At 49.3% G+C, this 57,671-nt stretch carries 51 protein-coding genes, 1 tRNA gene and 1 pseudogene (2 of these 53 cut by a window edge); 23 read left to right on the top strand and 30 right to left on the bottom strand.

Features of this window, described 5'->3' with window-relative positions; all coding sequences use genetic code 11:
- The 3 genes in view from rfaF to rfaL are tightly spaced (at most 14 nt apart) and all read left to right on the top strand, a layout consistent with a single transcriptional unit that may run on beyond the window.
- A protein-coding gene (gene rfaF / locus HVZ52_RS00540) for an ADP-heptose--LPS heptosyltransferase RfaF (RefSeq protein WP_131347174.1) crosses the window boundary here: on the top strand, positions 1-505 show its end. Its footprint begins 542 nt before the window's first position; 505 of the gene's 1,047 nt are visible here — the last part of the coding sequence; its start codon lies beyond the left edge, outside the window; it ends in the stop codon at positions 503-505.
- Positions 506-508: 3 nt separating this feature from the next.
- Positions 509-1,486, top strand: a complete 978-nt coding sequence (gene rfaC / locus HVZ52_RS00535; protein ID WP_181598751.1) for a lipopolysaccharide heptosyltransferase RfaC — start codon at positions 509-511, stop codon at positions 1,484-1,486.
- A gap of 14 nt (positions 1,487-1,500) precedes the next feature.
- Positions 1,501-2,709, top strand: a complete 1,209-nt coding sequence (rfaL, locus tag HVZ52_RS00530) for an O-antigen ligase RfaL (RefSeq protein WP_181599264.1) — start codon at positions 1,501-1,503, stop codon at positions 2,707-2,709.
- A 37-nt stretch (positions 2,710-2,746) separates the two neighbouring features.
- Here rfaL and HVZ52_RS00525 read toward each other — a convergent pair whose 3' ends face one another.
- The 6 genes from HVZ52_RS00525 to rfaQ all read right to left on the bottom strand — a co-directional run bounded on the left by HVZ52_RS00525 (position 2,747) and on the right by rfaQ (position 9,071).
- Positions 2,747-3,889 carry a lipopolysaccharide N-acetylglucosaminyltransferase gene (locus HVZ52_RS00525; RefSeq protein WP_181598750.1) on the bottom strand — a complete coding sequence of 381 codons (1,143 nt, stop codon included), beginning with the start codon at positions 3,887-3,889 and terminating at the stop codon, positions 2,747-2,749.
- 11 nt (positions 3,890-3,900) lie between these two features.
- A complete protein-coding gene (locus HVZ52_RS00520; protein ID WP_181598749.1) occupies positions 3,901-4,914 on the bottom strand; it encodes a glycosyltransferase in 1,014 nt (337 codons plus the stop codon).
- A gap of 90 nt (positions 4,915-5,004) precedes the next feature.
- Positions 5,005-6,015: a lipopolysaccharide 3-alpha-galactosyltransferase gene (gene waaO / locus HVZ52_RS00515; protein ID WP_181598748.1), complete on the bottom strand. Its 1,011-nt coding sequence runs from the start codon at positions 6,013-6,015 to the stop codon at positions 5,005-5,007.
- A 74-nt stretch (positions 6,016-6,089) separates the two neighbouring features.
- A complete protein-coding gene (rfaP, locus tag HVZ52_RS00510) occupies positions 6,090-6,887 on the bottom strand; it encodes a lipopolysaccharide core heptose(I) kinase RfaP (RefSeq protein ID WP_181598747.1) in 798 nt (265 codons plus the stop codon).
- Positions 6,880-8,004: a glycosyltransferase family 4 protein gene (locus tag HVZ52_RS00505; RefSeq protein ID WP_181598746.1), complete on the bottom strand. Its 1,125-nt coding sequence runs from the start codon at positions 8,002-8,004 to the stop codon at positions 6,880-6,882. The genes rfaP and HVZ52_RS00505 overlap by 8 nt, the downstream gene beginning before the upstream one ends.
- Positions 8,001-9,071, bottom strand: a complete 1,071-nt coding sequence (gene rfaQ, locus HVZ52_RS00500) for a lipopolysaccharide core heptosyltransferase RfaQ (RefSeq protein ID WP_072034359.1) — start codon at positions 9,069-9,071, stop codon at positions 8,001-8,003. Before rfaQ ends, HVZ52_RS00505 begins: the two co-directional genes overlap by 4 nt.
- Before the next feature lie 397 nt (positions 9,072-9,468).
- On the opposite strand from rfaQ, the gene waaA reads away from it, so the two are divergent.
- Positions 9,469-10,746 (top strand): lipid IV(A) 3-deoxy-D-manno-octulosonic acid transferase, encoded by a 1,278-nt coding sequence (waaA, locus tag HVZ52_RS00495; protein WP_047415798.1) that lies wholly within the window; start codon positions 9,469-9,471, stop codon positions 10,744-10,746.
- 8 nt (positions 10,747-10,754) lie between these two features.
- Positions 10,755-11,234 carry a pantetheine-phosphate adenylyltransferase gene (coaD, locus tag HVZ52_RS00490; RefSeq protein ID WP_181598745.1) on the top strand — a complete coding sequence of 160 codons (480 nt, stop codon included), beginning with the start codon at positions 10,755-10,757 and terminating at the stop codon, positions 11,232-11,234.
- A 47-nt stretch (positions 11,235-11,281) separates the two neighbouring features.
- Here the strand turns inward: coaD and mutM are convergent, their stop codons facing one another.
- From mutM to radC, 4 genes are all read right to left on the bottom strand, one after another.
- Positions 11,282-12,091, bottom strand: coding sequence for a bifunctional DNA-formamidopyrimidine glycosylase/DNA-(apurinic or apyrimidinic site) lyase (mutM, locus tag HVZ52_RS00485; protein WP_019078041.1), 810 nt, complete (start codon positions 12,089-12,091; stop codon positions 11,282-11,284).
- A gap of 98 nt (positions 12,092-12,189) precedes the next feature.
- On the bottom strand, positions 12,190-12,357 hold the full coding sequence (gene rpmG, locus HVZ52_RS00480; RefSeq protein WP_003024094.1) for a 50S ribosomal protein L33: 168 nt from the start codon (positions 12,355-12,357) through the stop codon (positions 12,190-12,192).
- A gap of 20 nt (positions 12,358-12,377) precedes the next feature.
- Complete coding sequence (gene rpmB / locus HVZ52_RS00475) at positions 12,378-12,614, bottom strand: 50S ribosomal protein L28 (protein ID WP_003024071.1); 237 nt, start codon at positions 12,612-12,614, stop codon at positions 12,378-12,380.
- A 276-nt stretch (positions 12,615-12,890) separates the two neighbouring features.
- Complete coding sequence (gene radC / locus HVZ52_RS00470) at positions 12,891-13,556, bottom strand: DNA repair protein RadC (RefSeq protein ID WP_016154986.1); 666 nt, start codon at positions 13,554-13,556, stop codon at positions 12,891-12,893.
- 172 nt (positions 13,557-13,728) lie between these two features.
- Between radC and coaBC the strand changes: the two genes are divergently transcribed.
- The 3 genes from coaBC (at position 13,729) to slmA (ending at position 16,098) form a co-directional block, all read left to right on the top strand.
- Positions 13,729-14,949 carry a bifunctional phosphopantothenoylcysteine decarboxylase/phosphopantothenate--cysteine ligase CoaBC gene (gene coaBC, locus HVZ52_RS00465; protein ID WP_181599263.1) on the top strand — a complete coding sequence of 407 codons (1,221 nt, stop codon included), beginning with the start codon at positions 13,729-13,731 and terminating at the stop codon, positions 14,947-14,949.
- Positions 14,927-15,385, top strand: a complete 459-nt coding sequence (gene dut, locus HVZ52_RS00460) for a dUTP diphosphatase (RefSeq protein WP_016154988.1) — start codon at positions 14,927-14,929, stop codon at positions 15,383-15,385. Before coaBC ends, dut begins: the two co-directional genes overlap by 23 nt.
- Before the next feature lie 116 nt (positions 15,386-15,501).
- Entirely contained in the window at positions 15,502-16,098 is a 597-nt protein-coding gene (gene slmA / locus HVZ52_RS00455; protein ID WP_016154989.1) for a nucleoid occlusion factor SlmA, read from the top strand.
- Between the two features lie 87 nt (positions 16,099-16,185).
- Here slmA and pyrE read toward each other — a convergent pair whose 3' ends face one another.
- Both pyrE and rph read right to left on the bottom strand, forming a co-directional pair.
- Entirely contained in the window at positions 16,186-16,827 is a 642-nt protein-coding gene (gene pyrE / locus HVZ52_RS00450; protein ID WP_016157763.1) for an orotate phosphoribosyltransferase, read from the bottom strand.
- A gap of 65 nt (positions 16,828-16,892) precedes the next feature.
- Positions 16,893-17,609, bottom strand: a complete 717-nt coding sequence (gene rph, locus HVZ52_RS00445; RefSeq protein ID WP_016154991.1) for a ribonuclease PH — start codon at positions 17,607-17,609, stop codon at positions 16,893-16,895.
- A 125-nt stretch (positions 17,610-17,734) separates the two neighbouring features.
- Here rph and HVZ52_RS00440 point away from each other — a divergent pair, with 125 nt between their 5' ends.
- A complete protein-coding gene (locus tag HVZ52_RS00440) occupies positions 17,735-18,598 on the top strand; it encodes a YicC/YloC family endoribonuclease (protein WP_080859272.1) in 864 nt (287 codons plus the stop codon).
- A gap of 253 nt (positions 18,599-18,851) precedes the next feature.
- Complete coding sequence (locus tag HVZ52_RS00435; RefSeq protein ID WP_003024049.1) at positions 18,852-19,469, top strand: trimeric intracellular cation channel family protein; 618 nt, start codon at positions 18,852-18,854, stop codon at positions 19,467-19,469.
- Here HVZ52_RS00435 and ligB read toward each other — a convergent pair.
- On the bottom strand, positions 19,466-21,145 hold the full coding sequence (gene ligB, locus HVZ52_RS00430) for an NAD-dependent DNA ligase LigB (protein ID WP_181598744.1): 1,680 nt from the start codon (positions 21,143-21,145) through the stop codon (positions 19,466-19,468). The genes HVZ52_RS00435 and ligB overlap by 4 nt on opposite strands.
- 261 nt (positions 21,146-21,406) lie before the next feature.
- On the opposite strand from ligB, the gene gmk reads away from it, so the two are divergent.
- Genes gmk through recG form a run of 5 tightly spaced genes read left to right on the top strand, consistent with a single transcriptional unit; the run spans position 21,407 to position 27,280 of the window.
- Complete coding sequence (gene gmk / locus HVZ52_RS00425) at positions 21,407-22,030, top strand: guanylate kinase (RefSeq protein WP_019078035.1); 624 nt, start codon at positions 21,407-21,409, stop codon at positions 22,028-22,030.
- 54 nt (positions 22,031-22,084) lie between these two features.
- Positions 22,085-22,360 carry a DNA-directed RNA polymerase subunit omega gene (rpoZ, locus tag HVZ52_RS00420; RefSeq protein ID WP_000135058.1) on the top strand — a complete coding sequence of 92 codons (276 nt, stop codon included), beginning with the start codon at positions 22,085-22,087 and terminating at the stop codon, positions 22,358-22,360.
- Between the two features lie 18 nt (positions 22,361-22,378).
- Complete coding sequence (gene spoT, locus HVZ52_RS00415; RefSeq protein WP_003024038.1) at positions 22,379-24,493, top strand: bifunctional GTP diphosphokinase/guanosine-3',5'-bis pyrophosphate 3'-pyrophosphohydrolase; 2,115 nt, start codon at positions 22,379-22,381, stop codon at positions 24,491-24,493.
- A gap of 10 nt (positions 24,494-24,503) precedes the next feature.
- Entirely contained in the window at positions 24,504-25,193 is a 690-nt protein-coding gene (trmH, locus tag HVZ52_RS00410; RefSeq protein WP_047415767.1) for a tRNA (guanosine(18)-2'-O)-methyltransferase TrmH, read from the top strand.
- Positions 25,194-25,198: 5 nt separating this feature from the next.
- Positions 25,199-27,280: an ATP-dependent DNA helicase RecG gene (gene recG / locus HVZ52_RS00405; protein ID WP_181598743.1), complete on the top strand. Its 2,082-nt coding sequence runs from the start codon at positions 25,199-25,201 to the stop codon at positions 27,278-27,280.
- A gap of 42 nt (positions 27,281-27,322) precedes the next feature.
- Here the strand turns inward: recG and gltS are convergent, their stop codons facing one another.
- On the bottom strand, positions 27,323-28,528 hold the full coding sequence (gene gltS / locus HVZ52_RS00400) for a sodium/glutamate symporter (protein WP_016155009.1): 1,206 nt from the start codon (positions 28,526-28,528) through the stop codon (positions 27,323-27,325).
- 225 nt (positions 28,529-28,753) lie between these two features.
- Between gltS and xanP the strand changes: the two genes are divergently transcribed.
- A complete protein-coding gene (gene xanP, locus HVZ52_RS00395) occupies positions 28,754-30,145 on the top strand; it encodes a xanthine/proton symporter XanP (RefSeq protein ID WP_003024026.1) in 1,392 nt (463 codons plus the stop codon).
- 121 nt (positions 30,146-30,266) lie between these two features.
- Entirely contained in the window at positions 30,267-31,976 is a 1,710-nt protein-coding gene (locus tag HVZ52_RS00390) for an AsmA family protein (protein WP_181598742.1), read from the top strand.
- A gap of 41 nt (positions 31,977-32,017) precedes the next feature.
- On the opposite strand, the gene HVZ52_RS00385 is transcribed toward HVZ52_RS00390, so the two are convergent.
- The 9 genes from HVZ52_RS00385 to HVZ52_RS00345 form a co-directional block, all read right to left on the bottom strand.
- Positions 32,018-32,701 carry a D-lyxose/D-mannose family sugar isomerase gene (locus HVZ52_RS00385; protein WP_065554401.1) on the bottom strand — a complete coding sequence of 228 codons (684 nt, stop codon included), beginning with the start codon at positions 32,699-32,701 and terminating at the stop codon, positions 32,018-32,020.
- Positions 32,702-32,750: 49 nt separating this feature from the next.
- Positions 32,751-33,611, bottom strand: a complete 861-nt coding sequence (locus tag HVZ52_RS00380) for a ketose-bisphosphate aldolase (RefSeq protein WP_046275769.1) — start codon at positions 33,609-33,611, stop codon at positions 32,751-32,753.
- 80 nt (positions 33,612-33,691) lie between these two features.
- Entirely contained in the window at positions 33,692-34,543 is an 852-nt protein-coding gene (locus HVZ52_RS00375; protein WP_047415757.1) for a class II fructose-bisphosphate aldolase, read from the bottom strand.
- Between the two features lie 11 nt (positions 34,544-34,554).
- Positions 34,555-35,646: a PTS fructose transporter subunit IIC gene (locus HVZ52_RS00370; protein ID WP_016157774.1), complete on the bottom strand. Its 1,092-nt coding sequence runs from the start codon at positions 35,644-35,646 to the stop codon at positions 34,555-34,557.
- A 26-nt stretch (positions 35,647-35,672) separates the two neighbouring features.
- Complete coding sequence (locus tag HVZ52_RS00365; protein WP_016155014.1) at positions 35,673-35,993, bottom strand: fructose PTS transporter subunit IIB; 321 nt, start codon at positions 35,991-35,993, stop codon at positions 35,673-35,675.
- A 19-nt stretch (positions 35,994-36,012) separates the two neighbouring features.
- On the bottom strand, positions 36,013-36,483 hold the full coding sequence (locus HVZ52_RS00360; RefSeq protein ID WP_003842172.1) for a fructose PTS transporter subunit IIA: 471 nt from the start codon (positions 36,481-36,483) through the stop codon (positions 36,013-36,015).
- A gap of 26 nt (positions 36,484-36,509) precedes the next feature.
- Positions 36,510-38,063: a PRD domain-containing protein gene (locus HVZ52_RS00355; RefSeq protein WP_181598741.1), complete on the bottom strand. Its 1,554-nt coding sequence runs from the start codon at positions 38,061-38,063 to the stop codon at positions 36,510-36,512.
- A 446-nt stretch (positions 38,064-38,509) separates the two neighbouring features.
- Positions 38,510-40,828, bottom strand: coding sequence for an alpha-xylosidase (gene yicI, locus HVZ52_RS00350; protein WP_181598740.1), 2,319 nt, complete (start codon positions 40,826-40,828; stop codon positions 38,510-38,512).
- Positions 40,829-40,838: 10 nt separating this feature from the next.
- On the bottom strand, positions 40,839-42,221 hold the full coding sequence (locus HVZ52_RS00345; protein ID WP_016155017.1) for a glycoside-pentoside-hexuronide family transporter: 1,383 nt from the start codon (positions 42,219-42,221) through the stop codon (positions 40,839-40,841).
- A gap of 290 nt (positions 42,222-42,511) precedes the next feature.
- Here HVZ52_RS00345 and HVZ52_RS00340 point away from each other — a divergent pair.
- From HVZ52_RS00340 to HVZ52_RS00330, 3 genes and pseudogenes are all read left to right on the top strand, one after another.
- Positions 42,512-42,606 (top strand) — tRNA-Sec (locus HVZ52_RS00340).
- Between the two features lie 74 nt (positions 42,607-42,680).
- Positions 42,681-42,876, top strand: a pseudogene (locus tag HVZ52_RS00335) (hypothetical protein); the annotation flags it as partial.
- Positions 42,877-42,915: 39 nt separating this feature from the next.
- Complete coding sequence (locus HVZ52_RS00330; RefSeq protein WP_181599262.1) at positions 42,916-43,377, top strand: anti-virulence regulator CigR family protein; 462 nt, start codon at positions 42,916-42,918, stop codon at positions 43,375-43,377.
- Positions 43,378-43,422: 45 nt separating this feature from the next.
- Here HVZ52_RS00330 and HVZ52_RS00325 read toward each other — a convergent pair whose 3' ends face one another.
- The 6 genes from HVZ52_RS00325 to HVZ52_RS00300 all read right to left on the bottom strand — a co-directional run bounded on the left by HVZ52_RS00325 (position 43,423) and on the right by HVZ52_RS00300 (position 49,157).
- On the bottom strand, positions 43,423-43,941 hold the full coding sequence (locus HVZ52_RS00325; RefSeq protein WP_181598739.1) for a fimbrial protein: 519 nt from the start codon (positions 43,939-43,941) through the stop codon (positions 43,423-43,425).
- Positions 43,934-44,452 carry a fimbrial protein gene (locus tag HVZ52_RS00320; RefSeq protein ID WP_103767027.1) on the bottom strand — a complete coding sequence of 173 codons (519 nt, stop codon included), beginning with the start codon at positions 44,450-44,452 and terminating at the stop codon, positions 43,934-43,936. Before HVZ52_RS00320 ends, HVZ52_RS00325 begins: the two co-directional genes overlap by 8 nt.
- An 11-nt stretch (positions 44,453-44,463) precedes the next feature.
- Positions 44,464-45,471: a fimbrial protein gene (locus HVZ52_RS00315; RefSeq protein WP_181598738.1), complete on the bottom strand. Its 1,008-nt coding sequence runs from the start codon at positions 45,469-45,471 to the stop codon at positions 44,464-44,466.
- A 20-nt stretch (positions 45,472-45,491) separates the two neighbouring features.
- Positions 45,492-46,190 (bottom strand): fimbrial chaperone, encoded by a 699-nt coding sequence (locus HVZ52_RS00310; protein ID WP_249417948.1) that lies wholly within the window; start codon positions 46,188-46,190, stop codon positions 45,492-45,494.
- A complete protein-coding gene (gene pefC, locus HVZ52_RS00305; protein ID WP_181598736.1) occupies positions 46,183-48,540 on the bottom strand; it encodes a PefC/AfrB family outer membrane usher protein in 2,358 nt (785 codons plus the stop codon). Before pefC ends, HVZ52_RS00310 begins: the two co-directional genes overlap by 8 nt.
- Positions 48,541-48,626: 86 nt before the next feature.
- On the bottom strand, positions 48,627-49,157 hold the full coding sequence (locus HVZ52_RS00300) for a fimbrial protein (RefSeq protein ID WP_049282824.1): 531 nt from the start codon (positions 49,155-49,157) through the stop codon (positions 48,627-48,629).
- 343 nt (positions 49,158-49,500) lie between these two features.
- Here HVZ52_RS00300 and HVZ52_RS00295 point away from each other — a divergent pair, with 343 nt between their 5' ends.
- From HVZ52_RS00295 to HVZ52_RS00285, 3 genes are all read left to right on the top strand, one after another.
- The gene (locus tag HVZ52_RS00295; protein WP_181598735.1) at positions 49,501-53,337 is read left to right on the top strand and encodes a S6 family peptidase; all 3,837 of its coding nucleotides are present in this window, start codon (positions 49,501-49,503) and stop codon (positions 53,335-53,337) included.
- A 210-nt stretch (positions 53,338-53,547) separates the two neighbouring features.
- A complete protein-coding gene (locus HVZ52_RS00290; RefSeq protein ID WP_181598734.1) occupies positions 53,548-54,048 on the top strand; it encodes a sigma-70 region 4 domain-containing protein in 501 nt (166 codons plus the stop codon).
- Positions 54,049-54,259: 211 nt separating this feature from the next.
- Positions 54,260-55,084, top strand: coding sequence for an AraC family transcriptional regulator (locus HVZ52_RS00285; RefSeq protein ID WP_049282827.1), 825 nt, complete (start codon positions 54,260-54,262; stop codon positions 55,082-55,084).
- A 184-nt stretch (positions 55,085-55,268) separates the two neighbouring features.
- Here the strand turns inward: HVZ52_RS00285 and HVZ52_RS00280 are convergent, their stop codons facing one another.
- On the bottom strand, positions 55,269-57,671 hold the 3' portion of the coding sequence (locus tag HVZ52_RS00280; RefSeq protein ID WP_181598733.1) for an autotransporter outer membrane beta-barrel domain-containing protein. Its footprint extends 360 nt past the window's final position; the window shows 2,403 of its 2,763 coding nt (coding positions 361-2,763); its start codon lies off the right edge, out of view; it ends in the stop codon at positions 55,269-55,271.

Raw genomic sequence — 57,671 nt, 5'->3', positions numbered from 1 at the left:
CATCATCGGCTTTTGCCCTGGAGCGGAATTTGGTCCAGCGAAACGCTGGCCACATTACCACTACGCAGACCTGGCGAAGCAACTGATCGATGAAGGCCATCAGATTGTGCTTTTTGGCTCTGCAAAAGACCATGAAGCCGGAAATGAGATCCTGGCGACGCTGAACGTTGATCAGCAGGCCTGGTGCCGTAATCTGGCAGGCGAAACACAGCTGGAGCAGGCCGTCATTCTGCTCGCCGCCTGCAAAGCGGTGGTCACCAACGACTCTGGATTAATGCACGTTGCCGCAGCGTTGAATCGACCTCTGGTAGCGTTATATGGCCCCAGCAGCCCGGATTTTACTCCGCCGCTTTCACACAAGGCTCGCGTAATTCGCTTGATTACGGGCTATCACAAAGTACGCAAGGGAGATGCAGCAGAAGGCTATCATCAGAGCCTGATTGACATCACACCCCAGCGCGTGCTGGAAGAACTCAACGACCTGTTGTTACAAGAGGAAGCCTGACGGATGCGGGTACTGATCGTTAAAACATCGTCTATGGGCGATGTACTGCATACGTTACCGGCATTAACCGATGCGCAGCAGGTCATGCCGGATATTCAATTTGATTGGGTAGTGGAAGAAGGCTTCGCGCAGATCCCATCCTGGCATGCAGCCGTTGACCGGGTTATTCCAGTGGCGATCCGCCGCTGGCGTAAAGCCTGGTTTTCAGCGCCGATTAAAGCCGAGCGTAAAGCCTTTCGCGATGCGGTGCGTTTACATCAGTATGACGCGATAATTGATGCGCAGGGTCTGGTAAAAAGCGCGGCGTTGGTTACGCGTCTGGCACGTGGCATCAAGCATGGTATGGACTGGAGCACGGCGCGCGAACCATTGGCGAGCCTGTTTTATAATCGCAAACATCACATTGCCAAACAGCAGCACGCGGTAGAACGTACGCGTGAATTGTTCGCCAAAAGTCTGGGATATTCCAGGCCCCAGTCGCAGGGTGATTACGCTATCGCTCAGCATTTTCTGAAAGAACGTAATGCTGATGCGGGCCAGTATGCCGTATTTCTGCATGCCACAACGCGTGATGATAAGCATTGGCCAGAAGCCAACTGGCGGGAGCTAATTGGCCTGTTAAATAACGCTGGCATACGTATTAAACTGCCATGGGGTGCTCCTCATGAAGAAGCACGAGCCCGTAGGCTGGCAAATGGTTTTTCTTATGTTGATGTTCTTCCACGGATGACTTTGGGAGAGGTCGCTCGCGTACTGGCGGGGGCAAAATTTGTGGTGTCGGTTGATACAGGCCTGAGTCATTTAACCGCTGCGCTGGATCGCCCAAATATTACGTTGTACGGTCCAACGGACCCAGGATTGATTGGTGGGTATGGCAAGAATCAAGTGGCATGTCGCTCAGGAAGTGAAAATCTTTCAGACTTGCGTTCTTCGACCGTATTAGAATCAATTAATTGCAATTTTTTAAATAATTGTCTGTAAGTGTCGGAGAAATGATGGCTTTAACAAAGTTTTTTTTAGATGAGAAAAAAAACTGGAAGATAAACTGGAATAGAGGACTTATATTTCTGTTTGTCGCCACCTATTTCTTAGGTGGTATTACGCGTTATAAACATTTGATTGTCATCCTGATGACTATCACAACGATAGTTTATTTATGTAAGAATCCTCGACATTATATTCCTATTTTTAAAACATTTGTTTTTGCAAGTATATCATTTCTTGTAATCGCTACCTTCGTCTCTTTAGTGTTCACTCCTGAACTAAAAGCTAGCCTGAAAGAGATAAACAACTCCGTTATTGAAAATGTCTTATTATGCACTATTGCGATCCCTGTATTACTAAGAGAAGAAAACAAAGAAACCATTTCAAAGTTGATATTCTTCTCGTTCCTTACAGCTCTTAGTTTGCGATGCCTTTCAGAACTTGTCCTTTATTATCAGGACTATCAGCAAGGAATCATGCCTTTTACTAATTACCAACATCGCGGAATTTCAGATGCAATGGTGTTTTTATTCCCAGTGCTTCTGAATCTATGGCTCGTTAAATCAGCGAAATACCGTATATTATTCCTGTTGCTAGGGGCGATATACACCTTTTTAATTCTTGGAACATTGTCCCGTGGCGCATGGTTATCTGTATTTATTATTGCTCTTACATGGATAATCATGTACAAACAATGGCGATTGCTTACTGTAGGAATCCTCGTAGCCATTGTTGCTCTGACAGCTATATTTTCACACAAAGATATGTCAGAAAAACTGACCTTTAAATTGCAGCAAACTGACAGTTCATATCGCTATACTAACGGTACACAAGGAAGTGCATTTGATCTAATCTTAGAAAACCCAGTTATTGGTTATGGTTTTGGTAATAACGCTTATAAAACTGTATACAACAAGCGTGTTGTTGATTATCCAAACTGGACATTCCGCGAGTCAATTGGACCACACAACCTTATTCTTTTTGTATGGTTTGGTACAGGATTACTTGGACTTGTGGGTTTAATACTGGTGTACACTAGCATAGTGAGAGAATGTGTTACGCATGCATTTAGGGAGAACTACTATTCCCCATACAATGCTTATATAATAATTTTACTTTCATTTTTCGGTTATTTTATTATACGTGGCAACGTTGAGCAGATTGAGTTAGATCTGTTGGGTATTTTTGCAGGTTTTCTGTTAGCGCTGAAGAATAAATAAAATAGTAAAAAAAAGGCTACTTTATGTAGCCTTTTTATCACTCGAACCAGTTACAAATAACCTCTTCAAACCGTTGTGTAACCGCAGACCAACTATAGTTTCCAAAGACATATTGCTGACCTCGTTGGGCGGTATCCGCTAAACTACTTTCCGCCATTACCCTGGTAATATCCTGAGCAATAGTTTCTGCAGTCATCGGCTCTGTAAGGTGATAGCCTGTAATTTTATCTTTAACAAACTCAACCATGCCGCCTCGAGTACTGACTAATACAGGTCTTCCTGCGCCCATAGCCTCAATAGCCACCATACAAAATGGCTCCTGAAATTGAGAAGGAATCACAACTATATCTGCCAGTGGATAGTAATAGTGCATTTTCTCGGGTGAGATACTACCTAACATAATACAATGTGGTTTGAGGCGCTCAGCTATTTCCCGAACTTCACGCTGATAATCACCTTTATCGTTCTTACTTACTTCCATGTGATCACCAACAACCACAAGCTTCAGATTTTTGTTCTCATGCAGCAACTTTTCAAAAGCCTGAAGAAGTAAGAGAACGCCTTTATCAGGGACTATACGTCCAGCAAAAAATACCACCTTGCTTTCAGGGGGAATATTTAATTTATTTTTTGATATTGATTCATATGACGATTGATAGATATCCAGGTCAATACCATTAGGCACAATAACAATATCAGCTTCAGAAAGATAAGATTGATAATAGTTCTTCAAAAACAAACTTGGTACGATCATCTTAACTTTTTTATCAAGCAACTTAGGTTCAAACGCATTATGCATATGAATCACAACTTTAGCCTGAGGAGCTTGCGAACGAATTTGTCGATATAGCTTCATACTGTTATGGACAACAATCACACTTTGATCGGTTATCTCAAACTTTTCGGCAACTTTCAGTATGCGCTTTGAATAAGGTAACGGATCCAGCCGAGTCCACTTTTGGAAAATACGCTTATATACCGAGCTAAATCCAATACGATGAATACTACATCTTTCGTTTACGTAAGAATAATCAGAATATCCTTCATTCTTTATACAGACAATACGATTAGGGAATTTGGTTCTTTGGGCAACCTGATACATCCAGGTCTCAACTGCTGCGGCACCACGTGGTGGAATAGAATAAATAGGTGTTACAGTAAATATGATTTTATCAATCATAAAGATCACCATTACATTGTTTTATATTTAATTGCTGCGATCAGGCCTGGAATTATTTTATTTTGATAAAGAAGGTGTTTATATTCTTCTCTATATTCGTGCTTTTGTTTTGCAACTTGATAAGGCTGATTCTTCCATGGTGACTTCTCATATACTGTGCGGAAAAATTGTGCTGAGGAATAGTCAGCCCACTCGTGCCATGGTTTTGTTACACCAGTATAATGAATAAATACTGTCTCTTCATTAATCACTGATTTATAGTAATTTTTATTTTTAATCTCAAACTCAGACTTCAATGAATAAATTGAGTTATATTTCCTCGGTAGTAATACCGCATGATGAAAAAACATGATATTTAAAATATCCTGGTCAGGATATTTTACTCTGGAAACTATACTTTCATCTGACAATAGTTCGAAGAATTTTTTCGTTAAATTAGAGTTAAGCCATTGCTGCAAGTTTATATACATGACACCCGAGTTAAAGTAGTTGCCTTTAAACTCAGGATTATGTAGACGCTCTGCACTTTTATCCTGCATTGAATCAACATCTACTACAACCGCACCATATTCCCCATCAAATTTCAATGCAGCAAGATCCTCTAAAGAGCCTTTACACGTAATATCAGCATCAAGATATAGCAGTCGTTCTAATCGTTCAGAAAAATAATCAAATGAAAGCAAGCGATAGTATATTGACACTGGCCATATATTTGTTTTAGGTAGTGACACCAGCGGTTCAGAATCAATATGATATAGCTTAATAACTGTTTTATACTGTTCTGCTAGTTGTGTCAAAAGTACAATATATTCTTGATCTAAATAATCCGCAATAATATGAAAAGTAAAATTAATATTACTCTCTTTATTATTTTCAAGGATTGAGGCAATAGAAATTGCCGCGCCAGTTTGGTAATTTTTATCGATTCCCCATGAGATATTAAAAGTGTCACGATCATCACATGGTGTAACACGTCTGTCTAACTCAATAATATCTTTGAAGTTAGTTAATCTTTTGAAGTCCAAGTTAATTACCTTTAATTATTTCAGCTATATTTTCCAGCGGCTAAGATATGCATTGCTGTTGATTATTTTAACAATGTACTTAGCCAGCAGTTAACCTTTCAACTTGGTCAGATAATAATTAAAGTAGTTACACAGCCCCTGAACGTATAACCCTTGTTTAAATTTATGCTTTGCACAATATCTGAATTGATTGCTATTGGTCGGTTTGAGAAGCGCTACTGAATGCCAGGGCGAGGCCTCTTTCGCAACTAAAAAACTCTTCGATACCGGATAGTTGGACCACTCATGCCAGGGTTTTGTCGGTCCCACATAATGAATGAAGACAGTTTCATTATTCACAGGATTGACTACTTTATCTTTCAGTTCATAATTAATGCTAAAGCGTGTATTGTATTTACCATTGATAAAAGTTACTTTTCCGGCTAACAATACATTAAGGACATCTTGATCAAGATGAGTTATTCTTTCCACCCATTCTGGAACTCGCAACATTTCGATGGCTCGGGAAGAGATATTATTACAGTGCCATGCGTTGATGTTGATAAGTAAGAATCCAGCATTAAAGTATCCGGTGATTAATCCTGGAGTGGCCAGCGTTACAGAACGATTATGCCACCATTCGGAATCTCTTTCCGTTACAACGACAGCGATCTCATCTGCGGCAAACTTATAATCGACCAGTTCTCGTACACTACCCTGGCAAGCAATATCGGCATCCAGGTATAATAACTTATCTATTTTATTATAGAAATAATCTGCAATAACAAAACGGAAGTATGTTGCATAAGTCCAGTTTTTTGTACTAGGTAAGTCTTTTAATTTATTGCAATCAATTAGATAAACTTTGATACAAGATTGATATTGTTTAGCAAGATCGGCGAATCTGGCTTTATCACTCTCATCGAAATAATCAGTAAATATATGAAATGTGAAATCGATTTTTTTATTCGACAATAATACGGAGGCTATTGATACACCGCAGCCAAATAAAAAATTCCTGTCAATACCATAACCGATATTAAAACAGTCTGCAGAAGCATTTTCCCGAAAATCGTACTCAAAAACAGAAAGGATAACTTCTTTATCGCTAAATTGAGACATTTGACTCTTACCAATTTTTGAGAAATAGACCATGTTCTCACATGATGCATTTCAAATAGTTCAGCATAAATTAATCACAGAGATTTACGGATTGTTCTTTCGCGTATTTTATTAGCTTTAACCTGGGCTTCCTTGAACAAATCAGCCTCCTGATTTAGGATGCTTTTCAACGGCAACTCGCAATAGATGCGTAGAAATCTATAAATATCACGCTGGGTTAATCCAATGTTCATGGACGAAAAATAGAGACCGATTAAGTCCTTATCGCGCCAGCGTCGGGGAACAGTCGACCGAATCTGAGCACGGTGCAAATCAATCACTGAAATCTTGAGATCGTCCTCATGCCCTGAAAAAGGCAGATGTAATAAAAAGTGGCAAATATAGCAATCGCGATGATTGATTCCTCCAGCATGCATCTTACGCACCATGGTGGCAACACGATCAATAATTATACGCTTCACTTTCACATCGGGAGAATTTGTGGCCCAATCAGCACAGTAATCTTCTAAGCTGATAGTTGGTGTGAGATCCTCAGTAATAATAAACGAGGTTTTAGTCAGTGGATTCAACCCTTTCTCACCAAATCCCACGCCTGTCATTGTATCCACACCTAACTGACTCAGGCGATGAATGGCATTCCATTCTCTATCAGCACCTAATACTGGCATGCGTAATGAAAGTAGGTTTTTAACAATCTCTTTCAGAGAAGTGCCTCTGTGCCATTTTAAAAAATAGCTTTTACCCGTTAGTTCAAATCGTAGAGTACGGCGAGTCTCCAGTTCTCTGAATACTTCACCATGTAAATTTTTAACTTCTTCAAATGCATCTTTTCCGCGCCATAGTGTGGCTAACGGTTCTTTTAATTCAACCATCTAAACCACCCGTAATCATATCCGCAGCTTTCTCCGGTAGGCTGTATAAATCTTGCGTATCCGCATAGTGTCGTGCATTTGCCCTCCATTCCGAACACAATGAAGGCTCTACCAGCGCTTTACGTAAGGCTTCATTCAGCGTTTCTTGCCGGAATGGTTCTGTAATTGCCATACCACAATTAGCATCAACAATATATTGCGCGTAACCGCATACGGCTGTGGTCAACACCGGCAGCCCGGCAGTGATTGCTTCTAGTAAAACAATACCTGCCGCCTCCTGATAAGCTGGATGCATCAATATATCAGCCGCAGCCATTAATTCTGCAACATCATTACGGCCAGAGTAGAAATGGACATTACTGCGTACGCCAAGTTTTTCCGCCAGCGCCTCAAATTTTCTCGGTCTGTCTTGTCCAACAACATACAGTAGCGTATTAGTTCGAAGCGTTTCTGGTAACGAGGCCACTGCACGTATTGAACGATCCACACCTTTACGAGTGAAATCAGAGCCTACCTGCAATAATAGATTTTGTTGCTCTGTTATACCGTTTTTCTGGCGATAAACTTCACGGCTATTCGGAATCTGCTGGCTATACTTCCTGTCCGGATAAATCCCTGGAGGAAGAATATGAAATCGTTTAGCTTCTGTCTGATAGTGTTTCTGAAAATCAGCAATCTGCTTATCAGTTAGCATCAATAGTTGCGTCGGTTTACCCTGCTCAAACGTCGCGCGTTCAAACGCTGCATAGTGCCGATATCGTGAAGTTAACCGATAGAGGAAACCTTTTTCTTGTGCCACTTTCTCGGCATAGCAAACGTCAGCAGCATAGTAGAGATCCAGCCCTGGCATTTTATTAAAACCAACAACCCGATCGACAGGGTGCTGAAGTAAATGTGCCTGGACCCAGGAATAATACTCCGCATTGCGACCATGGTTTGTCCGGGACTTGACTGGTACAAGAACCAATTCAAAAACGTCAGGACACTCACCTTCCCAGGACTGCGTATAGACACGAACATGGTGACCACGTGCCGCTACAGTTTGCGCAATGCGCATAAAATCACGCTGTAACCCACCGAATGGGAAGTATTTATACAAACAGAAAGCAACAATCATACGGGACTCCCCGCTTGTGGCGGCACAAGTCTACCCGGTAATAATTTATCGATAGCAGCAATAACATCGTCAGCGGGAATCACCGAAAGATACATTTCATTGCGATCGCGCTGCTCGCGTGGAGGCATCGGACGATAATCACCAGCCCAAAATTGAATCATCTGCTTTGACCATGGTCGCCAAAAATTATGATCCGTTGCGCCAAACAGGCATATCAATGGTGTATCAACCGCAGCAGCAATGTGTCCCGGAGCAGAGTCCACCCCAATAAACAACTGCGCATGATCGATGACCGCTCCTAGCTCGGGGAAGCTCATCTTTCCCGCCAGCGCAGTAACGGGCCTTTCTTTGCAACCTTGTGCAATTTCATTCACGCAAGCCAGATCGTCTTCGCCTGGGCCAGAGGTCATAACTACCTCCAAACCACGCTGGTGTAAGGCGTCAATTACCTGTGAAAACTTTTCGTTATTCCAGCACTTGAAGCGTTGGCGTGCCGTTGGTTGAATTACAACGTATTCATCACCAACTCCAGCCCGATTTAATTCTGTGCGCATACGTTCCCAGCTATCCGGAGGATAGCTCATTGTTGTATGCGTAACAGTCGATTTAAGTTTCAACGGGGCCAGCACAGACAGATTGCTTTCCACCACATTTTCACCGCTAAGCGGAGCCAGACATGTAAAACTATTTTTCCAAAAAGAAGATTGCCGATGTGCATAATCTTGAGAGATTTTGATTGGCGCGTTCAGTAACCGCATCAGTATCGCAACCATCCACTGATCGGTAAGGTTTACAACTAAATCATACCCATTCGCGCGCAACGTTCCGATCAGGTGCAGAAAATTAGTAATTTTATCAGTTACTTTTGTCTTTTTATTTTTAATACCATAAAGGGCATTAATTTCTGGGTTTTCCGACAAAATTGGGATGGTATCCTGATAGAGAAGCACGTCGATTTTCGCATCAGGATAGTTCTGCTTTAGCGTACTAATGACCGGAGTTGTTAACAACATATCTCCGTGAAAACGCATTTTTATGACCAGAATTCTATTAATTGGCTTATCCACAAGCGGCTCTTTTATCGTGAGTGTCCGGTAAAGTTAAGCAGAAAAAAGCACGCTACCGCCCCAGGCTCAACAGCTACCTGATTACTGATATCGCACTGATTTTTTACGCGCTAGTGTATCACTTCTTTCGCCATGTTCCGACTCGAATAATTCTTGCACAGCCAATGATTTTAAATCATATAAATCAATGAATTAAGATGTTCAGGCCTTTTGATTTTTAGCCCTCTATCTCGACTAAACCGGAAAATACCAACAGAAAACGTAAACATGCAAAAGATGCTGGTACCCTGGACTTCCCCCGCGAGGGACGCTATTTAATTTAAAAATGGGAAAAGTATTGGTAAAGCCACAGCTAAATACATAGAATCCCCAGCACATTCATAAGTCAGCTACCATTATGCTCGAATTGCTTTACACCGCCCTTTTCTACCTTATTCAGCCTTTGATCTGGATACGGCTTTGGGTGCGCGGACGTAAGGCTCCGGCCTACCGTAAACGCTGGGGTGAACGCTACGGCTTTTACCGCCGTCCGCTAAAACCAGGCGGCATCATGCTTCATTCGGTTTCCGTGGGCGAAACGCTGGCAGCTATCCCATTAGTCCGCGCTCTGCGACATCGTTACCCCGACTTGCCGATCACGGTTACCACCATGACGCCAACCGGTTCCGAGCGCGTACAATCCGCTTTTGGCCCTGACGTTCAGCATATTTATCTGCCATACGATTTACCGGATGCCCTAAACCGTTTCCTGAATAAAGTTGACCCCAAGCTGGTGTTAATTATGGAAACCGAGCTGTGGCCGAATCTGATCGCGGCACTGCATAAGCGCCATATTCCGCTGGTCATTGCCAATGCACGTCTTTCCGCTCGTTCAGCTGCTGGCTACGCTAAATTAGGTAAATTTGTTGGCAGGCTACTGCGCCGAATTACGTTGATTGCCGCCCAGAACGAAGAAGATGGCGCTCGTTTTATCACGCTTGGTGCCAGAAACAATCAGGTCACCGTTACCGGTAGCCTGAAGTTTGATATTTCCGTCACGCCGCAGCTGGCCGCAAAAGCGATTACATTGCGCCGTCAATGGGCACCTCACCGCCCGGTATGGATTGCAACCAGCACGCACGACGGCGAAGAAAGCATTATCATTGCCGCCCATCAGGCGTTATTAAACCAGTTCCCTAATCTTTTACTGATTCTGGTACCCAGACATCCTGAACGGTTCCCGGATGCCATTAACCTCGTACGCCAGGCTGGGCTAAGCTATACGACACGTTCTTCGGGCGAAGTTCCGTCATCAGGAACCCAGGTCGTAATCGGCGACACCATGGGCGAGTTGATGTTGCTGTATGGCATTGCTGACCTTGCATTTGTTGGCGGTTCACTGGTTGAACGCGGTGGACACAACCCACTGGAAGCCGCGGCGCACGCCATTCCGGTACTGATGGGGCCACATACTTTTAATTTTAAAGATATTTGCGCCCGCCTCGAACAGGCAAGCGGATTGATCACCGTCACCGACGCAACTACGCTGGTGAAAGAGGTCTCTTCTTTACTGACCGATGCAGATTATCGTAATTTTTATGGCCGTCACGCAGTTGAAGTTCTGTATCAAAATCAGGGCGCGCTTCAGCGTCTGCTGCAGCTGCTGGAACCTTATCTGCCACCCAAAACGCATTGAGGCAAGTCATGCAAAAACGGGCGATTTATCCAGGAACCTTTGATCCCATTACTAACGGCCACCTCGATATCGTGACACGAGCGACAAACATGTTCGATCACGTAATCCTGGCAATTGCCGCAAGTCCCAGTAAAAAACCGATGTTTACTCTGGAAGAGCGCGTTGAGCTGGCACAACAGGCAACGGCGCATCTCGGTAATGTGGAGGTTCTGGGATTCAGCGATCTGATGGCAAACTTTGCCCGCGATAATCAGGCTAACATTCTGATCCGTGGCCTGCGTGCGGTAGCCGATTTTGAGTATGAAATGCAGCTGGCCCATATGAACCGTCATCTGATGCCACAACTGGAAAGCGTCTTTCTGATGCCGTCTAAAGAGTGGTCATTTATCTCATCTTCACTGGTGAAAGAAGTTGCCCGCCACCAGGGTGACGTAGCGCACTTTCTGCCGGAAAACGTTCATCAGGCATTATTGAGTAAACTGAAGTAATGCGTCTGGCCGGATGAGGCATTCGCTACGTCCGGCCGATAATGGTGTTATTTCTGACAGCGACGGCAATAAAACGTTGTGCGCTGAGCATGTTTTGTCGCAATGATTGGCGCGCCGCATACGCGACAGGGTTCACCTTCTCTCCCATAGACCTGCAACTCCTGGGCAAAATAGCCCGGCTTACCGTCACTTTGCAGAAAGTCCTTCAGCGTGGTCCCGCCCTGCTCGATAGAACGCAGCAAAACCGCCTTGATAACGCGCACCAGCAGTTCGCACTCATCCTGCGACAAAGATGACGCCAGACGGTCAGGATGGATACCAGCCGCAAACAGCGACTCGCTGGCATAGATGTTTCCCACCCCCACGACCAGCTTGTTATCCATCAGCCAGGGTTTAATCGCAGTTTTCTTCTTCGCACATTTCTGCTGCAGATAACCAGCATTGAAATCGTCGCTCAGAGGCTCAGGGCCAAGATGGGCGAGGACATTATGCCCATCCAGCTCTTTAGTCCACAGCCAGGCGCCAAAACGACGCGGATCGGTATAGCGCAGGACTTTGCCGTTACTCATCACTAAGTCGACGTGGTCATGTTTTTCTGCCGGAAGCTCTTCAGAAAGGATACGCAAACTACCCGACATCCCCAGGTGAATGATTACCCAGCCATCTGATAGCTCCAGCAGCAGGTATTTCGCGCGCCGCTGTACGCTCAGGACAGGTTTATCACTCAGACGATAGATTTCCTCTGATACTGGCCAACGCAAACGACCGTTACGCACAGTCGCGTGCATAATCGTTGCCCCCACCAGATGCGGCTCAATACCGCGGCGGCTGGTTTCGACTTCAGGTAATTCAGGCATAGTATCTCCGGCGGTGTATCAGGTCTCATTAATATGGGGACGGCCAGAAAACAAAAAACCCCGCCGAGGCAGGGTTTTTCTTTACATCAAAGCGGAAATTATTTGATTTTCGCTTCTTTGTATAAAACGTGCTGACGAACAACTGGATCGAACTTTTTCAGCTCCAGTTTTTCCGGCTTAGTACGTTTGTTCTTCGTGGTGGTATAGAAGTGACCAGTACCAGCAGAAGAAACCAGCTTGATTTTCTCACGAATACCTTTAGCCATGATTTATTTCCTCTTAGTACTTAGTACTTTTCGCCACGGGCACGCAGTTCAGACAGAACTGTTTCGATGCCTTTCTTATCAATAACACGCATACCTTTAGCAGATACACGCAGGGTGACAAAACGCTTCTCGCTCTCAACCCAAAAACGGTGAGAGTGCAGGTTAGGCAGGAAACGGCGTTTAGTCGCGTTCAGTGCGTGGGAACGGTTGTTACCGGTCACCGGACGCTTGCCAGTAACTTGGCAGACTCGGGACATGTCTATTCTCCAAAAATCAAATTAGCTCGAGCTTCGTATGGGGTATTGGCGCCTCGTCAGGCTTCTCAGCCCGGTTATCGCAGTTCAATACACTAAATCTTTCATTGTTGCCTCGTCATTGGACGCAACAAGAATTATTTTGCGTATTTGCGAACTCTCGATTGCCAGGCCCAAATGCCAAACCCGAGATTCTCAAAGGTGGCGTAGTATACGCTGAGTCAGCGATGTGCTCAAGTCCCGAACAGACAAAGATCCCGATGGATCGCGTAAAGTGCGTTAAATCCAACCGCGTTCCGCAAAAGAAACGTACTCTCCGCGCCCAATGACCAGATGATCAAGCACCCGGATATCCATGAACTGACAGCATTTCACAACACGCTCGGTGATGAGTTTATCTGCTTTGCTCGGCTCTGCACACCCCGAAGGGTGATTATGTGCAAGGATCACCGCAGAAGCATTCATTTTTATCGCTTCGCGGACAATTTCTCGCGGATGCACTTCAACGTGGCTTAGCGTTCCGGAAAAAAGTTTACGGTGTTTAATCACGCGATGTTGAGAATCCATAAAGATCACATAGAAGATCTCGCGTTCCTCTTGCGAAAGCTGGCTTTGCAAAAATTCACGCGCCATTTCCGGGCTAAGTATCGCACGTTCCTCTATCACCTGTACGTTGTAGTAGCGCCTTGCCAGCTCCACTATTCCCTTCAACTGTGCGTACTTCGCGATACCGATGCCCTGAACATAGCTGAAATCCATGTAATCAGCAGACAACAGGCCATACAACGAATCAAAATGCTGAAGCATCTCTTTCGCCAGCGTAAGCACATCTTTACCCAGTATCCCGGTGCGTAGAAAAAGAGCCAGTAGCTCTACGTCGGTCAGCGAACTGGCCCCCTGCGCCAACAGCTTTTCCCGAGGCATTATACGTCCTGTATTTTCCATGCTTTTCCCCTCCTTTCGCGTCCGCATAGTGGCATAACGCCAGCGGCGAATCGACGCTCTGTTTTCACTTCTTCGTAGAGCCTCGCAAACTGGAGCGCGGGCAAAAGCACGACACATTGCGGATTGTGATAAAATATCCGCCTTCTGGTGAAACCCAACAGGAAAGATCATGATGAGCCTGGCCGGTAAAAAAATCGTACTTGGCGTCAGTGGCGGGATTGCTGCGTACAAAACCCCTGAGCTGGTGCGTCGTTTACGGGAACGCGGCGCAGACGTCCGCGTGGCGATGACCGAAGCAGCAAAAGCGTTTATTACTCCTCTGAGCTTACAGGCGGTTTCGGGCTATCCCGTTTCCGACAGCCTGCTTGACCCCGCAGCCGAAGCCGCGATGGGCCATATTGAACTGGGGAAATGGGCCGATTTGGTTATACTGGCCCCTGCGACGGCAGACCTGATTGCCCGCGTTGCCGCAGGTATGGCCAACGATCTGGTGTCTACGATCTGTCTGGCAACGCCAGCGCCTGTTGCCGTGCTGCCGGCTATGAACCAGCAGATGTACCGCGCCGCCGCTACCCTACACAATCTGGGCATTCTTGCCTCGCGCGGTTTGCTCATTTGGGGTCCTGACAGCGGTAGTCAGGCATGTGGTGATGTCGGTCCTGGACGTATGCTGGATCCGTTAACAATTGTGGATATGGCGGCAGAACATTTTTCACCTGTCAAAGATCTGCAACATCTCAACATCATGATTACAGCAGGCCCGACGCGTGAACCGCTTGATCCCGTGCGTTATATTTCCAACCACAGCTCCGGGAAAATGGGATTTGCTATCGCGGCCGCTGCCGCAAAACGCGGGGCAAACGTCACGCTGGTATCAGGTCCGGTTTCGTTACCTACACCACCTTTTGTCCAGCGCATTGATGTGATGACCGCACTGGAAATGGAAGCCGCCGTGCAATCTGCGGTGCAACAACAGCATATTTTTATCGGCTGCGCCGCAGTCGCTGATTATCGCGCTGAAACTGTCGCCAGTGAAAAAATCAAAAAACAGGCAACGCAGGGTGATGAATTAACAGTAAAAATGGTCAAAAACCCGGACATCATCGCTGGTGTTGCCGCACTGGATGCTAACCGTCCTTTTGTCGTTGGGTTTGCCGCCGAAACAAATAATGTGGAAGAATATGCCCGGCAAAAACGCATCCGCAAAAACCTTGATGTGATCTGTGCGAACGACGTTTCGCTGTCCACTCAAGGATTTAACAGCGACAGCAACGCATTACACCTTTTTTGGCAGGATGGAGATAAAGTCTTACCGCTTGAGCGCAAAGAACTCCTGGGCCAATTATTACTCGACGAGATCGTGACCCGTTATGATGAAAAAAATCGACGTTAAGATTCTGGACCCGCGCGTAGGGCAACAATTTCCGCTCCCGACGTACGCCACTTCTGGTTCTGCCGGACTTGACCTGCGTGCCTGTCTTGATGACGCCGTAGAACTGGCGCCTGGCGCAACAACGCTGGTGCCAACCGGGTTAGCTATCCACATTGCCGATCCTTCTCTTGCGGCAGTGATGCTCCCGCGCTCCGGGCTGGGCCATAAGCACGGGATCGTACTGGGCAATCTGGTCGGTTTGATTGATTCCGACTACCAGGGCCAGCTGATGGTTTCAATCTGGAACCGTGGTCAGGACAACTTTACTATTGAACCGGGCGAACGTATCGCGCAGATGGTATTTGTACCGGTCGTCCAGGCTGAATTTAATTTGGTGGAAGAGTTTGAAGCCACCGATCGTGGCGAAGGTGGCTTCGGCCATTCCGGGCGCAAGTAACCCGCAGAAAAGTATCTCACAGCGTAATAACGCAATAACACACCGCAAACACCAGTTTGCGGTCGCTGTGTGGATGCCTGCCTGGCAAGAGCTTATTTTCAGGGGTATTTTGTAACATGGTAGAAAAGCAAACTGCGAAAAGGAATCGTCGCGAAGAAATACTTCAGTCTCTGGCACTGATGCTTGAGTCCAGCGATGGTAGCCAACGCATCACGACAGCTAAACTGGCGGCCTCTGTGGGCGTTTCCGAAGCGGCCTTGTATCGCCATTTTCCCAGCAAGACCCGCATGTTCGATAGCCTGATTGAGTTTATCGAAGATAGTCTGATTACCCGTATCAATCTGATTTTGAAAGATGAAAAGGACACTAACGCGCGATTGCGTCTGATCGTACTGCTGATTTTAGGGTTCGGTGAACGTAATCCTGGCCTGACGCGAATTCTGACCGGACACGCGTTGATGTTCGAGCAAGACCGTCTGCAAGGCCGTATTAACCAGCTTTTTGAGCGAATTGAGGCGCAGTTACGCCAGGTTCTGCGAGAAAAAAGAATGCGTGAAGGTGAAGGCTACACCGTGGATGAAACGCTGCTGGCCAGCCAGTTACTGGCTTTCTGCGAAGGTATGCTGTCCCGGTTTGTACGTAGCGAATTTAAATACCGTCCAACGGATGATTTCGACATCCGCTGGCCGTTGGTTGCCGCTCAATTGCAGTAACACCGTTGTTGGATGGCGACCTCGCCTATTTTGCCTACGAACCCCGCGGTGCGTAGGCTGGATAAGCGCAGCGCCATCCGGCAGTTCTTATACGCCGTACGCTTCGCGATACGCCCGTACTGCGGCCAGATGTTCTGCCATTTCTGGTTTTTCTTCCAGATACGCAATCAGATCTTTCAGGGTAATGATAGAAATCACCTTGCAGCCATAATCGCGTTCCACTTCCTGAATAGCTGAAATCTCGCCGCGACCGCGTTCCTGACGATCGAGAGAAATCAGTACCCCCGCCAGCGTAGCGCCGTTAGCCTGAATAATTTCCATCGACTCACGAATAGCCGTACCTGCAGTGATAACATCATCCACCAGCATTACACGCCCCTCAAGTGCGCTACCTACCAGATTACCGCCTTCACCGTGGGTCTTCGCCTCTTTACGGTTAAAGCAGTACGGCAAATCTTTATCGTGGTGTTCCGCCAGCGCAACAGCCGTGGTGGTCGCAATCGGGATACCTTTGTAGGCCGGACCAAACAGCAAATCGAATTCAATACCGGAATCCATCAGCGCTTCGGCATAAAAACGGCCTAACAGTGCCAGGCAGCGCCCGGTATTAAACAGCCCGGCGTTGAAGAAATAGGGGCTTTTACGCCCGGATTTCAGCGTAAACTCGCCAAACTTTAGTACCTGCTTGCTAAGCGCAAACTCAATAAACTGGCGCTGATACGGTTTCATGGATTCGCTCCTCATCTCACTTTATTACAGACAAAAAAAAGGCGACTCATCAGTCGCCTTTAAAATCAATTTTCTAACGCCGCCTTCTGCGTCGTTACAATGGATTCGATTCCCCCTCGGGCTAACGCCAGTAGGGTGAGAAGTTCTTCATGGCTGAACGGCTCGCCTTCTGCCGTACCCTGCACCTCTATAATGCGTCCGTCTTCAGTCATCACCACGTTCATGTCGGTTTCTGCGGCAGAGTCCTCAACGTATTCGAGGTCACAGAGCGCTTCACCATTCACAATGCCCACGGAAACCGCGGCGACCATCCCTTTCATCGGGTTAGTTTTCAGTTTACCGCTCGCAACCAGCTTGTTCAGCGCATCAGCCAATGCCACACATGCGCCGGTAATTGATGCAGTGCGCGTACCGCCATCTGCCTGAATAACATCGCAGTCCAGCGTAATAGTGAATTCACCGAGCGTCTTCAGATCAACGGCGGCGCGCAGCGCACGAGCGATCAGACGCTGGATTTCCATGGTACGACCGCCCTGCTTACCTTTCGCCGCTTCACGGGCGTTACGGGTGTGCGTGGCGCGTGGCAGCATGCCATATTCTGCGGTGATCCAGCCCTGGCCCTGACCTTTCAGAAAACGCGGTACGCCTTCATCAATAGAGGCGGTACACAGCACTTTGGTATCACCAAATTCGACCAGCACGGAGCCTTCAGCGTGTTTTGTATAATTACGGGTCAGGGTGACGGGACGCACCTGGTTGGCACTACGACCTGCTGGACGCATGATAAAATCTCCGGCTTGAAACGAATGTGGCTGCGCATTATACGGACTTCCGACTGTTATTCCTATCCTGACAAGACGTGGATGGCTATAATCCTCCCATCTCATCTTTAAAAACAGGAACGTCTATGATCCGCAGCATGACCGCCTACGCCCGGCGTGAAATCAAGGGTGAATGGGGTAGCGCTACCTGGGAAATGCGCTCGGTAAACCAGCGTTATCTGGAAACTTATTTTCGCCTGCCGGAACAGTTCCGTAGTCTTGAACCCGTTGTTCGCGAACGCATACGCACGCGTCTGACGCGCGGTAAAGTCGAGTGTACGCTGCGTTTTGAGCCTGATGCCAGCGCCCAGGGCGAGCTGATTCTAAATGAAAAGCTCGCTAAACAGCTCGTTAGCGCTGCTAACTGGGTCAAAATGCAGAGTGATGAAGGTGAAATTAACCCAGTTGATATCCTGCGCTGGCCAGGCGTAATGGCTGCCCAGGAGCAAGATCTGGACGCCATTGCCGCCGAAATCCTCGCCGCGCTTGACGGTACGCTGGATGACTTCATCATCGCGCGAGAAACCGAAGGTCAGGCGCTGAAAGCGCTGATCGAGCAGCGTCTGGAAGGCGTCAGCACTGAAGTCGCTAAAGTGCGTGCACATATGCCGGAAATTCTGCAATGGCAGCGTGAGCGTCTGGTAGCCAAACTGGAAGACGCCCAGGTGCAACTGGAGAATAACCGCCTTGAGCAAGAACTGGTGCTGATGGCGCAGCGCATAGATGTAGCAGAAGAGTTAGATCGTCTGGAAGCCCACGTCAAAGAAACCTACAACATTCTGAAGAAAAAAGAGGCTGTTGGCCGTCGTCTGGACTTCATGATGCAGGAATTCAACCGTGAGTCGAACACTCTTGCATCCAAGTCTATCAATGCCGAGGTGACTAATTCCGCAATTGAACTGAAGGTATTGATCGAGCAAATGCGCGAGCAGATTCAGAATATCGAGTAAACTCCATTCCACGTAGCCCCCATAAACGAGGGGCTACGTGTTTTTCCCAACACTTCGGTTGTGATCCATCCAGTTCGAATTATATTTTCTCATCATTTATTGTCACCATTCATAAAGTAAAGCGCATGCCATAACGCATTTACAGAAAACTCACATTAGCTGTAGTTATTAAAATCACTTCACCTTAGAAAATCTCAATCGTGACAATGCGCACAAATCGTTAACCTTAGCCCCAGCAAATCAGGGGGAATACATGCTGTTACACGTTTTATATTTAATTGGTATTACTGCCGAAGCCATGACCGGTGCGCTTGCGGCTGGGCGTCGCCGTATGGATACATTTGGCGTCATTATCATTGCTACCGCGACGGCCATTGGCGGCGGCTCGGTACGCGACATTCTTCTCGGCCACTATCCGCTCGGCTGGGTAAAGCACCCTGAATACGTCATTATCGTGGCGACCGCTGCGGTACTCACCACCATTATTGCCCCCGTCATGCCCTATCTGCGTAAAATATTCCTCGTCCTGGATGCGCTGGGCCTGGTGGTCTTTTCTATTATTGGCGCCCAGGTGGCGCTGGATATGGGTCATGGACCGATTATTGCCGTGGTCGCGGCGGTCACTACCGGAGTCTTTGGTGGTGTATTACGTGACATGTTCTGCAAACGCATCCCGTTAGTATTCCAGAAAGAATTGTATGCCGGCGTTTCATTTGCCGCTGCCGTGCTGTATATCGTGCTGCAACATTATGTCTCCAGCCACGATGTGGTGGTGATCTCTACCCTGCTCTTTGGCTTTACCGCCCGACTGCTGGCGCTGCGCCTGAAGTTGGGGCTGCCGGTATTTTACTATCGCCATGAAGGCCATTAAGGCATAAAACCCGTGATCCGCTGAGCAGCTAACCAGTTGCTCAGCGCTGTGATCTCTTTATCCTCCAGCCACTGAATAACCTGTCGTGCCCGTCGCTCCCCCATGAAAGGAAGTTGCCGCCAGCTTTGTTCACTGCGTTCCCGTAACTGCTGCCACGATCCATCCCGACTGGCATTCAACGTTGCCTGTGTTAACGGTATTCCCATGGCAATCACCCAGCGCGTAAATGGAAGACGGCGTGACAGATTGAACTGATGCCACAGCTTCCCCCCTTTGTTCACGCCAAATGTGGACTGTAGCTGCTCCTGCGTTAATCCAAGCCAGGAAAAGATATGTTCAAAGCGATACGTCTGATGTAGCTCCCACCATCCCGCCTCGCCCATACCCTCCAGCCCTAACACATCTTTGGCCCCCAGCCAGACGAGCCTGGCAACAAACTGTTCCTGACACTCCGCTGTGGCATAAAAACAAGTTAGTGAATTGAAGCGCCCCTCAGGTGGTGCTGGCTTATTACGCTGGGTGCTGCGCCAGACCACCTCATCTATACGGGGAATCCCCTGTCCGGCCAGACTTATCAGAATCTGATCGCCAGGCGCAATATCCCATTCATTCCAGCGCCGGACTGAGCCAATATTGACGCGCTGCACCCGCTTATCATCCAGCATGACGGGGACCAGCAATGCAACCACCGCAATTTTCCCGCTTTTGCCAACGGAGAACTGAATACCCGTCACCTCAGATACCCTGGCCACGGGAGGATATTTCCACGCTGCCAGCCAGTCTCCCTGTCCGGGTAGCCAGTATTGCGCCCGCGGTTCTTTTCCCGTTCGCACCACCACACCATCCGTCACAAAAGGTAACGCTGAAGTCCACCACCTGGCGCGCGCCTGCTCGACGTCATCCACACTCTTCACGGCCTGAGTATATCGTTGCGTGAAACTGAACCCGGCAGCAGTGAGTAGCTCAAGTCTTTCCGACATGGCAACTGGACCATCAGGCCAGGCCCAGATAAAAATAGCCAGCGAGCGTAACATTTCGGGGTTGCTCTGGCGCATCATCATTCCAGCAACCTTTGAGCGGGCGTTCATTCCCCCTCTCTGCTGCTGAATATGCCCTTGTTGCTGCAAAAATATCTCCCCCTGCAACGTACTGTTAGAGAGCGGCCCGGTGGTAGTACGTGGAACGGAAGGGATCTGAAGAACCTTTTGCGTCCAGTCTTCGCCTTTCAGACCGTTACCACGGCTAATCGCCCGTATCAGATTTCCATTGCGATAAACCAGCGTGACCGCCACGCCATCCACCTTCGGCTGCACCCAGAGATCGCTACGAGCATGCATCCATTGCTGTAGCGCTTGCTTATCGGCAAGTTTTCGAACTCCCGTGTGGGGAACGGGGTGCGAGACTGTTCCACTTATTGGGGGCGCAGATAGATCTGATGGGGCTTCATCGCCAAAACAGCGCTGCCATTGGATGAGTTGCGCATTGAGCTGGTCATAAACAGCGTCGTCTACGACACTTTCCCCTTGTTTCCAGTAACTGTCATTCCACTGTGTTATCTGCTGCTGTAGTCGTGAAATTTCCTCTTGTGCCCTGGCAGGCGACCAGACGGGGCATACCGCCCATGAGGGTAGATACCACATTAGCAAAACCAGCCCTATGCATTTCCATAATCCCATGCTATCTCCGCTGAACCATACGTTTCCCGGCAGGTATAACGCGAATTGAAATGGAAACAGAGCGGCAAAAACTCATCCTGCGAGCAACGTTCCTGACATTTGCACGAATTGCTGCAAATCGCGGATAAAACAGGAAACTGGTACGCAAAACGCAATAAACATGCGCAAAAAGTGTGACAAGGGCTACGTCACATAGCGGCTACGTGTATAATAAGCCCGTATGTAGGCTCTCTTTCGACAATCACATACATTAAGATACTCATGGCTCAAGGCACGCTTTATATTGTTTCTGCCCCCAGTGGCGCGGGTAAATCCAGCCTGATTCAGGCTTTATTAAAGACCCAACCGTTGTATGACACCCAGGTTTCTGTTTCGCACACCACGCGCGCACCGCGCCCGGGGGAAGTGCACGGTGAACACTATTTTTTTGTGAACCATGACGAATTCAGAACCATGATTGGCAGAGACGCGTTCCTGGAACACGCTGAGGTTTTCGGTAATTACTACGGCACCTCGCGTGAGACCATTGAGCAAGTATTAGCATCCGGCGTAGACGTCTTTTTAGATATCGACTGGCAAGGTGCGCAGCAGATTCGTCAAAAAATGCCGCATGCGCGCAGTATTTTTATTTTGCCGCCATCTAAGATTGAGCTGGATCGCCGTCTTCGTGGCCGCGGTCAGGATAGCGAAGACGTGATCGCAAAACGTATGGCGCAAGCTGTTGCAGAAATGAGCCATTACGCCGAATATGATTATCTTATTGTGAATGATGATTTCGATACCGCCCTGGGCGATTTGAAAACTATCATTCGCGCCGAACGTCTGCGCATGAGCCGCCAAAAGCAGCGTCATGACGCTTTAATCAGCAAACTGTTGGCAGACTGAACCCACATTCAGTATCATGCCCAGTCATTTCTTCACCTGTGGAGCATTTTAAGTATGGCACGCGTAACTGTTCAGGACGCTGTAGAGAAAATTGGTAACCGTTTTGACCTGGTACTGGTCGCCGCGCGTCGCGCTCGTCAGATGCAGGTAGGCGGAAAGGATCCGCTCGTACCGGAAGAAAACGATAAAACTACCGTTATCGCGCTGCGCGAAATCGAAGAAGGTCTGATCAACAACCAGATCCTCGACGTGCGTGAGCGCCAGGAACAGCAAGAGCAGGAAGCCGCTGAATTACAAGCCGTTACCGCTATTGCTGAAGGTCGTCGTTAATCACAAAGCGGGTCGCCCTTGTATCTGTTTGAAAGCCTGAATCAACTGATTCAAAACTACCTGCCGGAAGACCAGATTAAGCGTCTTCGGCAGGCGTATCTCGTTGCACGTGACGCTCACGAGGGCCAGACACGTTCAAGCGGTGAACCCTATATCACGCACCCGGTAGCGGTAGCCTGCATTCTGGCCGAGATGAAACTCGACTATGAAACGCTGATGGCTGCGCTGCTGCATGACGTGATTGAAGATACCCCAGCCACCTACCAGGACATGGAACAGCTTTTTGGTAAAAGCGTTGCTGAACTGGTAGAAGGGGTGTCGAAACTTGATAAGCTTAAGTTTCGCGACAAGAAAGAGGCGCAAGCTGAAAACTTTCGCAAGATGATTATGGCGATGGTGCAGGATATCCGCGTCATACTCATCAAACTCGCTGACCGTACCCACAACATGCGCACGCTGGGCTCATTACGCCCGGACAAGCGTCGCCGCATCGCCCGTGAAACCCTCGAAATCTATAGTCCGCTGGCACACCGTTTAGGTATTCATCACATTAAAACCGAGCTGGAAGAGCTGGGTTTTGAAGCGCTGTACCCGAACCGCTATCGCGTGATTAAAGAAGTGGTTAAAGCCGCTCGTGGCAACCGCAAAGAGATGATCCAAAAAATCCTCTCGGAAATCGAAGGGCGTTTACAGGAGGCAGGCATTCCGTGTCGCGTAAGTGGCCGCGAGAAGCACCTGTACTCTATTTACTGCAAAATGGTGCTCAAAGAGCAGCGTTTTCACTCCATCATGGATATCTACGCTTTTCGCGTTATCGTTCATGATTCCGATACCTGTTATCGCGTACTCGGCCAGATGCACAGCCTGTACAAACCTCGTCCTGGTCGCGTGAAAGACTATATCGCCATTCCGAAAGCTAACGGATATCAGTCTTTGCACACCTCAATGATCGGCCCTCACGGCGTCCCGGTTGAAGTACAGATTCGTACCGAAGACATGGACCAGATGGCAGAGATGGGTGTAGCAGCGCACTGGGCTTACAAAGAGCACGGCGGCGAAAGCAGCACCACCGCACAAATCCGCGCTCAACGCTGGATGCAGAGCCTGCTGGAACTGCAGCAGAGCGCCGGTAGCTCGTTTGAATTTATTGAAAGCGTCAAATCTGATCTCTTCCCGGATGAGATTTATGTTTTCACACCGGAAGGGCGCATTGTCGAACTGCCTGCCGGTGCAACGCCTGTCGACTTCGCCTACGCCGTGCATACCGATATCGGTCACGCCTGCGTCGGCGCACGCGTCGACAGACAACCTTACCCGCTTTCGCAGCCGCTCTTTAGCGGACAGACCGTTGAGATTATTACCGCTCCGGGCGCCCGTCCGAATGCAGCGTGGCTCAACTTCGTCGTCAGTTCGAAAGCGCGCGCCAAAATTCGTCAACTGCTGAAAAACCTCAAGCGCGATGATTCCGTCAGTCTGGGTCGTCGACTGCTCAACCATGCCTTAGGCGGTAGCCGTAAACTGGCTGAGATCCCGCCAGAGAGCATCCAGCGTGAGCTTGAGCGCATGAAGCTCGCCACGCTTGACGATCTGCTCGCGGAAATCGGTCTGGGTAACGCCATGAGCGTGGTGGTAGCGAAAAACCTCCAGCAGGGCGAAGCAACGGCAAACGTGCCAGCGCAATCTGGTCACGGTCATCTGCCGATCAAAGGCGCAGATGGCGTGCTGATCACCTTCGCGAAATGCTGTCGTCCGATTCCTGGCGATCCAATCATTGCCCACGTCAGTCCGGGTAAAGGTCTGGTGATTCACCATGAATCCTGCCGTAACATTCGTGGCTATCAAAAAGAGCCAGAGAAGTTTATGGCGGTGGAATGGGATAAAGAGACAGAGCAGGAGTTCATCACCGAGATTAAGGTGGATATGTTTAACCACCAGGGTGCTCTGGCGAACCTGACGGCGGCAATCAACACGACCACCTCCAACATTCAAAGTCTGAATACGGAAGAGAAAGATGGCCGCGTCTATAGCGCCTTTATTCGCCTGACCGCTCGCGATCGCGTGCACCTGGCGAATATCATGCGCAAAATCCGCGTCATGCCGGACGTGATAAAAGTCACCCGTAACCGTAACTAGAACACGTTTTATGAATACTCAACGTTATGCACGTATTTGCGAGATGCTCGCACGTCGTCAGCCCGATCTGACCGTCTGCATGGAGCAGGTCCACAAACCTCATAACGTTTCTGCAATCATTCGTACTGCAGACGCGGTCGGCGTGCATGAAGTCCACGCCGTCTGGCCTGGTAGCCGTATGCGCACCATGGCCTCTTCTGCCGCAGGCAGCAACAGTTGGGTACAGGTGAAGACTCACCGCACTATTGGCGATGCGGTCACACATTTAAAAAGCCAGGGTATGCAGGTTCTGGCAACACATCTGTCAGATAAAGCCGTGGATTTTCGCGAGATTGATTACACGCGCCCCACCTGCATCCTGATGGGCCAGGAGAAAACCGGCATCACTCAGGAAGCGTTGGATCTGGCGGATCAGGACATCATCATTCCCATGACTGGCATGGTGCAGTCGCTGAACGTTTCGGTCGCCTCCGCGCTGATTCTGTACGAAGCACAGCGCCAGCGGCAAAACGCCGGCATGTACCAACGAGAAAACAGCATGCTTGCGCAAGATGAGCAGCAGCGTTTGCTGTTTGAAGGCGGTTATCCGGTGCTGGCGAATGTCGCTAAGCGCAAAGGTCTTCCCTACCCCCACGTAAACACGCAGGGCGAAATTGAAGCCGATGCAACGTGGTGGGCCACTATGCAATCTGCGAGATAAACGCGATGAAAGGCCGTTTACTGGATGCCATCCCACTCAATTCTCTGACCGGCGTTGGCGCAGCGCAAAGCAGTAAACTGGCGAAAATTGGCCTGCACACCGTGCAGGACCTTCTGCTCCACCTCCCTCTGCGTTACGAAGACCGCACGCACCTGTACCCGATTGGCGAACTGCTGCCGGGCGTTTACGCCACCGTAGAAGGCGAAGTGCTGAACTGCAATATCACCTTCGGCGGACGCCGGATGATGACCTGTCAGATCAGTGATGGCTCCGGCATTCTCACCATGCGCTTTTTCAACTTCAGCGCCGCAATGAAAAATAGTCTCGCCACCGGTCGCCGGGTGCTGGCCTATGGCGAAGCCAAACGCGGAAAATACGGCGCAGAGATGATCCACCCGGAGTATCGCGTGCAGGGCGATCTCAGCACGCCGGAATTGCAGGAAACGCTCACACCGGTGTATCCAACCACCGAAGGCGTGAAGCAGGCCACGCTGCGCAAACTGACCGATCAAGCGCTGGACCTGCTCGATACCTGCGCCATTGCCGAACTGCTGCCGCCAGAGTTGTTGCAAGGTATGATGAGCCTGCCAGAAGCTCTGCGCACATTGCACCGTCCACCGCCGTCACTGCAGTTGAGCGATCTGGAAACCGGTCAGCATCCAGCACAGCGACGTCTGATTCTGGAAGAATTGCTGGCGCATAACCTCAGCATGCTGGCACTACGCGCCGGGGCGCAACGTTTCCACACCCAGCCGCTGCTCGCAAACAACGCGCTGAAAGATAAGCTGCTGGCGGCTCTACCGTTTAAACCCACCGGCGCCCAGGCCCGCGTTACCGCTGAGATCGAACGCGATATGGCACTGGATGTCCCCATGATGCGTCTGGTGCAGGGCGATGTCGGCTCAGGTAAAACGCTGGTTGCGGCGCTGGCCGCCCTACGTGCCATCGCACATGGTAAGCAAGTTGCGCTGATGGCCCCCACCGAACTGCTGGCTGAACAGCACGCCAATAACTTCCGCAACTGGTTCGCGCCACTGGGTATTGAAGTAGGCTGGCTGGCAGGTAAACAGAAAGGCAAAGCGCGCCAGGCACAGCAGGAAGCTATCGCCAGCGGTGAGGTGCAGATGATTGTCGGCACGCACGCAATTTTCCAGGAACAGGTGCAGTTCAACGGACTGGCACTGGTTATCATCGACGAACAGCACCGTTTTGGCGTACATCAGCGCCTGGCGCTGTGGGAGAAAGGTCAGCAGCAGGGTTTCCATCCACACCAGCTAATCATGACCGCCACCCCAATCCCGCGCACGCTGGCAATGACCGCCTATGCCGATCTCGACACGTCGGTCATTGACGAACTCCCTCCGGGGCGTACGCCGGTCACCACGGTGGCGATTCCGGATACCCGCCGCAGCGATATTATTGACCGCGTGCGCAACGCTTGTACCCATGAAGGGCGCCAGGCGTACTGGGTCTGTACGCTGATTGAGGAGTCTGATTTGTTAGAAGCTCAGGCGGCTGAAGCCACGTGGGAAGAGCTTAAACTGGTGCTGCCAGAGCTGAATATTGGCTTGGTACACGGCCGTATGAAGCCCGCAGAGAAGCAGTCGGTAATGGCGGCGTTTAAGCAGGGCGAACTGCAGCTGCTGGTTGCCACCACGGTGATTGAAGTGGGCGTAGACGTACCTAACGCCAGCCTGATGATTATTGAAAACCCGGAGCGCTTGGGCCTGGCGCAGTTGCACCAGCTACGTGGTCGCGTAGGTCGTGGCGCGGTGGCCTCCCACTGCGTCCTGCTCTACAAATCGCCGCTGTCAAAAACCGCGCAAAAACGCCTACAGGTTCTGCGCGACAGCAACGACGGATTCGTGATCGCGCAAAAAGATTTAGAGATCCGCGGGCCCGGCGAGCTGTTGGGTACGCGCCAGACCGGAACGGCAGAATTCAAAGTCGCAGATTTGCTGCGCGATCAGGCGATTATTCCGGAAGTTCAGCGTATTGCCCGTCATATTCACGAACGTTACCCGCAACAGGCTGTGGCGCTGATTGAACGCTGGATGCCGGAAACCGAGCGCTACTCCAACGCATAGTCGATTCATAGCGGCGGCGGATGTGACTCCGCCGCACAGACATTATTGCGCAAAAATCGGCAGCAGTAGATACAGCTTAATCACCAGCGCATTGACGATATCGATAAAGAACGCCCCCACCATCGGCACCACCAGAAACGCCATATGGGATGGTCCAAAACGTTCTGTAATTGCCTGCATGTTGGCAATCGCCGTGGGTGTCGCACCGAGGCCAAAACCGCAGTGTCCGGCTGCCAGCACGGCGGCATCGTAGTTCTTACCCATCATGCGCCAGGTGACGAATATCGCGTACAGCGCCATGAAAATGGTCTGCACAACCAGGATTGCCAGCATCGGCAGGGCCAGAGAAGCCAGCTCCCACAGCTTCAGACTCATTAGCGCCATCGCCAGGAACAGCGACAGGCTAACGTTACCCAACACCGAAACCGCGCGCTCGAACACCCGATAAAAACCCATTAACGCCAGGCCGTTACTGAGGATCACCCCAACAAACAGCACGCAGACGAAAGTCGGCAGTTCCAGCACCGTTCCGACCAGCATTTGTGCAACGATTTTACCCACCGTCAGACAGATGGCGATCAGCGCAATGGTTTCAATCAGCACCAGCGAAGTGATTATGCGTCCGACATCTGGCTTTTCAAATGCGGTAGGCACAGCCTGATCGTCCGGCATGCCGTCTGGCGTGGTAGAGTGTTTGACCAGATAGCGGGCCACCGGGCCGCCAATCAATCCGCCCAGCACCAGGCCAAACGTTGCGCAAGCCATCGCCACTTCCGTCGCATTAGCGAAACCATAGCGCTCAATAAACAGTTTGCTCCATGCTGCCCCGGTTCCATGCCCACCAGAGAGGGTTATCGAACCGGCGATCAGACCCATCAGCGGATCCAGACCCAGCAGAGTCGCCATACCAATACCAATGGCGTTTTGCATCAGCAGCAGGCCAACAACCACAATCAGAAAGATACCCACCACGCGGCCACCCGCGCGCAGGCTGGCAATATTGGCGTTCAGGCCGATAGTGGCGAAGAATGCCAGCATCAGCGGATCGCGCAGGGTCATATCGAAGTTCACTTCCCAACCCATGCTTTTTTTCAGCACCAGCAGCGCAATCGCCACCAGCAATCCGCCAGCTACAGGTTCGGGAATGGTGTATTTTTTCAGGAAGGAAACAGACTGGACGAGCTTACGTCCCAGCAGCAACACAAGGGTTGCCGCAACCAGCGTTGATAACGTATCGAGATAAAACATTTACAACTCCATTAGTGCGTTTAGCACAATCACGCACGATGCATTCCAGACCGATTTTTAGCTCTTATTGAGTTTTCGGTGTGGATTTTAAGCAGAAAATCATGAAAAGTTATATAAAAATGTTTGTTTATCCGTTTTAAATATTAAGAACACCTGGTAGCAAACGTTTGCATTTCCGCCATGGTCAGATAAAATCACCGCTTTTCCACCATGGGATTGCCTCTGATGTCCGTTAACGCCGTAGAGTCAACAAATGCGCAACCGGTTGCGCAGACTCACAACAGTGAACTGATTTACCGTCTTGAAGATCGCCCCCCGCTAGCCCAGACCCTGTTTGCCGCCTGTCAGCACCTGCTGGCCATGTTCGTCGCGGTAATCACCCCAGCGCTGTTAATCTGTCAGGCGCTCGGTTTACCGGCTCAGGATACTCAACACATTATCAGTATGTCGCTGTTCGCTTCCGGCGTGGCTTCTATCATTCAGATCAAAGCCTGGGGGCCGGTCGGCTCAGGGCTATTATCCATTCAGGGCACCAGCTTTAACTTTGTTGCGCCACTGATTATGGGCGGTACAGCGCTAAAAACCGGTGGTGCAGATGTCCCAACCATGATGGCGGCGCTGTTCGGTACACTGATGCTGGCAAGCTGCACTGAGATGGTTATCTCACGCGTACTGCATCTGGCGCGTCGTATCATTACCCCGCTGGTCTCAGGCGTGGTGGTGATGATTATCGGCCTGTCACTGATTCAGGTAGGTCTGACGTCGATTGGCGGCGGCTATGCGGCAATGAGCGACAACACCTTTGGCGCACCAAAGAATTTACTGCTGGCAGGCGTCGTGCTGGCGCTGATTATCCTGCTTAACCGCCAGCGCAACCCGTACCTGCGCGTTGCGTCACTGGTGATTGCGATGGCGGCAGGTTACCTGTTGGCGTGGTTTATGGATATGCTACCGCAAAATACCGCGCCGGTAAGTCAGGACCTGCTGATGGTGCCAACGCCGTTGTATTATGGCCTGGGTATCGACTGGAGCTTACTGCTGCCGCTGATGCTAGTGTTTATGATTACCTCGCTGGAAACCATCGGTGATATTACGGCCACCTCCGATGTCTCCGAGCAGCCCGTTTCTGGTCCGCTGTACATGAAACGCCTGAAAGGCGGCGTACTGGCGAACGGTCTGAACTCGTTTGTTTCAGCCGTATTTAACACCTTCCCGAACTCCTGTTTTGGACAAAACAACGGGGTTATTCAGTTAACGGGCGTTGCCAGCCGCTACGTTGGTTTTGTGGTTGCGCTGATGCTGATCGCGTTGGGCCTGTTCCCGGCGGTCAGCGGTTTTGTACAGCATATTCCTGAACCGGTACTCGGCGGCGCAACGCTGGTGATGTTCGGTACTATCGCGGCATCCGGCGTGCGTATCGTATCCCGCGAACCGCTGAACCGCCGCGCAATTCTGATTATCGCGCTGTCGCTGGCCGTCGGCCTCGGCGTTTCCCAGCAGCCGCTGATCCTGCAGTTCGCTCCGGACTGGGTGAAAAACCTGCTCTCTTCCGGCATTGCCGCAGGCGGTATTACCGCTATCGTTCTGAATCTGGTGTTCCCACCAGAGAAGCAATAAGCAAAATGCGGCGTTGATTCTGAATCAACGCCGCTGTAACGCTCTTTCACCATTCCCGCCTTGAGCATTGCGCCTAAATCGTGCATAACTTGACTATGTGCACTTCGCGGGATGGAAGACCATGAAATTTATTGGAAAGCTGCTTCTTTACGTGCTGATCGCCCTTGCAGTGGCGATCCTCGGCTTATATTTTCTACTACAAACCCGCTGGGGCGCAGAGCACGTCAGCGCCTGGGTTTCGCAGAACAGCAGCTACCATCTGGCATTTGATGCCATCGATCACCGGTTTTCTTCTCCTTCCCATATACTGCTGGAAAACGTCACCTTTGGCCGGGATGGTCAGCCCGCAACGCTGGTCGCCAAAACGGTCGATATTGGACTGAGCAGCCGCCAAATCACCGACCCGCTGCACGTAGACACTATCCTTTTGCAAAACGGCACGCTGAATCTTTCCCAGCAAACTGCGCCGCTGCCGTTCCAGGCCGATCGCCTGCAATTGCAAGATATGGCGCTTAACAGTCCCGGTAGCGAGTGGACCCTGAGCGCGCAGCGCGTTAACGGCGGAGTCATTCCCTGGAGTCCTGAGGCGGGTAAAATTCTCGGGAGTAAAGCGCGAATTCAGCTCAGCGCCAGTTCGTTGACGCTGAACGACGTCCCGACGACCAACGTATTGATTGAAGGCAGTATTGACCACGACCGTGTGACGCTGAGCAATATTGGCGCAGACGTGGCGCGTGGGGCATTAACCGGCGTGGCGCAACGCAATGCCGACGGTAGTTGGGTAGTAGAGAATCTGCGCCTGAACGATATTCGGCTGCAAAGCGACAAATCTCTGGCCGAGTTTTTTGCTCCGTTAAGCACTATTCCTTCCCTGCAAATTGGTCGTCTGGAAGTAACAGATGCCCGTCTGCAAGGCCCTGACTGGGCGGTGACGGATCTCGATCTGAGCTTGCGCAACATGACCTTCAGCAAGGACGACTGGCAAACTCAGGAAGGAAAACTGTCGATGAACGCCAGCGAGTTTATCTACGGCTCTCTGCACTTTTTCGATCCGATTATGAACGCCGAGTTTTCGCCGCAGGGCATAGCGCTGCGTCAGTTCACCACCCGCTGGGAAGGGGGAATGGTCAGAACCTCCGGAAACTGGCAGCGCAACAACAAAGCGCTGGTCCTCGATGATGCCGCCATTGCCGGTCTGGAGTACACGCTGCCGGAAAACTGGAAACAGTTGTGGATGAAACCCCTACCAGCCTGGCTAGCCAGCCTGACGCTGAAGAAATTCAGCGCCAGCCGTAATCTGGTGATTGATATCGACCCGAGCTTCCCATGGCAGCTCACCGCGCTGGACGGCTACGGTGCTAACCTCGGGCTGGTGCAGAACAATCAGTGGGGGATCTGGAGCGGGAGCGCTAACCTCAACGCCGCTGCCGGCACCTTTAACCGCACCGACGTGCGTCGTCCTTCGCTGGCGCTGACGGCGAACAGCAGCACCATCAATATCAGCGAACTAAGCGCCTATACGGAAAAAGGGTTGCTGGAGGCCACTGCCAGTATTTCACAGTTGCCTCAGCGTCAAACTCAGGTCAGCCTGAACGGGCGCGGCGTGCCAATGACGATTCTGCAGCAGTGGGGATGGCCCGCACTGCCGCTTTCCGGCGACGGTAACATCCAGCTTACCGCCAGCGGCAATATTCAAGCCGATGCGCCACTCAAGCCAACGGTCAGCGGCCAGTTGCATGCGGTGAACGTGGAGAAACAGCAGGTAACGCAAACCATGCAGGCGGGCGTGGTATCCGGTAGTGAAGTTACCGCCCCACCCGCTGCGCAGTAAAATCTGACGGCCCGGCGGCGATTTGCCGACCGGGTCGCCGTTTATCGCTGTAAGCGCGCATATTCACTGCACAACAGCCACTTCACCGGCTCATCCTCTTCTATCGCCGGGAAGCGACCGCCTGGCTCAAGGAAGTGATTGTCATGCAGGTCGTCATTGACCATCGAGATCTCCCAGCCCAGCACGAACGCTTTCTCCGCCCAAAAGCGATGATACAACCGCGGCGGCAGGCATACCCCCTGCCCCGGTTTCAATACCAGCGTCTCGCCAGCGTCAACGGAACGCCGCTGACCATCGACGCTAACCTCAACAATGCGCCGGGCATCATACCCGCCATCAGGCGTAGCCCACGCCAACTGCATACATAAATCACCGCCGCCGCGGTTAACGATATCTTCCATTTTATGGCGATGAAAATGCCATGGCGTCTGCTGATCCTGCTGAATCTGCAGCATCTTTTCGGCGTACGGTTTGGGGTAGCTGGCTGACCCTAACTGACCATTGCGCAACGTCAGTAACGTCAGCCCCGTTTGCGCAAAATCTCCGCGCCCAAAGTCGGTTATATCCCAGCCCAGTTGGAGATCGAGCACTTCACGCCACAGAGTGTGATCCTGTTGCCGCCAGGCATCAGCCGTAAAATACGCAAAGTCAGGCAGGCAAACCCGAAAAGTCTCGGCGATGGCATGCGCTTTATCGACGGCATAATTAATGTGTGAACGCTTCATTCCACTTTTCCTTGTTGCGAAAAAGGCGGGTCACCCCGCCTGTATGCTGTTAGTAAAGTGACGCTTTGCCGGTTGAGCCGAACAGTTTCATTTTGTGACGGATCACATCTCGCGCGGCGCTAATGGCTTCCGGGTAAATAACGTTCGGGTCCCACCAGGTTTCTTTCGCCAGGATTTCGCGGACTTTCTGGAAGTAAGCGTATTTCATATCGCTGGAAATGTTGATTTTGCCAACGCCCAGCGTAACGGATTCGGCAATTTCCGCATCCGGGTTCGCGGAACCTCCATGCAGCACCAGCGGAATGTCCACTCGCCCGGCAATCTCGCGCAGGATGTGCATTTGCAGCTCTGGCTGCATCCCTTTCGGGTAGATGCCGTGTGCGGTTCCAATCGCCACCGCCAGCGTGTCCGCGCCGGTACGGGCGATAAAATCCTCTGCCTGATCAGGATCGGTATAAGTGACCTTCGATACACCGCCTTCCACTGACGTCCCGGTTTGACCAATCGTACCCAGTTCCCCCTCCACCGAAACGCCTACCGCATGCGCCAGCTTGACCACTTCGCGGGTCAGAGCCACGTTCTCTTCATACGGCAACAGCGAGCCATCAATCATCACCGAGGTAAACCCACACTGAATCGCCCGCAGGACATGCTCGACCGAAGCGCCGTGGTCCAGATGCAGAGTAAAGGGAACCGGGCTGCGCAGAGTGATATCACGGACGTAGCTAAAAAACGCATCGCCTACAAAATCATGTTCGCTGGGGTGAATGGAGATAATCGCCGGGGTATTGGTTGCTTCCGCTTCTTCCACTACTGCACGTACAAAGCAGCTGTCCGCCACGTTGAATGCGCCGATGGCGAAACCGTGCTGACGGGTAGGTTGCAGTAATTCTTTCATCGAAACTAACATGTTAATTCTCCAGTTTCAGGGTGTAGAAAGCCCTGCCAGTGCGTCGTCGCAGAGGCATAGAAGGCGTTACAGAAAATGAATCAGGCTTTGTCGATAGCGCCGCTGGCCTGCAGGTACGGAATAATGGCTTCCTCGCAGGCCTGCTCCATCAGGGCCAGGGCATCAACGAGTTCACCGGATGTGTCGCGACACAGGGTATGCAGTAGTGCAGCCTTTCCGGCTTCGAAAACCGCCGCGCCAACGTTTATCTTGGCGACGCCAAACGTCGGGCAGCGCTGTAGCTGGTCAAATGGCGTCCCGCTGCCGCCATGCAGCGCCAGCGGCACCGTTGATAAACGGGCAATTTCCTCCAGTCGCTGGAAATCAATGGCGGGTATGACACCGGGCGCGTACATGCCATGTGCCGTGCCGACCGAGACCGCCAGTAAATCGATACCGGTCTGTTGGATAAAGGGCTCCACATCGGCGGCCTGGGTCATCAAATCAGCGTTAGCTGCGTGATCATAGCGCGGGGCGTCGGCCAGATGCCCCAGCTCACCTTCCACGCACAAAGAAACGCTGGTCGCGAGCTCAACCACCGCCCGGGTCTGGCGAATGTTCTCCTCCAGCGCAAAGGCGGAGGCATCGATCATTAACCCGCTGAATCCGGCGCGAAAAGCCTGGCGAATGCGCACTGGGTCCTTTCCATGATCCAGCGCCAGCGCGACCGGTACCGACGCTTCCTCTGCCAGCGTTTTGACGACCGCCACCGCTATCGGTGCAGGAAAATGGCCCAGATGCCCCTGATACAGATTCAGAATGATGGGCGCACGGTGTTTCTCAGCCACCCGCACCGCCGCACGGGCGCTTTCCAGGTTCATACAGTTGATGGCCAGCAGCGCGTACTGCTCGCGCCAGGCTTTCGTCACCATGCTTTTCATATCGGCAAACATACGGCCTCCGGTTATTCCAGGGTGAAGGTGATCTCTTCGTCTTTCAGCTTTTGATCGCTAAGTTCATCAAACTCTTCGTCACGTTCGGTCACCGGTTTCTTCCACAACGACAGCATGACGCCGCAAATCACCGTGCCGATCCCCAGCGCCAGGCAAAACAGCAGCGGATGCGTAAAGAGCGGGACCACGAACATGCCGCCGTGCGGTACCGGGCTTTCGACGCCCCACACCATAATCAGACCGCCCGCTATCGCCGAGGCCACTACGCAGGACCCCACCACGCGCAGCAGGTCGCGCGCCGCAATGGGAATGACCCCTTCGGTAATCATGCAGATCCCCATCGGGAATGCCGCTTTCAGCGCCTCACGCTCCGCGCGGGTGTACTTGTGACGCGTCAGCAAAAAGGAGAGCGTAATGCCGAACGGAGGGATTATCGAACCGACAAACTTCACCGCTTCCGGACCGTACACGCCGCTGACCAACATGCCGTCAGCAAATAGCGACATGGTTTTATTCACCGGTCCGCCAAAGTCGAATGTCGCCATTGCGCCAAGGATGGCCCCCATTAAAAAGCGTGACCCGCCCTGCATGGACTCCAGCAGATGAATCAACGCGTCCTGCAGCCAGGCTATCGGTTTGCCAATGAGCGTCATCATCAACAGGCCGCCAATGACGGTACTCAGTACCGGCAACACCATGATGGGCATCAACCCCTGCATCGACTGCGGCAAACGGATATAGCGCTTGAGCAGCAGGACGGTATAACCGACCAGAAAACCGCCCAGCATCCCGCCGATAAAACCGGTATGAATTTCACCGCAGACAAAGCCGACAATCAGACCCGGTGCGAATCCGGGGCGGTCAGCAATAGAGTACGCAATCGCCGCGCTAATCAGCGGTACGATTAACCCCATCCCCCAGCCGCCAATCTGGTTGAGCATCCAGGGTATGGTTCCTGTTTTTTCACCCACGTTAGTACCGCCAAGTATTTGCCCGAGAGCAATACAGATCCCGGCGGCAACAATTAACGGGATCATCCACGAAATCCCCGTTAATAAATGTCTTTTTATTTCCTGAGATAGCGGAATTTTATTTTCACTCATGTGAAATCCCTCCAGAATGGGGATCGCTACTGGTTATTATTAACTAATGATTTTTCGACCTTTTCAAGAAACTGAATGGGCGATTTTATGACGATTTCAGTTTTTACTCGCACAATACGTTTATTTAAAAATCGTTCCTCCCCTTTTATTTTCACATCCACAGCAAGAATCACGACATCAGCAGCAGAAATGTCCTCTGTCAGCAGTTCGTTTTCCGTGCCGATAGTCCCCTGGGTTTCGACTCTTATATTATGACCAAGCGCTTTAGCACCTTTAATTAACTTCTCACGGGCAATATAGGTGTGCGCAATACCCGCCGTACAGGCGGCAACACAAACAATATTCATAACATGCTCCACGTATTATTTAGCAGACATTGGATTCAGCATATTGGCTAAAAAGCTCAATAATTTTCTGTGGACTGCTTTCGACTAAAAGTTGTTCAATAATGTCGTCATCCGCCAACGCGCCGGCAACCTGCGAAAGCAGACGAATATGGGTGGTGTTTTGATCTTCAAGGCGTACGGCAAACAGAATGATGCAGCGCACGTTGCTGCCGTCCAGGGTTTCCCAGGGAATATCCTGGCGGGTACGCCCAATCGCCAGCGTGGTATTGACCACCGCCGAGGATTTCCCGTGCGGAATCGCAATATGATTTTCGAATCCGGTCGAGCCTTCTGATTCACGCTGCCAGACATCCTGAATAAACGTTTCCCGGCAGCTAATTGCCCCATCTTTTTGCAGAATATCCGTCAGTTCCTCAATAACCTCCGTTTTGTTTGTGGCCTTCATATCCAAAATAACGCGATTTGTATTGAGTATTTTCGTGATGTCCATAAATCATACCTCATGGAGTTCAGACATTAATTTTCAACGACCAGCGACGTCGCCCGATGTAATTTTTCCGTAATAACCGTTTCTGTTACCCGCTTAATATCCGCATCATTGAAGAAGGCGGTGACATACACGACCGGCATGGCAACGGCAGGTAAATTGATCGTCGATACCACCAGTTCAATATCGTCCGTCAGGACGGAGGGCAAGCTGCCTGCCGACACCACGCCGACGATGGTCCAGTCCGGAAAGGCGCGCAGAATGCGGCTTTTGAGTAAGTGAGAGGTGCCGATACCGGTTGAGCAAACCAGCAGCACACGTTTACGCGCTATCTGACGCTCCATCGCGGCCTGAAAATGCACGGTTAAATATCCCACCTCATCATCCGACACGGCCCGTTCGCCCCAGCCGCTAAACACCCGATTCACCGCGCACTGAGTCAGACGCCAGACGTCCTGCAACTCGCCTTTAATGTCCTCCAGCAGCGGATTACGAATGCGGATCTGGTAGTTGAGGCGGTTAATCAGCGGCTTAATATGGATCAGCAATCCGTCATACAGCGCAGTGTCCTGGCTAAGATCGCAGTCAACCATTTCGGCGAAGGTGGCAATCAGCCGATGGGTGATCAAGCGTGCTTCGTCGCTGGAGTGCATATGGCCAATTACGCTCAAATCGTTATGCTCTTCAATCACCATACCGGAGGAGATAATATATTGATAAATAAACCAGACTTCGTCTTCCGGCAGCGGGTGGGCAATGCGTTTTTCGATATGCTGAATCATGCGACTGGCAATGGAAAAGATGTTCTCATCACATGACGTGATGCTTTCTTCTTTTCTCGGTAGCGCATTGCCCCGCGTAATGCGGTACATCATGATCAGAATATGAGTAAAGATATTGACGTAATAAGGCTCGCCCAGCGACCAGCACAGATCGTTCTCCATTTCCTGCAACAGCGTCTGGACAAATAAAACGTCTTCTTCGCCGAAGTAATGCACTAACGCTTTATAACTGCCCGGATCAAGTCGTGAATAAATCACGCTTCCAGGTTCATTATGGTTAATCACACCGTTAATCAGCGACGCCATCGCCTGGCGCACGCCGCTCTCGCTGCCTTCAATGTGTGTACCACTCTGGCTGCGAATCAGCGACAGGCCCAGCGGGGTAATCCAGGATTCAATTACTTTCAGATCGTTAACAATCGATGCACTACTAATAAAATAACGTTCGGATAATTTATTGATCGATGTTTCATGCGGCGTTTCACTTAATAATTGCGAGGCTATCTTAACCCGCCGTGAATTATTCATCATGCCGTCAGCATCATCACCCTCCGACCCTAATAACTGATCCAGATATAAAAGGTCAGTAATGTTATCGGCACTTAATATCACGCCCGCACCGGCACGTTTATCGATGGATATTTTCCATTCCGATAACCATTGTTCCAGTAACCGCAGATCGCGCTGGACGGTCTTCTCTGAAACAGATAAATACTCGGCAATTTTTAGCAGCGTAACATATTCCTTCCGGGACAGAAGAAACTTTAATAATCTGTTTTGTCGCGAGGTAATCATTTGCATTATTTACCCTTATTACATACCAGATTAAATATCTATACCCGTCATACTTCAAGCTGCATGTGCGTTGGCTTTCCTCGCTCACCCCTGTCACGTACTTATGTACGCTCAGGGGATTCGCTGCGTCGCCGCCTTCCTGCAACTCGAATTATTTAGGTTATAAAGAAGCGTTTATGCTCCACGTGTAATCCGTGATGATAAATATAAGAGGACTACGATGCGCCAACAATACTAAATCGTGTCCTGTATTCCGGACAGAAATAAGACAAAAAGAGGAAATAGTGAGATATTTACGGCGCAGATCACATTTTTCGCGGGAATTAGAGTGATAGCGCTCGCAAATATGGGGAGGTAAAAATTTAAGTCGGGATGTTTTTGATTTTTAGATCTGGAACGCTGCTCGCGGCGTGGGCCGGATAAGACGCATCCGGCACCACGTCGACACATGCTTACAAGGTAATCGTCAGCTCACTGCCCTGTGGAGTAATAACTACACCCAGCTCGCTGCCCATATGCGACCCGCATTTAATGCCGCCAATTTTCTGAATATTTCGCAGGCACAACGTCCAGTTACGTGCCTCACCATTCCCTTTCACAGTGATGGTATTACCTACACGCGTCGCCTTCAGCGTGAAGATAACCGAGCCGTCAGCAGCCGGAACTTCACACACCGCTTCCCGCCCCTCCTGCAGATGGAACAGCTGGAACGCGGTTCCTTCATGCCAGGCGTAGTCCGGCTTCTGGTTATTGCTGCCCAGCGCCAGCAGGGTATTGTCACGCACATAAACCGGCAGACTCAGGAAGTCATGCTGCTGCTTATGCCAGCGGCTGCCGGACACCTCATCATTACGCCACAGATGCGTCCAGCGTCCTTCCGGCAGGTAGAACTGCACATCGCCCGCCTCGCTAAACACCGGCGCGACCATCACGCTATCGCCCAGCATGTACTGGCGGTCGAGATAATCACACGCCGGATCGTCCGGGAACTCCAGCATCATCGCGCGCATCATCGGGGTGCCCTGCGCATTAGCGCGCGCTGCTTCACGATACAGGTACGGCATCATGCGGCATTTCTGTTCGGTGAAGTAGCGCACCACATCGCAGGATTCGTCATCGTACGCCCATGGCACACGGTAGGATTTACTGCCATGCAGGCGGCTGTGGCTGGAGAGCAGCCCAAACGCACACCAGCGCTTGTAGACGTGCGCCGGAGCGGTATTCTCAAAGCCGCCGATATCGTGGCTCCAGAAGCCAAAGCCGGACAGGCCAATAGACAAGCCACCGCGCAGGCTTTCCGCCATCGATTCATAGTTGGCGTAGCAGTCGCCGCCCCAGTGCACCGGAAACTGCTGTGCGCCCACGGAGGCCGAACGGGCGAACAGCACCGCCTCTTCTTCACCGACGGTTTCTTTCAGCACGTTCCACACCAGTTCGTTGTAGATGTACGCATAATGGTTGTGCATCTTCTGCGGATCGGCACCGTCAAACCACTGCACATCCGTGGGGATGCGTTCGCCAAAGTCAGTTTTGAAGCAGTCAACGCCGATATCCACCAGACCTTTCAGCTTGTTGGCATACCACTCGCAGGCTTGTGGATTAGTGAAGTCATAAATCGCCAGGCCCGGCTGCCATTTATCCCATTGCCACAGGGAACCGTCCGGGCGCTTGAGCAGATACCCTTTCGCTTTCAGTTCATTGAACAGCGGGGATTTCTGACCGATGTAGGGGTTTATCCATACGCACACCTTCAGCCCTTTCTCTTTCAGGCGGCGGATCATACCTTCCGGATCCGGGAAGGTCACCGGGTCCCACTCAAAGTCGCACCACTGGAAGGCCTTCATCCAGAAACAGTCGAAGTGAAAGACGTGCAGTGGCAGATTGCGCTCGGCCATGCCGTCGATAAAGCTGTTCACCGTCGCTTCGTCGTAATTGGTGGTGAATGACGTGGTCAGCCACAGACCGAACGACCAGGCTGGCGGCAACGCCGGACGGCCGGTAAAGCGGGTATAGCGATCCAGCACCGCCTTCGGCGTTGGGCCGTCGATGACGAAATATTCCAGATACTCGCTTTCAACGCTGAACTGCACTTTCGACACTTTCTCAGAGCCGATTTCAAACGACACGCACTGCGGATGGTTCACCAGCACGCCGTAGCCGCGGTTGGTGAGATAAAACGGGATGTTCTTGTAAGACTGCTCGGTACTGGTGCCCCCATCGCGGTTCCAGGTTTCCACCGTCTGGCCGTTACGTACCAACGCGGTAAAACGCTCGCCCAGCCCGTACACCGTTTCCCCCACGCCCAAATCCAGACGCTCAAACATATAATTACGCCCGCTGTGGGTATCCTGCACGTAACCGCTATTCTTTAGCTGACTGCCGGTAATACGTTCACCATTACGCAGGAAATCCAGCGACCAGAACTCGCCTTTGGTCACCCGAACGCTCAGATTGCCGCTCTTCAGTTCGGCAAATTCAGCGGTGTTTCGCATCTCAACATTGACGTCCTGCAACACATTCAACGGGTAATGTGGGCCGGTATCCAGCGCGCCCTGGAAGTGCTCCATACGTACGCCCACCACCCCTTCCTGCGGCGAGAAAAAGCGTAAGGTGAAGAGTGGGGTATCCAGTTGCCAGGTACGTTCACGCACGTCGCGCGGCGCAACGTAGACAATCATCTCGTTACCCTGCTGTTCAACGTCGAACACCTGAATTGGGTGTATTAAATTCAGGCCAGGTTGGGTCAGCCAGTTACCATCGCTAATTTTCATCGTCAGTTCCTTAGTTCTGTAATTCTTTCGTCGTGAAATCCTGCTGGTTGCGGCGCGCGCCCTGAGCCAACTGACTCATAATTTCCGTCAGATACGGCGTTTTCAGGGTATAGAAGCGTTTGGCAATCACGGCACTCAGCAGGTAACAAATCGCCGGGACAATGGTGAACAGGGCGATGATGATGCTAATGGTGGCGCTGTTCTGGGTTTTCGCGGCGGCGTCGTAGCCCCCGCCCGCCAGCATCCAGCCGATCAGCGCCCCGCCGAGCGCCAGACCCAGCTTGAGCACGAACAACGTGCCCGCAAAGCTGATCCCCGTCAGGCGTTTACCGTTGCACCATTCGCCGTAATCAACGGTGTCGGACATCATTACCCACTGGATTGGCGTAACGAGCTGGTGCAGTACACCAATGACAAAAATAAAGATAAACATGGTGATGCTGGCGTGCATCGGCACAAAGAACATCGCCAGGCTCGCTACCGCCAGCGCAGCGTTGGTCCACCAGAAGACGCTGACTTTGCATTTCCAGTCGGTCAGCGGTTTTGCCAGCGCAGAGCCGATCAGGTTGCCGACGCAATAGGCGGTGAGAAAGGCGACAAACACCTCCGGCTTACCCAAAATCCAGGTGACGTAATACATCATCGCCCCGCCACGAACGCAGACGGCCAGAATATTGAGGATGGTCAGCAGGCCGACGATGCGCCATTGGTCGTTTTGCCAGATGTCGCGCAGGTCTTCACGCATAGAGGTGGTGCTCGGCGGCGCTTCCACGCGTTCTTTGGTAGTGAAGAAGCAGAACGCCAGCATCAGGAACGCCACCACGGAGAGCACCGCAATCCCACCTTGAAAGCCGAACGCTTTATCCTCGCCACCAATCAGATTCACCAGCGGCATCATCAGCACGGTGGAGAGCATGCCGCCCGCCGTCGCCAGCACAAAGCGCCATGATTGCAGGGAGATACGCTGCGTTGGGTCATTAGTGATCACGCCGCCCAGCGCGCAGTAGGGAATATTGACCACGGTATAAAGCAGGGTCAGCAGCGTGTAGGTGATTGCGGCATAAATCATTTTGCCGTTCAGGCTGAGATCCGGCGTGCTGTAGGCCAGCACGCAAACCAGACCAAACGGCAGTGCGCCGAACAGCACCCACGGACGGAATTTCCCCCAGCGCGAACGGGTACGGTCGGCCAGCAGCCCCATGCAAGGGTCTGAGATGGCATCCAGCGCGCGGGCCAGTAAGAACATGGTGCCGACAAATCCGGCTGGGATACCAAAAATATCGGTATAGAAGAACATCATATATAACATGACGTTATCGAAGATAATGTGGCTAGCCGCATCGCCCATTCCGTAGCCAATCTTCTCTTTAACAGACAGAATTTCACTTTTCATTACGCATCCTTGTTAGCACTTTCACACGCCCTGATACCGGTTACAGTTCTTGTAAACCATCCCTGTGAGCGCGGGTATTCCGATATCTCGTTATCAAATTACGATTCTTGTTTTCTGTGATCAGCGTAGCGTCTAAAAATGTGTCTAAGTGTAAGTAATGGATTTTGCGGGGATTTATTTGAAACTGGTCATGGTATAGAGAAACGGAAGTTAAAAAAGTGAGTGAGGGGGTGTGGAAACGTTTGGAAGTAGCTATAATGCGCCCCGCCTCCATGTAGCAATCGAGGCGCGGAAGATCGTCATCTCCGGTGAGGTGGCTGGACTTCAAATCCAGTTGGGGACGCCAGCGTTCCCGGGCAGGTTCGACTCCTGTGATCTTCCGCCAAAATGCCTCTCCTGAGCTCCCTTGAAGTCAACAAAACCCCTGTAATACCTGATAAAAAAAGAGAAATAACCCTAGTATCTGCGTCGGTAGAGGATGTACGTAACGGTGATAATAGTCTGATTTGCAAAGGCGCAGTGGAAGAGATGCTGATGGTGACAAGGTGGTCGCGCTGAATGAAACCGTCGTGAGTTACTGCTGGCGAAAACGAAAGATTACAACGCGCAAGGATTCCGGGTGTTGCTGGTGGCGACCCGAAAACTGGATGATTCAGCGCTGCACCTGCCACTCAGCACGGGTGATGAACAGGGCATAGGTACACGGCATGGTTTAAAAGTTGTACTGGCAATCCTAAATTCTCTTTCGCTCTTTGCCACCCCGGCACTGGCGAATCCAGGCAATGGGAACGGCAATGGTAATAGTGGCAACCATGGCAATAATAGTGATAATCACGGAAATAAAGGGAATGCGCAGAAAGGCAATGCGGGTCAGAAAAATAACGCATCATCCGATCACCGTAAAAAATATGGCAAACCGGATCATGTCGATTCTGATATCAGTTTTTCGGCTGCCCGACATTTGGCGGTGAATTATGGCCTGAAGGGGTGTGGCTCCTTACCACCAGGCATTGCGAAAAAAACGGTTCCGGCATCGATGTTGGGGCAACGGACTTATTATCCTGGCTATGAATGGAAAATAGTAAGGAATGATTTCGTTCTTATTGCACTGAGCACCTCAGTAGTGACCGCAATTATCAATGGCGTGTTTGATTAATTGATTAACAAGCCGGGGAATTTCCCCAGCTTGTGTTATGCTATCTCAATAATAAGTAAACGTCACCGGTAAACTGGCTGTGTAATTACCTGCCGGTATGGTCCCTGTATGTGGAGACACTCTGGCCAATAAGGAGCCATCAAATTGCTTTTGGCTCACAAGAAACGGTGCTTTACTCAGCTCGACCGGCTTCCCGAATTCTACGGCTCCTCCACCTTTCTTCCATGACAAGGTGATATCAACCTTATTATTTGACGTGCTGAGTTTCGAATTACTGCCCCCTGCCAGGGTAACTTCAAATTTGGTGATATCACTGGCACAGTCAATCACAATGGGAACTTCAACGTTACTATCACCTAATAAGGCACCTGAAGTTGTGATCAGCGGAAGTTGCACGGTTTCAGGCAGGCCAAGCCCTTTATTGATTTGGCACTGAGGATTAGTGACCTGCATTGCAATGGGGAGACTTACGCTTGCCTTTTGTGCGGCCTGGTTATTAAACGCCGTTAATGAGCTTAACAGTCCCGCCAGCAATGGGAAAAAAAGACATCTCCTGTCAATCATAGGTCACCTCGACAGTCAGACTGGTGGAAATATTCCCTGCCTGGAGCGTTTCACCCGGAATTTGTTTAGGCAACAGCTGAAACTGACCAAGCGTTTCATTTTTGTTACTTGATGCAGTTGGGAGCGCAAAAGGCTTATTTAATTCTAGCGACTTAAAATCTGTGCCGGCTGGATCTTTCCATGACAACGCAAGCCCAACACCGGATAACCCCGTATTCATCAGGTTAGTGCTGCTCTTGGAAACGCCAGCAGCAGGCGAGAATTTTAGTGAGATCCCGGTTGCGGGCCAACTGCAAGCAATATTCAAATCAACTGTCTGTGGTGTAGTTGCGTTGTTTTCAAGTTGGCTTACACTCACTTGCTGAAAATTAATATTTGCAGGTGATAGTGTTACCGCGCATGTATTTAATGCTATTTCTGCATTAATAGTTACTTTCTTCGGTATTGTTACTGCAAATCCTTTACAACAAGGGAGCATTATCAAGAACAGATATAAACACCACCTTTGCATACAGCCACCAATTATCTATAAACAAGAGAAACATTTAAATAAGTAGATACAGCACCGGAAGGTAGTGGCGTAGAAGGCATAACTTGTACGTCATAATAGACTCTACCAGATGTATCTGAGGCCGATGGGGAAACCATTGGCCATAATGTGTTAAGAGGAATAGTGCGATTGGAATAAGAAGGTGTGCTTATTTTAAAAATTAAATTATTCCCACTCTTGTCTTTGGCACTAAACGTGCCTTGGGAAGCATCTATTGTGTGTTCTGGTTCATACTTGATATATACACCATTTACTGCACCTTTATTTTTACAGGAATAATCTAAGTAGAAATCCTTTTTAATATTTCCGTTATTAATATCTGGCGGGGATAAGCGTCCAAAGTTTAAGTTCTCAGTAGATAAAGACATCGTACAGGTACCTTGATTATATATATTCATTTGTCTCCCCTTTTCAATAACGGAACCAACATTGATAGTTGGGCTATTGTCTAAAACTCCCAACCCGAAACTTGGAGAGGGTATCATTACACTTCGCTGATCATCTACATGATAGTTTTTCCAATATGCTGAACCTATGAGTAATTTAGCTGATCCAATGGTTGTTCCATTAGGCCACTTAGCTTTTTGATCCCAAGGTGTACTCTTTGTCGTCGTCGAGCGTATCTTATTATTCTCGCAGACCATTCCAGTTAATTTCCATTCCGCGCCGGTCACTCCATCTATTGAGATGGTACTACTATCCTTACATTGTAGCCCATCATTTAACCTCATTATCATTCGGCTAATCCCTGTAACTCCATCCATGTAATCGGCGTCACAATACATATCACCATTAATGGTAGCTATAAGCTCCCCTGCATAGTAACTATCCACGGAGGTATAATAACCTGATGCTAAATATTCTGAACCTGCACTTCCTAAATTCCATACGATGCCGAGTCCTGTCCCACAATTTTTTGCACTGGCAGGATGTATCAATAATGAAAATGGTATCAGGAGAGATATAAAAAATTTAAGCATATAGATATCCCATCTACTAATTAATGTTGAGAAATATTATATTCTCTATCAACACCGTAATCATCAAAAGCAACGAAACTAATATTTCCAGTTAGTTTTTTGTTGAGTGATATTTTCTCAAAAGGAGAAAATACAGCTATTTTATTTTTAACATCATCTTCCAGATTTACAGTTTTTCCATTTTGCTTAACATTGATTACCGCAAAATAATATGGAGAGTCATTGAACAACACCGTACTGCTTTCATCATTAATAAGTTTAATGTTCTTTTCTGCATTTTCTCTTTTGTCCTTCAATATATCAGGTCGATATATCATTTTCACCTGAGTGTGAAGGGCGATAGACAATGCATTTGCGCCATCTTTTGGTGCCTTCGGAATCTCCTGTACGTTTATCCAAAAGAGAGATTCTTTATCTTTTGGTAGCGCATCATTAATTTTCAGGATACGCAGGATCTGTTTGTGCTGATCGACCACTTTAAAGAACGTCGGGCTGGGTACAAAATAGACGTTCTTGTCGTCTTGGTCCTGGTTTTCAATCCATATCTGTCCGCCATATTCCTGAGTGGACTGGTTATCAACCTGTACAGAGATATTCTCTCTTTTTTCATCAAACACATAACGTGTGCTGTTAAGGGCAAATGCCGCATGACTTGATGCTGTAAATAACAACAGTGATGCAGAAATGAAAAACTTTCTCAGTGTATTGTTCTTAGCCACACTTAATCTCCTGTACTTTACCCATATCTTTCTGCAGCGATCGTGAATCGAATTTGCAATCACCAACAGAAATGATCCCTTCATCTTTATCTTCAAGATTCATTAACAGAATCCCGCCGTTGTTGACGTAACCAATTTCCTGATTTTCTGCATTTTTAGCGATGCTTCCCATTGGAATAACAAAACCATTACTGCTGATGACTTTTACGATATACGTGTTAATTTTTCTGTATTTCACTTTCTTATAGATAATCGCGTTTTCCGTCGGCGTCACATTGATTGCGTTTTCTGTTAACTCAACGCTCTGTGGCAAGTTATCCGCATTGACGGTGATGGTATTATTGTTATACGCGGTTAACGGTATGACAGCGCGCCCTTTTTTATCGCCAGGCATGGAACCATTAAATCTGACGCCTGGAACATCTTCCATTTGTACAACGGCAATTTCATCATTTTTCACTGGCGTAAAAAGAATACCTGCATCTGGCAGTCCGATAATACTTCCGCCAACCTGGAAGGAAGAGCTGGACGTGCTCCCCATTTGCGAATAGCTGGCCGAGGTTTGAACCTCATCAAACAGATAAGAAGCTGAAATCGCGCTTCCCGTGGTGTTGCGTGACTGACTGATGGATGCGTTATAACTCAGGCGAGAATTAATGCTTCCCGAAACACCGGTATTGAAATTCGTACCATTACGGCGATCGTAATTTATGCCAGAGAAGCTATAGTGCGATTTATCAAACACGCTAAAGGGCACGCTCAGTGAAATACCGGTGTTATAATCGTTTTCCATCCCCTGCAGTCGGGAATACCCGGCATTCAGAGAGACAGAAATATTATTAAAGCTCTTATTGAGATTCAGGTTTGCACCTACCTCACTGGAACTGTCCCAATAGTCTTCCTTCCATGCCGACATGTTGAAGAACACATTCATTTCCGGAAGCTGATAGGTGATAATCGATTCATATCGCTGTTTAGGCCTGTTGTTTAACAGGCTGTAATAGCGATAGTTAAAATCCGTGTAATCAATATAGTTTTCTGAGTTAAAACGATAACCAATCAACTGTAAATTTGCGTTTTCCCCTAAGGCGCGGGCATATTTCACCGATGCGCTAAAGCCGTTCATGGCTTTACCATTATGGTATTTTGCCTGTGACAGATTGCCACTCATTGCCACGGCGCCAAACCAGCCGAAAGAGCGGATCAGACCCAGACCAATGTTGTTATAGTTTTTATCGACCAGTGCAGAGGTATTGAGCGTAAAGGGCTCAAAACCGTAATCATAAGTCATTTGCGCGAATAAGCTGTCATCATCACGCTTGTCACTGTATTGGTCAACTTTACTCCCCACCGCGATATTGTAATTATAATTTCCGGGTTTCAATAAATTTGGCAGCACGGCGACGGGGAATCGCTGTTCTTTTACTGAACCATCCTCTTCATAAATTTTTAAGATAATGTCGCCAGAATATACACCGGTCAGATCGTTAATCACAAAAGGACCCGGTGGAACCACGAACGACTTTAATGTGTATCCACCTTGTTCGACTGTGACACGGGCATGTGTTCTGGCAATACCATTAATGACCGGAGCATAAGACTGCGAGTCCCAGGGATACATATCCTGATTGGACTTTAACTGCGCGCCATAAAAGGTAAAACCATCGTTCAGCGTATTGTAGGACTGGGTTTTACCGATAAGAATATCTGATTTAATCGATTTTATCGCATGTGTTAACAGCAGGTTATTGCTCTCAAACTTTTCTCCCTGATATACATACCCCCTGCCCAGCAGGACCCATTCGCCGATATTAATCTGGCCTTCGATATTACCGTATGTTGTCCGATCCTGGTCAGTCGATTTTGACGTATTAAGATCATAGGCGAGTTTGAAACCGGTACTGCCATAATCCCAGGTACCGCCTTCCTTTTTTGAATCGATAAAGCCAGCCTGAGGCATATCGATTGACAACTCCTGCAAGGAAGGATCCAGTTTCACTTGGCTATTTTTTTCTTTTCCAATATAATAGCACTCTTGGCTAGCATTAAAAAAAGTCTTATAAAATTCTTTGTTAATGTGAATTCCTGAATTTTCTAGCCATTCCTCTGACAGGCAAATATATTCAGAATCTTTTTCATTAATATTTAACTCAACGGAGGCAGCAACTTTTGATTTATTAAATATTATATCGACGAAGTATTTACCAGAAGCGTTTTTGTCGATGTTATTGAGTATCTCAGGTATCTGTTTGCTTCCACCACGAATGAAACTGTAATTAAACTCCTCGGCAAGAGCATATTTTTGAACTAAATGAAAAATAATTAAAAACAAAACCATCCCTTTTTTCATTTATTCTTGCCACCAGTCATAAAATTTAATAAGTAATAGGGAGCAGGCAAGAAAGCACGATGCTCCCTTCTTAGAGTTAACAGCGATTATTTATAAACAATTGAGTAAGTAGCAGCTGCGCTGAAGGCACCCGCAGTAAATGCTGTGCTTGCATTCGGTTTAGCAAGTGCAGCAGCATAATCAAATGACTTGATACCACCCGTTACGTTATAATCAAAAGTGGTGTTCCCTTGTTTAACAGATTTATCTTTAGCACCAGAATTTGAAGCCGTCAGAAGCATAACCGCATTAGTACCATCAGCTACGCTATTGCTCATACCCATTGCATTCAAAGTTGGTGAGCTCCAAGAAATAGTCGCAGCAGTCTTAGTGAGGCAATCTTGTTCTTTAGGGATCAATTTGAAGTTTACGACTGTTCCGGCAGTAGCATTTGTTGCAATTGTCCCTAAATCAACTGTTGAAATATCGCTACCAGTAGAATCTTTAAGATCAATATTACAAGTCGCGCTCGAAACACCCCCCGTAAAGTTTACAGTACCGGTGTTTGGCGCAGCCATAGCACTAGACGCTACACCCAGAACTGCCACAATTGCCGAACCTAAAATCAGCTTTTTCATTTTATACTCCATTAATAGGCTTAATTCATAATTCAGCTCATAACAATCTTAATGAGCGAGACGGAATATATTGCTCTAAAAACTCGCTGGCAAACCAAAAAATAGCAATCATTACTTTTTTATCGGTTTTTTTATTTGCGATTCGGTTAATTGTATTGTTTCAATTTTTATAACTAACTCTTTTATTTTCAATAGAGCTGATAAAAATAGAAAAAGGTGGCAATAAATTCCTCATTACAATGCTCTTTCAGGATAAAAAAATAAAAGGACGCTTTTTTTTATTGACTGGATCTGATTTTCATTTAAATGTCATTTATTTAAGCGGATAGTGACTGGGGGAAACGTGAATAAGATTTACGCGATAAAAAAGAACAGTAAAGGTGAGGTGGTTGTCGTTTCAGAAGTCAGTGAAGGTATAAGGAAGAACATCACTCCACGAGTATCAATAAGCGTACTGCTAGTGAGTATGTTGGGGATATTATGTTCTGCTGCATCAAATGCTTCTGTTGTCAGCAGTGGGGTTAATTATCAAACATATCGCGATTTCGCTGAAAATAAAGGCTCGTTTAAACCAGATGCAGAAAACATCCCGCTATATGATAAAAATGGAAATGTCGTCACCACGTTAAATAAAGCGCCCATGATAGATTTCAGTTCTAATGACAGGACTGGGGTTGCTACATTAGTTGCGCCACAATATATCGTCAGCGTTAAGCACAATGTGGGCTATAAAAAGGTGAAGTTTGGTTACAACGACGACACTACCTACACCCTGGTTGACAGAAATAACCACAAGCGAGACTTCCATACCCCCCGACTAAACAAAATTGTGACAGAGGTTAGCGCTCTGGATATGACTGACGCGGGAACGGCCAAAGGCACATATCAGAATCAGGAGCGGTTCCCCGTTTTCTATCGGGTCGGTACGGGAACGCAATATGTAAAAGATGAGAGTGGTAAACTGACTAAGCTGTCAGGGGCATACTCGTATAAAACCGGGGGGATCGTAAATCATCCGTTTATTTCTGACTGGAGTTTTGTCACTAATACAACAAATACGCCACTTTCCACCTATGGCACACCTGGCGACAGTGGTTCCCCACTTTTTGCCTGGGATGCTAAGCAAAATAAATGGGTTGTCACTGCCGTGCTCAATTCTTACGCAGGTGTGAATGGAAAAACTAACTGGTATACGATCATCCCTGTCGGAGATGTGGCTGATACCATGAAACAGGACGCTGATGCTCCCATTAAATCACAACAAAATGATGGAGATATTCGCTGGTCATATGATGATAACACAGGCGTTGGCACATTAACCCAGGGTGCAGCCTCATGGTCAATGCATGGCAATTTCGGCCCTACTGCGCCAACCTCATTAAACAGCGGTAAAGATCTCACCTTCCAGGGCGGTGGCACCGTTGTATTAGAACATGCCGTTAACCAAGGTGCAGGAACGCTGACTTTTGATGACGATTATACGGTCAAACCACTCGACTCTCAGACCTGGGAAGGTGGTGGGATCATTATCAACGGCGATCATAGCGTTGACTGGCAAGTTAATGGTGTTCAGGGCGATAACCTGCACAAACTTGGTGTCGGGACATTAAAAGTTAACGGCACGGGAATCAACCCCGGAGGGCTGAATGTTGGCGAAGGAACTGTCGTCCTGGCACAACGGCCGGATAGCGATGGTAATGTTCAGGCCTTTAATAATGTCAGTATTGTAAGCGGTCGCCCAACCGTTGTTTTAAGCGATGACAAACAGGTTAATCCCGATAATATCAAATGGGGCTATCGCGGCGGTAAGCTCGATATCAACGGTAACAGCCTCACCTTCCATCAGTTAAACGGCGCCGACGATGGGGCGATTCTGACCAACAGCGGAAGTCAGGCCTCCGTTAACCTGGATTTCAACAAGCCAGATGCCACGACGGCGGTTGCCAACATCTGGCACGGCCATTTTACCGGTAATGTTGATGTTAAAAATACCGTGACGCCCGGAACGCAGAACGACTTTGTCATGGATGGTGGGATGAACACGGAGGGAAACTTCACCCAGCATAATGGCCGCCTGTTTATTCAGGGGCATCCGGTTGTACATGCCGTCAGTACTCAGGCTGTCGCGGATAAGCTGAAGGCGCTTGGCGACAATTCTGTCCTCACTCAGCCGGTTTCCTTTACCCAAAGTGACTGGGAGACCCGCCAGTTCAGCCTGAAACAGCTTAATCTTTACAATACTGATTTCAGTCTGGCGAGGAATGCCAGCCTCAATACAACGCTTTTTGCAGACCATTCCGCCGTGACGCTGGGTAGTGAAGATCTCTATATCGATCTCAATGACGGTAACGGTGTGAAAACCACGCCGTCATTCGGGCAGTCAAAAGCGACAAACGACGCCGATCGGAGCCGTTTCATCGGCCGCGTACAGCTGAATAACGGTTCTACTCTTAAGATTAATGAGCATTTTACCGGCGGGATTGACAGCGCAGACAGCTCGGTGACGGTGGCGTCCACCGATGCCGTTCTCAACCAGAAAAGCAGCTTCAGCCACTCATCGCTGTCGCTGGCGAATGGCGCGAAGCTGACGGCAACCTTGGGTCTGATTTCTGACAGTGAAGTGGCTGCCGGTGCGGGATCGACACTTTCGCTGTTGTCCGGACAGTACTCGGCTGAGCGCTGGCGCTTTAACGGCCAAGGCACCGCGCTGAATGTCGGCACGGGTAGCGTAATAACGGGAAATATTCAGGCGAATGATACTGCCAGCCTGAATTTTGGTACAGCAGAGGAAGCCAGTGAGAATCTGTTCACGGCTTATGGTGGCAACCTGAATGCGCCCCTCGCCGGTGCGACGATGACGAATACTCTCTGGCAGGCAGACGGACAGTCCATGGTGAAATCCCTCAACCTGGACGGTTCGCAAGTGCGCTTCAGCAAAGCCGGCTCACCAGGCTCTCTGACAGTAGACACCCTGACTGCAAGCAACAGCCAATTCGTCATGAACACTGATGGAAAAACGGCAGATACGGTAACGGTTAACCAGTCGCTGTCCGGTAAAAACAATGCGCTGGTTGTTGTCCCGTCTGTGGCTTCAGTGAGCCAGGGAATGTCATCCGTAGCGTTAGTCACAGCACCGAAAACGACGGCTGCCGATGTGTTCACGCTCAAACCAGTGACACAGCGCGCGGGTATTCATACCTTCACGCCGCAATTGGGCATCGTGGAGAGCGAAAACAGTAAACAATGGCGGCTGGAAGGATTTGACGTGCAGCAGGACAACGCGGCGCTGCAGGCCAGCAAATCAGTTATGAATGCGGGATATAAAAACTTCCTGACAGAGATGAACAACCTGAACTACCGCATGGGCGATCTGCGCAACACCCACGGTGAAACCGGGGCGTGGGCGCGAATCTTCAGCGGTACGGGTTCCGCTGAGGCGGGCAATTCCAACAGCTGGACACATCTGCAGATTGGAGCCGACAGAAAGCACGCGTTTGACGGCGGTGATCTGTTTACCGGTGTGACGGCAACGTTCACTCACAATAGCAGCCATGGTGATGGCTGGTCCGGTCAGACAAAATCAACCGGTATCGGTTTCTATGCTTCCGCGATGTTTGACTCCGGGCTGTATGTGGATGCAATCGGTAAATATGTCCGCCACGATAACCACTATTCGGCAAGCGAAATCGAAATGCCGGAGCAGGATTACCGCTCACATTCCTGGTATCTGGGCACAGAAACCGGCTGGCGCTTCTCGTTACCTGACGAAACCTTTATTCAGCCGCAGACGGAATTGGTTTATGGCTGGGTGTCAGGAAACCGGTTTGACTGGCAATCTGCAGGCTCAGACATCCGTATGCAGCGTAAGCAGGATAATCCATTGATAGGTCGTACCGGCGTTGATATCGGTAAAACCTTCACAGGTAAAGACTGGAAGTTGACCGCGCTGACGGGCGTTCATTATCAGTATGACCTGTTTAATCCTGCGAAGACGGTCATTCGTGATTTTGCCGGGAAAACGTCCATCAGAAATGGTAAAGATAGCCGGGTAAACTTTAATTTCGGTGTCAATGCTGAAATAAAAGAAAACACCAGGATTAGTCTTGATTTTGAGCGTTCGGCGTTTGGTCATTACGATATTGATAAGGCAATTAACGCCAACATTCGTTATTCATTTTGATTTTAAATTTTGAGCAAGTAAAAGCCTGAATCGATAGTTCAGGTTTTTTTATGGATTAATTGCAAGTGATAATTAAATCCATTTACACTATAAGTTGTGGTACATAATTTTATCGCAATGGACTATTTTTTAGGGTGGTTTTTGTACTTTTCATACCTTATAGTCACTTTTAGTTAAGGTGTCTAATACATTTGATAGCGAAGAGTTCTTATGTCCATTGCTTTTTTATTGGCAAGTAAAAATGCTTTTTTCAATTACGGATTATCATTGCTCACCAATGACAATTCAGATATTAAATGTTACGAGTACAGGAATTTTTATTCTGCTCATGAAATACTGAATAAATATAAAAAAGTCTATTTGGTTTGTGACAGGGATGATTACTTATCTTACTGCTTTTTGATGGAAAAATTCCCGGTAACCTGCCTCTGCTTTAAGCAGGTATCATACCAGAATGAGCAGCTGCGTGTATTCTCAAGCCGAACACCTTCGCCTGCTTCAGTGTTCAATGGCTTGACGGATGATGAACGAAAAATAGTCTATCTGTATTTTTTTAAGAGGAAGAGAATCGGAGAAATCGCGACGCTAACGCAGCTAAAAGAGAGCAGTATTTATTATAAAATACAATCGATTAAACGCAAACTGGGGGCAGAATCCAGCCGAAAGCTTCCAATATTGCTTAAGAATTTTTTTCTTGCACCGAATGTGTGATTACCATATTTCCGCACTATTTCTCATTGAAAATATTAAAATTGTTAATTATCTCACCAAAGCCACTGGGTAACTCTTTGTATTTCAAAGAAATACATAGTTAAAAAACAAATAATTAGAATTATACACTTTTTCTATTATTAAAAAATTCCGAGTTTACATGGCTGATAACCCATGAAATTATATGCATGCAAAGCATGGGGGTGACTGTATGAATAGCCAAAGTGCTTTAAGTAACCTTATTTTTCCGGCTAAGGAAAATTTTGCACACAACAATCTGTTGGTGCTGAAAAAAATCCGTTTTTATAACTGTGCGATTATCTATCTGCGGGATGCGCAACTGCTTATAAAAACAAAAGATGGGCAGTCCTTTAATGTTCCCCCTGAATCACTTTGTTACGTCGAAAAAAACACCGTGATTGATATTACATTAAAAGTGTTAGGCAAAGGTGTTCCCTATGAGCTCTATCAAGTTGACAGTGATGTATTGAGTTGTATCTGTAAAGTGATGGAACCGCTTCTGTTGGATCCGCAAAGCGTTAACCAGATGCGACGTAAAATATTTACTTGTCCTGTTGATGAAACAGATACAAAAATTTTCAAACGATTAACTGGAAGCGATGTCCCACAACACCGACAAGTTTATAAAATAACTTATCTTCTTTCTAAAATGAGGGATATAGAATCGTTAGTTTATTCCTTGTCAGTATCAACGGATACCACCTTTACTGAGCGGCTGAAGTCAATCATTGAAGCTGATCTCTCTAAATCTTGGAAGCTGGCAGATCTGGCGAGCATTTTACATATGTCGGAGGTGTCGATTCGTAAAAAGCTGGAGAAAGAGAGTAATAATTTTAATACGCTAGTGCTGGATATTCGCATGCATCAGGCGGCAAAACTCATCACCACTACCGAGAAGCATATTAATAGAATCGCCAATGAAGTGGGCTACACCAGTACATCTTATTTTATTCGTAACTTTAAAGAGTTCTTTGGCATTACACCGAAGCAGTTTGCTTTGAAAGTAAAAAAATAGTCCTGATGATTTATACATACCATTTTCCTTAAATTATTCTTCTATATCTTTAAGGAACTCCACAGAAAAAAACGGCTTTGGCGCAACAGGTGGGGGGATTGCTGAAATCTTTATCCGGCCTCCCCCCACAAAAAATAAAGCCGCCGATCGGTTAATCAGCGGCTTTCTGTCACCTGCAGTTACGTCAGAAGTTATATTTCACGCCCAGCATACCGCGGGTATCGCTGTAGCCTTTATCGCCGACCTGTTGGGCCACGTTGCTCCACACGTTGAGCCGCGGAGTGATTTGGCCTTCAACGCCGACTTTCAGCTCACCAATGTTCTTGGTGCCACGCATGTCGTTGCTCACATCGTCCATCTTCACGCGAGTCGTCTGCGTGTTGTGGATCCAGTTGGCTTCAACAAACGGCTGGAACTCACGAGATTTACCGTCGTCGATGGCGTTGTGACCGTTGATAAAGGCTTTTACCCCCAGACGGGTCATCAGGTTGCCATCGGTGTTGTCCTTCACGCGGGTGCCGTTCGCTTCGCGGTGGCTGTCGGCCTGCACGTCCATCCACACCACCTGAGCTTTCGGTTGCAGCCAATAGCTGTTGCGCTCGTTTTCACCCAGTTTGAAGCTGTAACCGGCTTCAACAGAGGCGGTGATCCCGCTGGATTTATATTTCTCCGTCGCCTGCTCCTGGCCCATCACCTTGTTATCAAACCAGTTGTACAGCATCCAGGTGTCTACATAAGTGCCGGTCTTGTCAGCGTCATTGGCATACCAGGTGCCGTACAGCCCCACGCTGTAACCGGTGACCTGACCACGTGAATGGTAGCCGGTCAGACTGGACTGCGTGCGGTTCTGGCTGTTGGCATAACCAGCCATCGCGCCGAGGTGCCAGCGGTCGAGACCGTCGCAACTCCACTGCGCCAGGTCACCGCCTAACTGCAGGACATAGCTGTTGCTTTGGGTTTTCAACTGCCCGCTACCGTCTTTGAAGCGGGTATGTGCCCCGACGTTACGCATCCACAGACTGGTGACTTTTTTCTCGCCCGTCAGCATATCGACGTACTGCGTTTCGCCCAGACGATCGTGGAGTCGGGTCATGAACAGCGTGTTAGCAGCGTAGTTGTTCGCCAGATAACTGCCTGCTTCCGGGCGGTACTGCTGCTCAGTGACAGGGGGCGCAACAGGTTCTTCCGGCTCAGGGATAATCGGGTCGACAGGATCGACCGGGTCCGGATCGACGGGGTCCGGCTCTTCCGGATCCGGCGGAGCAGGAATAAAGCTGGTCAGATACCAGTTGCTGCCCTTTTGCACCACGTTATAGTCGTACGCACCGGCAACAATACGGCCCGCTTTCTCAAAAGTACCGTCAGAATTACCGGCCACTTCGATGATCTCAATACCTTCAATGGTTTGCGCCCCGGTTCCGCCAATATTGTTCACTGCCACAAATGCGTTACCCGCGGTGTTGCCGAGCACTTTCAGCTTGTCGGTTTCGGAGGCATCGTCATTCAGGACGGTATTGAAAACGAGTTTTCCGCCGTTGCCGGTAAAATCTTCATTGATAGTAAGCGTCTGCCACGGTTCGCCGTCAGCATGCCCAAAGTTCACTACTGACCCGCCGTTCAGCGTCAGGTCAGTGAGCGTTGAGCTGTTGGTCATGTTCCAGGTCGCATCGCTCATTTGCAGCGAGATAACCCCCGTCCCGGCAGTGGCGCTGGTGACGTATGACGCCCCACTCCACAACGAGTTGTCGGTCATATTGAGTTTGATAGTACTGTTTTGCTGCGGCTGGGTGTTGTTTGCGGCAGTAGCACCGGCTGCGTGAAGATCGCCGTCGATAAGGAAACGCCCGCCAGCAGAACCGTCGACGATGCCGCCCGTTTCTGTACTGATGGCATAGCTTTCATTGCTGTGATTGCCCGCCATGGTAATGGCGGCGCCACCTGCCAGGTTTATCGTACCGCGTGAAATCGCATACAGGCCGCGTGGCGCTTTGCTGTATGACGCCGCTTTCGCCGAATTGTTGACGTTGATCGTTGCGTTTTCGCCGAGATTCACGGTTGCATTGGTGGAATAAACCGCATGTGCGCTGACGCCGTTGACCGTAATCGTGGCATTGTTGCCCAGTTCCGTTTTGGAAGATGAGGCGGCATAAATCCCCGTCGAGGAAGCACCCGACGTCTCGATGGTGGCGTCATTGCCAAGGCGGATTGAGGACCCGCTCTGCCCGGTACGGAGACCTTCTGAGCTGTTACCGGTAGTCACAATGTGTGCCCGGTCGCCGACGATAATCGTATTTTTAGCCAGCGTTTCGTCTCTCATCGCGTTTGCCGTGATGCCGCGCCCCTGGTTACCGGTGGTTTGAATATACAGATCGTCGCCGACGTAAATGTTGGCCGAGCCTTTCCAACCCTGCCCATTATTATAGGCGTTGTAACCGGCGTTAATACCATCACCATCCTGGCCGTCCACATAAATACTGGTGCGATCCCCGGTGATAATAAAGACTGGGTTATCCGGCGTATTAGCCCCGTGCGTGCGGATACCGTCAACATCTTTACCATTATTAGCGGCATTCTTTGACTGTGTGCG

Origin of the sequence: Citrobacter sp. RHB36-C18, from assembly GCF_013814485.1 — a bacterium.
Classification (GTDB): Bacteria; Pseudomonadota; Gammaproteobacteria; order Enterobacterales; family Enterobacteriaceae; genus Citrobacter; species Citrobacter braakii.
This window is presented reverse-complemented; position numbering and strand designations above follow the sequence as displayed.

Excerpts from the sequence above, each read along its gene's own strand:
- rfaC (WP_181598751.1), top strand. The coding sequence starts at position 509 with ATGCGGGTACTGATCGTTAAAACATCGTCTATGGGCGATGTACTGCAT.
- rfaL (WP_181599264.1), top strand. The coding sequence starts at position 1,501 with ATGGCTTTAACAAAGTTTTTTTTAGATGAGAAAAAAAACTGGAAGATA.
- HVZ52_RS00525 (WP_181598750.1), bottom strand. The coding sequence starts at position 3,889 with ATGATTGATAAAATCATATTTACTGTAACACCTATTTATTCTATTCCA.
- waaO (WP_181598748.1), bottom strand. The coding sequence starts at position 6,015 with ATGTCTCAATTTAGCGATAAAGAAGTTATCCTTTCTGTTTTTGAGTAC.
- rfaP (WP_181598747.1), bottom strand. The coding sequence starts at position 6,887 with ATGGTTGAATTAAAAGAACCGTTAGCCACACTATGGCGCGGAAAAGAT.
- HVZ52_RS00505 (WP_181598746.1), bottom strand. The coding sequence starts at position 8,004 with ATGATTGTTGCTTTCTGTTTGTATAAATACTTCCCATTCGGTGGGTTA.
- waaA (WP_047415798.1), top strand. The coding sequence starts at position 9,469 with ATGCTCGAATTGCTTTACACCGCCCTTTTCTACCTTATTCAGCCTTTG.
- coaD (WP_181598745.1), top strand. The coding sequence starts at position 10,755 with ATGCAAAAACGGGCGATTTATCCAGGAACCTTTGATCCCATTACTAAC.
- mutM (WP_019078041.1), bottom strand. The coding sequence starts at position 12,091 with ATGCCTGAATTACCTGAAGTCGAAACCAGCCGCCGCGGTATTGAGCCG.
- rpmG (WP_003024094.1), bottom strand. The coding sequence starts at position 12,357 with ATGGCTAAAGGTATTCGTGAGAAAATCAAGCTGGTTTCTTCTGCTGGT.
- rpmB (WP_003024071.1), bottom strand. The coding sequence starts at position 12,614 with ATGTCCCGAGTCTGCCAAGTTACTGGCAAGCGTCCGGTGACCGGTAAC.
- radC (WP_016154986.1), bottom strand. The coding sequence starts at position 13,556 with ATGGAAAATACAGGACGTATAATGCCTCGGGAAAAGCTGTTGGCGCAG.
- coaBC (WP_181599263.1), top strand. The coding sequence starts at position 13,729 with ATGAGCCTGGCCGGTAAAAAAATCGTACTTGGCGTCAGTGGCGGGATT.
- dut (WP_016154988.1), top strand. The coding sequence starts at position 14,927 with ATGATGAAAAAAATCGACGTTAAGATTCTGGACCCGCGCGTAGGGCAA.
- slmA (WP_016154989.1), top strand. The coding sequence starts at position 15,502 with ATGGTAGAAAAGCAAACTGCGAAAAGGAATCGTCGCGAAGAAATACTT.
- pyrE (WP_016157763.1), bottom strand. The coding sequence starts at position 16,827 with ATGAAACCGTATCAGCGCCAGTTTATTGAGTTTGCGCTTAGCAAGCAG.
- rph (WP_016154991.1), bottom strand. The coding sequence starts at position 17,609 with ATGCGTCCAGCAGGTCGTAGTGCCAACCAGGTGCGTCCCGTCACCCTG.
- HVZ52_RS00440 (WP_080859272.1), top strand. The coding sequence starts at position 17,735 with ATGATCCGCAGCATGACCGCCTACGCCCGGCGTGAAATCAAGGGTGAA.
- HVZ52_RS00435 (WP_003024049.1), top strand. The coding sequence starts at position 18,852 with ATGCTGTTACACGTTTTATATTTAATTGGTATTACTGCCGAAGCCATG.
- ligB (WP_181598744.1), bottom strand. The coding sequence starts at position 21,145 with ATGGGATTATGGAAATGCATAGGGCTGGTTTTGCTAATGTGGTATCTA.
- gmk (WP_019078035.1), top strand. The coding sequence starts at position 21,407 with ATGGCTCAAGGCACGCTTTATATTGTTTCTGCCCCCAGTGGCGCGGGT.
- rpoZ (WP_000135058.1), top strand. The coding sequence starts at position 22,085 with ATGGCACGCGTAACTGTTCAGGACGCTGTAGAGAAAATTGGTAACCGT.
- trmH (WP_047415767.1), top strand. The coding sequence starts at position 24,504 with ATGAATACTCAACGTTATGCACGTATTTGCGAGATGCTCGCACGTCGT.
- recG (WP_181598743.1), top strand. The coding sequence starts at position 25,199 with ATGAAAGGCCGTTTACTGGATGCCATCCCACTCAATTCTCTGACCGGC.
- gltS (WP_016155009.1), bottom strand. The coding sequence starts at position 28,528 with ATGTTTTATCTCGATACGTTATCAACGCTGGTTGCGGCAACCCTTGTG.
- xanP (WP_003024026.1), top strand. The coding sequence starts at position 28,754 with ATGTCCGTTAACGCCGTAGAGTCAACAAATGCGCAACCGGTTGCGCAG.
- HVZ52_RS00390 (WP_181598742.1), top strand. The coding sequence starts at position 30,267 with ATGAAATTTATTGGAAAGCTGCTTCTTTACGTGCTGATCGCCCTTGCA.
- HVZ52_RS00385 (WP_065554401.1), bottom strand. The coding sequence starts at position 32,701 with ATGAAGCGTTCACACATTAATTATGCCGTCGATAAAGCGCATGCCATC.
- HVZ52_RS00380 (WP_046275769.1), bottom strand. The coding sequence starts at position 33,611 with ATGTTAGTTTCGATGAAAGAATTACTGCAACCTACCCGTCAGCACGGT.
- HVZ52_RS00375 (WP_047415757.1), bottom strand. The coding sequence starts at position 34,543 with ATGTTTGCCGATATGAAAAGCATGGTGACGAAAGCCTGGCGCGAGCAG.
- HVZ52_RS00370 (WP_016157774.1), bottom strand. The coding sequence starts at position 35,646 with ATGAGTGAAAATAAAATTCCGCTATCTCAGGAAATAAAAAGACATTTA.
- HVZ52_RS00365 (WP_016155014.1), bottom strand. The coding sequence starts at position 35,993 with ATGAATATTGTTTGTGTTGCCGCCTGTACGGCGGGTATTGCGCACACC.
- HVZ52_RS00360 (WP_003842172.1), bottom strand. The coding sequence starts at position 36,483 with ATGGACATCACGAAAATACTCAATACAAATCGCGTTATTTTGGATATG.
- HVZ52_RS00355 (WP_181598741.1), bottom strand. The coding sequence starts at position 38,063 with ATGCAAATGATTACCTCGCGACAAAACAGATTATTAAAGTTTCTTCTG.
- yicI (WP_181598740.1), bottom strand. The coding sequence starts at position 40,828 with ATGAAAATTAGCGATGGTAACTGGCTGACCCAACCTGGCCTGAATTTA.
- HVZ52_RS00345 (WP_016155017.1), bottom strand. The coding sequence starts at position 42,221 with ATGAAAAGTGAAATTCTGTCTGTTAAAGAGAAGATTGGCTACGGAATG.
- HVZ52_RS00325 (WP_181598739.1), bottom strand. The coding sequence starts at position 43,941 with ATGATTGACAGGAGATGTCTTTTTTTCCCATTGCTGGCGGGACTGTTA.
- HVZ52_RS00320 (WP_103767027.1), bottom strand. The coding sequence starts at position 44,452 with ATGCAAAGGTGGTGTTTATATCTGTTCTTGATAATGCTCCCTTGTTGT.
- HVZ52_RS00315 (WP_181598738.1), bottom strand. The coding sequence starts at position 45,471 with ATGCTTAAATTTTTTATATCTCTCCTGATACCATTTTCATTATTGATA.
- pefC (WP_181598736.1), bottom strand. The coding sequence starts at position 48,540 with ATGAAAAAAGGGATGGTTTTGTTTTTAATTATTTTTCATTTAGTTCAA.
- HVZ52_RS00300 (WP_049282824.1), bottom strand. The coding sequence starts at position 49,157 with ATGAAAAAGCTGATTTTAGGTTCGGCAATTGTGGCAGTTCTGGGTGTA.
- HVZ52_RS00290 (WP_181598734.1), top strand. The coding sequence starts at position 53,548 with ATGTCCATTGCTTTTTTATTGGCAAGTAAAAATGCTTTTTTCAATTAC.
- HVZ52_RS00285 (WP_049282827.1), top strand. The coding sequence starts at position 54,260 with ATGAATAGCCAAAGTGCTTTAAGTAACCTTATTTTTCCGGCTAAGGAA.